This window comes from Nonomuraea sp. NPDC000554 (genome assembly GCF_040300065.1).
Classification (GTDB): Bacteria; Actinomycetota; Actinomycetes; order Streptosporangiales; family Streptosporangiaceae; genus Nonomuraea.
Window position 1 is genome coordinate 1 of the sequence record NZ_JBEPDC010000045.1, and the last position, 53,457, is coordinate 53,457.

Consider the following 53,457-nt stretch of genomic DNA (forward strand, 5'->3'; position numbering starts at 1 on the left):
TTGGCTTCACGGTCGAGCGGGGGGCTCGGGTTCGACATAGATGATCTCCGTAGTGGCCGGAGACCCAGGTGTCAACGATGATCGTCAGTTTTATATTAGTAATCGGTTGGAAGCACGGAGACAGAGGCTGCGGTGCCAGCGATCGTCCGCTTTCAGGCGGACCAACCGCTCTGGCGGAGGCTGCTCCCCTCGGGGAGAGCGGTGGTATGCGTTGGCCGCTGCGTGCTGGTGGTGCAGCACGTTGTCGTCAGCATTGTCGTCAGCCACGCTGGAGCAATGATCGAAACCTGTGGATCTGCTGGGAAGGGGTGTACCTTCCCGGATTATCCGATGTGGTTTCGAGATAAGACTGATGCGCCAACGTCGGTCGGGAAGGCACACCTGTGCCGCTTACCGTAGTGCCCGAACCGCCGGGTGACGACCGCGGGCCCGGTTCTACAGTTCGCGGTCGTAGATCTTGAGCGCACTAGTGATGTCCGACCCGTCCACCCAGAACGTGCCCGTGTTGCCGTACATGTCGTACGCAACAATCCTCGGCCTAAACCACTTCTTCCAATAATCTAGCGGCCCGTTCGGGATGTGCCATCCGTCGCCGCCGGTGGTGGAGTGTACCCAAGTGAAGCACAGGTACCGCTCGGGATATTGCCTGTCGTAGATCTTCGCGTAATCGCACCATCCATTCCCTACGGGGAAGTTGACGATCTCCCCCAAATGCCCGTCTTGCCCGGAATGATACGCGGAGTCGTGCGGCTCGCGATACCAGACATAGCCGCCATAGAAATCCTTATATCCGCTCTCGGGAGTGATGTTCCACGCGAATAACCCGTCGTAACCATCCTCGCTGAAGCAATGACTCACCGAGAAAGCGACAAAGTGATTATCTACGGCCTTCAAGGACAGATAGTAGTTCCAGGCCTCTGTCGTCACATTCTTTGCGTCGCCGCCCAATTGGGTTGTTGTACGCGAGTAATCCCAGTCGATGTCCCCGCGCATGTAAGTTATGGCCGTCCGCGGATTGAGCATGACTTTGCTGGAGTATGTTCCGTTTTGGGAGCTGTTGACGGTATCGTCAGAGTCGGTCCTGACTTGGACGCCGATCGACTTCCGGTTCACCCCGGGCGAGCAGTATACGTAGAACGTGACCTGCTGGGTCCCGCCTTCTTCGATTGTGGCCTCGCCGGACTCGCCGGGGATTGCAGTGAAATCGTTCGCGGTGTCCGTATATGCCCAGCCCGAGAAGCCGTTCCAGTTGAGTTTCGACTCGTCAACGTAGTCGATGAGCCACAAATTGGCGGTTAAATGCTGGGGGTCAACCTCGATGGGATTTCCGTTTTCGTCGGTTGGTTCGATATTGATTGTTACGCCGATCCTATTCCGTCCGTTCGTGTAGATGTTGCAATTCTGGTAGCCGCTCTCGAGTATCACCGAGAGCTTAGACACGCTCGTCCATTTTGACATGTTTTGTCTCCTTTGTTCGTGTGAGATGGTGCGGTGTGTGAGGCCCGTCGATAGACGGGCTAGGCTGCTTCCGTCGCGCCCGTAGGTACCCGATACGGCCTCACGTCGAACATCGTCGCGCCACGTAGCGCCGTATGATCGCGGGCCACACCCGAACGCCATACGGCCGGTGTGCTTCTGGCGGGTCGAGGCAGTTGGCATCCGCCGGGCCGTCGTGGTTCAACGGGAACTCGACGGCGTGTGGCACATCGTCGGCGTCGAGGACTAACACACTCTGCGAGCTGCGCCGGGGATGTCCTGCAAGTCCTCCATGGCCTCACCCAGCTACGAGCATCGGGATGGTCGGTGGCGTTCGTGACGAACGGGATGACAGACAACCAGCGCGCAAGCCGTCGCACAGCCGCACATCCCATGGGGCTTGGTCCCTGGCGCCAGCAGTATGCAGACGCGCACCCTGGTCGCTCGGCGGGCCGGGGCGAAGCCGCGGACCTTCGATCGCCCTCAACCCCGTGCAGTGACCAGCCACAGCGCGATCGCAACCTGTATCGGTGTGATGGCCCACCCTTAGCTCAGCCACGAAAACGGGAACTTACTTGGAAGCCATCCAAGCGCAAGGATGCTCTCGACGTGCCGTAGCGAGCGATCTTCGTGACGGTGTCCAGCGGGACAGGTAGCAGGTGGCCAGCGCCCAGTTGGCATGACAAGGACCGCAGGGAGCGACTGTCACCGTCTCACTTGCCGCTTCTGCAGGCCATCGGGCGCGCAGGGCGGTGCGTGCCCGGACCGGCCGAAGAGCCGCAGCCGGGCACGCTTGCCGACCGGCGCGCCCGGCGGGCCGCGCAGCGGGCCGCCTTTAAAGACGTAGAGAAAGTTCTCATCCAGCGATCATCGACGCTGATCTATCATGCCTCTGAGCTGCGGGTTTTGTCGTGTAGTGGCCGCGGCTGCCGTCACGGTTGATGCTTGACAGGGCCCTTTCCGTCGTAATGGCGCGGCCCAGGATGGACTTGGAAGAGCCGGCGTCTCGGCTGCTCGGGACTCCGGGGGAGGCGTCTGGGTATCGTTCATGCTCACCGCGGAGACAGGCGGACGAGGTGGAAGAGGAACGTGAAGACGTTGTCGGGTCTGGCCGTCAACCCTGCGCTGCCAGCGAGGTTAATGCTGCGTATGCTCCAGCCGGAGGTGGCGGCTGACGCGCTGCCATATCTGGCGTGGCGGGCAGATTTGCCGGAGCAGGTGGTGGAGACCTTCATCGGCCACCATGACGCCAAGGTCAGAGGGTGCTTCGCCGAAAACCCTCACGTCCCGGCGGGAACTCGGTCCAGGCTTGCGAGGGATCCTGCACTCCATGTGCGCTGGGCTCTGGCCGCAGGTCCGCAATGGGGGCGCTTCCAGCCTCGGAGCACGCCGTTAACCGAGGACGCCTATGACCTTCTGGCGCACGACCCAAGCATCGAAGTTCGCTGTGAACTGGCCCAGAACTGGCACACTCCCGCTCCGGCGCTGATCGTCTTGGCGGTGGATCCGGAACCCGACGTACGCAGAGCGGGGTGCTCCGGCTGGGGCCGACTGCCTGCACATATCAGGGTGGCCCTCTCGCACGACGCGGATCCGTCGGTGCGGTGGGCGGCCGGACTGAAGGGCTACAGGGAGCATCCAGGACTGCTCGAAGAGATCCTCGCAAGCGACGATGTGACGCAGGTCTTGGGCGAGGCGCCGCTGCCGCGTCCGCTGGCTGAAAGCTACGCGCGCAGCGATGATGCTACGCATCGCCATAAGGTTGCCGGGAATCCCTACCTGGACCGCGACTTGGTGGAGGAACTGTCCACCGATCGTGATCCGGGTGTGCGCTTGGTGGTCTCGCTCCGCCCGGAACTCACCGAAGCCCAGCGGGCCGCCATCGACTACGACCCCGACGTGTATCGCGTGCACGTCCCGCTGCCGTGGATCCGCGACCGTTTCGCCGACGCCTCCGCCATGGAGCACTTCGGGGAATCGGCCCACGTGGTGCTGCGTCGCAGCGTCGCCTGCAACCCGGACCTCCCCCTTGACCTGGTGGAGCGGCTCGCCCGCGACGACGACCACGCGGTTCGGCTGCTGCTGGCCGAACATCATCAGGACGCGCCGGCCGACCTGCTACTGCGGGTGGTCCTGGACGACGCCGGATACTCCGAAGCCGAGCTGACCGGCAGACCGCACTTCCCGACAGTAGGCCTGGCGCGCTTCGCCGACTCCCCGCACCCACATGAGCGACGCCTGGTCGTACTCGATTCGCAGACTTCCGCGGACGTCATCGAGCGGCTGAGCCACGACGAAGCACGCAGCGTCCGGATCGCCATGGCCCGGGATCCGCGCCTGCCCGTCACCCGGATGCTCGCGCTCCTCAAGGATGCCGACCTTCAGATCGCATCCGCTGCGGCCGCCAACCCGGCGCTACCGGTGCAGGTCATGGCCCAGCTCGTCCAAAGTGTCGTGGAACCGTGCATGCCGTAGTTGTCGAGCTCGCGCCGAGCCACCCAGCGCGTTTCCCGAGATTTACGCTGGGAGTCGGCCGACGTCGTTGGGGACCACGACGTTCACGGAGGGGACGAGGCTGTTGGCTTACGTCTTCACGACCGGCTGGGGAGACCCGCTATTCCCCGATACGCCCAGTTCCCTGATGCCCAAGCTCATCGAGGCCCACGACAGCCAGAACCCGGGAGCCCAACTTCCACATGCCCGCCTACACGACCTCCGTCACATCCACGCCACCACACTTCTCCTGGCTGGCGTACCCGTCCACGTCGTAGCGGCCCGCCTCGGCCATGCAGACCCGGCAATCACCCTTCGCGTCTACGCCCATGTGATCCAGGATCAAGTGGCTACAGCTGCGGATATCTTCGCAAGAACGATCGAGAGAAGCGCTTGACCTCTGGCATCTCAGGACTCCCGTCAACCAGGCGGCGAGTCCTTATTTGCGTTATAGGACGCTATCCTGCTCGGCGTAACGAACGCCGGGGGATGCCATGCGATCAGAAATCAGCTTGGTCGAGTTTGGCGAAGAGCTGACCCGAATCGCTGCTTCCTCGATCACACCCCTTCCGGCCCCCGAGGTAGAAGCCCTTGAAGAGGTGATCGGTGCGCCTCTCCCCGAGGAGTTCCGATCATTTCTCCTTGAATTCGGCCTCGGTGTCCGTCCCGGCCCGGTACTCGACCTGGTCTGGATCGTCGATGAGGCCCGGCGAGAGCAGCAGTACTTCCTGGAAGAGCCGGACATGGAGGTCTCGCCGCGGCAGCCCTTTCCCATCACTCAAACCGATGTCCAACGTCTACCGTCTCTCGCCGCAGAAGGCATCGAACCCATCTTGAGGTTCGACAAGCCGATGCCAGGAACCATGTTCCTTTGCGGCCACGGCTGCTCGTGGATCAGCATGCTCGCGCTGAACGGCGAGTTCGCCGGCACGGTGTGGATGACGGAGATGGGATGGGCCAAGGAGATGCACTGGTGGCCCTCCGCCCCCTGGAACGAAGCCGACCGCGGCGGCTTCCCGTACAGCGGTTGGACCCGGCCAGTTCCCTTCCTCGACTGGTACATCCGCTGGACGAGACGGAACGTCGCCCGGCACCAGAGCCGCTCGCAGTAGGCCGTTAGCAAAGGTGTTAGCAAGATCGCGACATTGTCCTGACAAACATGAAGCCCCTGAACCGGAAACACCAGTTCAGGGGCTTCATCCTGCAGAGCCGACGAGGGGAATCGAACCCCTGACCTTCTGTTTACAAGACAGATGCTCTGCCGATTGAGCTACGTCGGCGCGGCCTATCAGTGTAGACGCTAGCGACGCCTGTGACGAGCGACCTCGTACAACGCCACCCCTGCCGCCACTCCCGCGTTCAGCGACTCCGCCGCCGCCTGCATCGGGATGCGTGTCACGACGTCGCACTGCTCGCGGACGAGGCGCGACAGGCCCTTGCCCTCGGAGCCGACGACGATCACCAGCGGTTCCGTGAGCAGGTCGACGTCGCCGATGTCGACGGTGCCTTCGCCGTCGAGGCCGATCACGAACATGCCTGCCTCGCGGTACTCCCTGAGCGCCGCCGTGAGGTTCGCCGCTCGGGCCACGCGCAGGTTGGCGAGCGTGCCCGCGGACGTCTTCCACGCGCCGCCCGTGACGCCGGCCGAGCGGCGGGCCGGGACGAGCAGGCCGTGCGCTCCGAATGCCGTGGCCGAGCGGGCGATGGCGCCCAGGTTGCGCGGGTCTGTCACGCCGTCGAGGGCCACCACCAGCGGCACCTCGGCCGCGTCGTGGGCGAGTTCGACCAGTTCCGACGGGTGCGCGTACTCGTAGGCCGGGATCTGCAGGGCAACACCCTGGTGGACGCCCCCCTCGGTGAGGCGGTCGAGCTTGTCGCGGGTGGATTCGAGCAGCGCGATGCCACGTTCTGCGGCGATCTTGATGGAGTCGCGCACGCGGTCGTCGTTGTCGATGCGCTGGGCGACGTACAGCGCGGTGGCCGGCACTCCTGCGAGCAGGGCCTCCAGCACGGGGTTGCGCCCGCCGATGTATTCGGGCGCGTCGTCGGAGCGCCGCTGCCTGGCGGCGGCGGGACGGCGGCCGCTGCCGCGTTCCTCCCGGGCGACCCGCTCGGCGCGGGCCTTGTCCTTGTACCAGTGGCGCATCTCGGCAGGCGGGGTCGCTCCCCTGCCCTCGAGGCCTCGGCGGACCTGCCCTCCGGTGCCCTTGGACGGGCCCTTCTTCTTCGCGGGCCTGCCTGACGCCCTACCCCCTGCTGCCATGGTGTCAAGGGTACTCGGGCCGCCGCCCCCTCAGGCCCGGCGAGCCTGGGGACGCGGAAACTGGAACAAACCGTGCAGCCTGTCGAGGGCGGAACGGTCGCCGGAAGCCCGGGCGGATCCGTCCATGATCGCGTCTACCAGGGACGTCCGGCCTTCGGCCATGTCGACGAGGACGTCCTCCGTCGTCTCGATACGTCCGTCGGGCTGTTGCGCTGGGCCGAGGACCATCTCGATCGTCCCGTCGTGGACGCGGGCGTGGAACACCTCGTCGCCGATGCGGAACTCGTAGATGGCACGCATCCCGGCAGCCGCCTCGGGAACGAAGGCCACCTTCAGGCCCAGCACCGCCCAGCCGGCCTGGAAGACCTCGCCCTCGCGCCGCTCCCCCATGGCCCACTTCATCCCCCACCGGGCCAGGGCGAGCACGGCGGGCGCGAGTTCCGCGCCGGCACCGGTCAGGTCGTAGGCGGGCGTACGGGCTGGGGGCGGCAGCGTGACCTTGCGCACCAGCCCCTCACGCTCGAGATGCTTCAGCCGGGACGCGAGCAGCCCCGTACCCAGCCCGCGAAGGCTACTCTGCAGATCGCCGAAGCGCTTGGGCCCCGTCAGGAGTTCGCGGACGATGAGCAGCGTCCAGCGCTCGCCGACGAGGTCGAGGGTGCGCGCGGTGGCGCAGTACTGGTTGTAGGTTCGCTGGTCCACTTCATCATTCTAAACCTCGCGCTTCCTGATTCTGAACCATCCGGACGTCGAGGAGCAGCCCTGCCAGGAGCTCTGGAGCGGTGAGCATGACGTCGTGCGGACCTTCGACGGAGATCGTCCGGTAGCCGACGGCCTGGGCGAACCTGTCGAACGGGTAGGTCTGCGGGCGGCAGTGGATGCCGGTGCCGGGGATCCGGTCGACGGCGCCGGTGAGGCGGGTCGGGTCGGTGAACGTACGCAGCGGGTGGGGGCGCAGGCGCTCTTTGAGCCACCGGACGTCTTCCGGGGCCCCGACGCCGAAGAGTTCGGGGGCCGGAGGCGGGATGCGCCAGCCGTCCGCAGCGGCCAGCATCGCCTTCCCGAACGCGTCAGGCGCCAGTGTGAACATGCTGGAACCGTCGGGGCCCGCCCATCCATCCACGAGCACCACGTGCTCCACAGGCCGGACGTCCGCCGCCTGGCGTGCCACCAAACCGCCGTAACTGTGCCCGACGAGCACCACGTCGCCGTCGCCGGCGTCCAGGGCCGCGACCACCTCAGCCACGTGGTCGTCCAGTCCGGCGTCGCGGTCGTACGTGAGGTCGGGGGTGACGGCGCGCGCCCCGGACCGTTCGAGCAGCGGGACGACCCGCTCCCAGGCCCAGGGGCCGTGCCAGGCCCCGGGCACGAGGACGTAGGTGGTCATGAGCGGCCTTTCTCGTGCAGCAGGGGCAACACCTGGTCGGCGAACTCCTGCAGGGCGGCGCGGTGGTCGTCGACTGCCAGCCGGATCACCACGTGCCGGACCCCTGCGGCCGTGTACCGGCCCAGCCACGCCGCGACATCGCCGGCCGAACCGGCGCACATGGCCTGGATGCTCCCGATGAACTCGAGCGGCGCGTTGTAGTAACGCTCGATGCTGGTACGGAGCCGGTGGCGGGCGCGTTCGGGGTCGTCGTCGAGGCAGACGGTCGCGTAGAGCGCCGGGGTGATCGGGCGTCGTGCCTCTTTCTGGATCAGCTCCCATTCGTCCGCGTAGGTCTGCGCGGACGGCGGGTAGGGCAGCCAGCCGTCGGCCAGCCTGGCCACCCGTCTGAGGGCCTGTTCGCCACCCGCCGCGAGCCAGATCGGCGGACCTTGCGGCTGGACGGGCTTGGGCGCCAAGGCGACGTCGTGGAAGGTGAAGTGCCTGCCCTCGTGGGTGACGGAATCCTCCGTCCACAGCCGGCGCATCGCGTCGATCGACTCCTCCATGCGGCTGACGCGCCGCTTGAAGTCGATCCCGACGGCCTCGAACTGCGCCTGCGTGTTCGGGTTCGGGAAGCCCGCGCCCACGCCGACGACCAGCCGTCCGTCGGCGATCCGGTCGAGCGAGGCGAGCTGATGGGCCAGCAGGACGGGATGCCGCAGCGCGGGCAGCAGCACCGCCGTGCCGAGGGTCACGCGCTCCGTGATGGCGGACGCGGCGGCCAGGACCAGCAACGGGTCGGCCCTGGGACGGGTCACCGGGCTGTCACCCGCCCAGACCGAGTCGAACCCCAGCACCTCGGCCAGCCGGGCCTGCTCGACCAGCGAGCGATGATCACCGTCGTCGAGGGTCCAGTCGCGCGTCGGGAGCAGGTAGCCGACGCTCAGTTCAGCCATGTCATCTCCAAGGGCATGGTCGGGTTCAGGGCCATCGTCAAGGTTTCCTGATCGTAACCCGTTGACTTCCTGTTTTTGAAGTCTATGATTCGACTTCAGGAAGTTCCGAGTTAAGGAGATAGTGGTGACGAAGCCGCTTTACACAGCGCAGGCACAGGTGACCGGTGGCCGCACCCAGGGCCGTGGACGCACCAGTGACGGCGTCCTCGAAGTGGACCTCCGCCAGCCGAAGGAGATGGGCGGAGACGGCTCCGGCACCAACCCGGAGCAACTCTTCGCGATCGGGTACGCCGCCTGCTTCTCGACAGTGTTGAGCATGCTCGGCCAGCGCAAGGGCCTCGACGCCGGGGACGCGGTGGTCGACTCGAAGGTGTCACTCATCCCGTCCGGGAACGGGACGTTCAAGCTGGGTGTCGAGCTGGACATCACGTTGCCGTCCATCGGCGACACTGCACAGGCGTCGGATCTGGTGAGGAACGCGCACCAGGTCTGCCCGTACTCCAACGCCACACGCGGCAACATCGACGTGGCGTTGGTGGTCAACGGCGCCGAGCTGTAGACGGCGAAACGTCCAGCGCCGTACTCCACCAGCACACGCGGCAACATCGACGTGGCACTGCTGGCCAACGGCGCCGAAGAGATGACCAGCCCCGGACTCCGACAGCACGCGCTCGCTGTCGTTTCGCATCGACCAAACACATATCCGGATCGGACAGCATTTGGTAGCGGTCCGCACAGCATCAAGTGGACGATCGCAGGCATGTACGAAGCCTGATCGCTATCGGATCCTGTTCAAGGAGCTTTCTCTCTGGAGGAGCCCCGACGGGTCCGGCGTGTGTCGCGACCGGGAAGCCGACACGACGCCGGCCCGTCTGCGTGCGAACGGAGTCACGTCCATACTTCTTCTGCTACAACCACGGGTAGCGGTTGTGCTGGACGTCCCCGCAGCGGGCGGCGAGGGCGTGGCGGCCCCGCAGCGAGCCACAAGGGCACGACGCCTCCCCCTACGGGCCGCGAGGGCAAGCAGCTCCGCAGCGAACCGCGAGGACGTGACGGCCCCACAGCGGGCCGCGAGGGCGTGGCGGCCCACAGCGGGCAGGTGCATCCGACGGTTACCCGATCACGCCAGCATCTGTTCGAGGCCGCGTGACAGGTCGGTGAGCGACGCGCGCACCAGGCGGTAGTAGACGTAGTAGCTCTGCCGTTCCGGCGTGACCCATCCGGCGTCCTGGAGGAGTTTCAGGTGCTTGGAGATCGCCGCCTCGGTGAGGCCGATCAGCCCGGCGATCTCCCGGGTGGAGCGCGGACGCTGGGCCAGCAGTTGGAGGATCTGGAGCCGGGTCGAGTCGCCGGCGGAGCGCAGCAGTTTGAGCAGGCGTTCGGGAGGGATCGGGGCCTGGCCGTCCTGCTGCATCTCGGCCAGGGCGTAGATGATCAGGACGGCCTGCCGCGACCGGCCGTCGTGCCGGTGCCTGTGGGTCGCCGCGACGAGTTCCGGCCAGACGAAGTGGGACGGTATGAGCAGGATCTGGTCCTGCTCGGCGAGCGTGAGGTCGAGCGGGTCGCCGCTCGGCCCCGGCGGCCGGATCAGCACGTCGCCGGTGCTCTGGTCGAGCCGTACGTGGGGGGAGAGTTCCTCCAGCATGCGGGGCAGGCCGCGCCGTGACAGGGCGCGCCCGCGGCGGGCGATGTCGCTGCGCAGACGGGTCTCCATGGCCAGCCAGTCGGGCGTGATGCAGGTCTGCCAGTAGGACACCAGGAACCCGGCGAAACGCTCGCGGCAGCGTTCGGGGTCGGCGATCAGTTCGCGCATGACGGGCAGCGACGCGGGGTGCCGCGTTTGGATTCGTGACAGCGCCTGTTCCTGCAGATCCGTGCTGCGGAGAAACATTCCCAGGCGAATTCTGGGGCCGACCGTGCCGGTTGGCACGGCACTACGAATCAACGGGTCCGCGAAGTGGTCGATGGGGGCCGCGAGTAATGCGGACACTTCGTCCGCCCAGGACCAGGTGTCGGCCTGCGGCCAGATTTCTTGGAACACCAGCGGCCTGTCGAGGCACCAGAAGGCGAATCTCTCTGTTTCGTCCTTGAGTTCGGGGGACATTCGGGCGCGCGTGCGCAGCGCCCAGGAAATGTGCAGCGGGTGGTGCTTGACGGCGTTCAGCACGTGCAGGCTGCGTAGCGTCTCGTGGGCCGGCGAGCAGCCGAAGACTGCCAGGTCAGAGCCTGCGTCACGGAGCTGCAGGCGTATCGTCACCGGCCGCCTCCCGAGCTCTGATCAACTGATTGGCTGAACAGTTGGAGCATGGCGCAACGATAACGTACGGCCCTTTTCAGCGTCAGCAGAATGGGGTCGAGGAAATGCCCATCAGCCGCCGAACCATGATGCCGTCGGCTCCCGCGATCAACGCCGCCGACGAGGCCTTGGAATCCGCGAAGCCGGTTTCCGTGCCGTCCGAGAATTACGCACCGAATTGGCGGGCGTTTGGGGAATATCTGAAAAAAGCGGGCCGCCGCCGGGGAATTCTCCGGCACCGTACTGGTGGCGAAGGACGGGCAGCTCCAGATGAAACAGGGGTACGACCTGGCGGATCGGGAGCGCCACGTCCCCAACACCGCGCGGACCAGGTTCTGCGTCGCCTCCTTGGGCAAGATGTTCACCACCGTGGCCGTCCCCAGCTCGTCGAGCAGGGGAGGCTGTCCTTTGACGACACGCCCCGAGGTCGCCGACCGGGTGACCATCCACCCACACGTCCGGGCTGGGCGACGCGCTCAGGCGCGAGCCGCCGCGCACGCTCGACGGCCTGATGAAGAAGGTCGCCGAAGAGCCCCTTCAGTTCGAGCCCGGCTCACGGTTCGACTACAGCAACCCGGGATTCATCGCCCTCGGGGCGATCATCGGCCAGGCCTACTCCGCATACTCTTCACGCCCGTCGGCATGACCGACACCGCCGTCCGCGTCTACAGGGCCGGCGGTGCGCCCGTGTAGGCGAAAGCCGGCCAGGACGGGGAACGGCTGCCCCGCGCCCAGCAGTGGGTGGCAACCTTCCGCGACACGAGTGACGAACTGCGCATCGGGAACCCATGCTTACTCCACGGTCGCCGACCTGCTCAGGTTCGCGCGAGCGCTGACCGGCCACAGGCTTCTCAGCCCGGCGCTCACCGAGACCGTCCTCGCGGGCAAGGTGGACACCGACCGGGCGACACGTACGCCTACGGCTTCGGCGACCGGAAGATCAACGGCGTCCGGATCGTCGGCCGCAACGGCGAACCCCAAGGCTACGAGGGCAGCTCGACCTCTACCCGGACAAGGGGTACGCCGTCCAGGACGACGCGCTCCTTCCCGCCATCCGACACGGAAGGTCAGCGCTTGAGCTCCCAGCGGGGGCCGTGGGGGGTGTCCTCGACGGTGATGCCGGCGGCGGTCAGCTGGTCTCTGATCGCGTCGGCCGCCGCGTAGTCTCTGCGGTCGCGCGCCGCCTTGCGCTGCTCCAGGGCCACCGCCACCAGCGCGTCGACCACCGGCTTCAGGTCGGAGCCCGCCGTACGCCACTGGGAGGAGCGGGGGTCGAGGCCCAGGACGTCCAGCATGTTCTGGGTCTCCGCCAGCAGGCGCGCCACCGCTTCCTTGTCGCCGTGCGCCAGCGCCACGTTGCCCTCGCGGACCACCTCGTGGACGACGGCGAGGGCCTGCGGGGTGCCGAGGTCGTCGTTGAGCGCGTCGACGAACGCCTGCGGCAGCGGCGCGTCGGCGTCGACGTCGTGGATGACCTCCGCCGCGCGGGTGACGAAGCCCTCGATGCGCTGGTAGGCGGCCGCGGCCTCCTGCAGCGCCTCCTCCGAGTACTCGATGGACGACCGGTAGTGCGGCACCGCCAGGTAGTAGCGCAGCTCCACCGGACGGACCTTCTGCACCATCTCCGGGATCAGCAACGAGTTGCCGAGCGACTTGCTCATCTTCTCGGCGCCGATCTTGAGCATCCCGTTGTGCATCCAGTAGCGGGCGAAGCCGTCGCCGGCGGCCTGGGACTGGGCGATCTCGTTCTCGTGGTGCGGGAAGATCAGGTCGAGGCCGCCTCCGTGGATGTCGAAGGTCGGGCCGAGGTACTTGGTGACCATGGCCGAGCATTCGAGGTGCCAGCCGGGACGCCCGGGACCCCACGGAGTGGGCCAGGTCGGCTCGCCGGGCTTTTCGCCCTTCCACAGCGCGAAGTCGCGCGGGTCGCGCTTGCACGACTCGTCGTCGGTGTCGGCGGCGGGCCGCATGTTCTCCACCTTCTGGTTGGAGAGCGAGCCGTACCTGTCGGCGTAGGAGCGGACGTCGAAGTAGACGTCGCCGCCGGACGCGTACGCGTGCCCGGCCGCGATCAGCCGCTCCATGAGCGTGATCATCTCGGGGACGTGGCCGGTGGCCCGGGGCTCGACGGTGGGCGGCAGGCAGCCCAGCGTGTCGTACGCCCAGGTGAAGGCGCGCTGGTTGCGCTCGGCGACCACGAACCAGGGCACGCCCTCTTCGGCGGACACCCTGATGATCTTGTCGTCGATGTCGGTGACGTTGCGGCAGAACGTCACGTCGTATCCGGAACGGGTGAGCCAGCGCCTGAGCACGTCGAAATTGACGCCCGAGCGAATGTGCCCGATATGCGGAGGAGCCTGTACGGTCGCCCCACACAGGTAAATCGACGCCCGGCCGGCTTCGACCGGAACGAATTCACGGATGGCGCGCGTACTGGTGTCGTAGAGGTGCAGGCTCACGAAGGCAAGGCTAACGCCTCCGCCACCATGACAGGTCGAATAATCACCCGTACAAGGTGACCTTCTCCGGCCGGATCCGGACGATCAGCCGCTCGTTGCCCGGCGGTTCCTCCCACGGCTTACCCGTGTACTTCAGCGACAGCTCCTGGATGAGGTCGCCCGCCGGGTCGTCCTCCATGGTCACCCGGCCGCGCACCTCGGCGTAGTGGAACGGGTTCGCGGGGTCCATGACCAGCACGCTCGCCCTCGGGTCGCGCGCGAAGTTGCGCGGCTTGCGCCGCCCCTTGATCGTGGAGAACAGCACGTCGTCGCCGTCCGTGCGCACCCACACCACCGTCGACTGCGGCATGCCGTCGGGGTTGACGCTGGTGACGGTCGCGTAGTTCGGCGCGTCGAAAAGGACGCGCGCGCTGTCGGGAAGCTCGGCCATCTCTCCTCCTTGATCGGTCTCCTGACCCATTCTTCTGTAGGCTCGTGACCGCCATGGACGTGACTCCCCCCTCTCTGCTCCGCCGCCTGGGCATCGCCCTCGCCGGGCTCGCGGTCGCCGCTCTCACCGGGGCCGCGTGCGCGCTCTCCTTCGACGGCCTGCGCGCGCTGGCGATCCGCGGCGAGGCCAGGCCCGACCTCGCCTACCTCTACCCGGCCGCCTTCGACGCGCTGCTCGCGGTCGCGCTGATCGCCGTGCTGCTGCTCGGCTCCGCGCGGCTGCTGGTGCGGCTGCAGGCGGCGGTCGTGCTGGTCCTGCTCATCGTGGCCGCCGCCGTGGTGAACGTCACGACGACGCTGCGCGTCGACATCCCGGTCCGGCCCGCCTCTGTGGGCGTGGCCGTCGCGCCGTGGGTGATGCTGGCGCTGGCGCTCTGGCTGTGGCTGCTGGTCATCAAGCAGGTCCAGGCGCGCAGGACGGCCACGGTCGGGGACGTCGAAGCGCCGGCGGAGCAGGACATCGTCCCCTTCGACCGCGTCCAGACGGCTGAGGTCCCGCGGCCTCGTCCCATCCATCCCGCCGAGGCGGCGCCGCTCGACACCGCGTCGTCTCTGCCGCCGACCGTCCACCCCACGCTGGAGGCGACCCCGGTCGCCGGCCCCACCTCCGCCCCGGAGACGCCGCCGATCTCCGAACGCGTCGCCCGCTGGTCCGCCCCCGCCGCTCCCGGTCCGGAACCCGCCCCGGAGCCGGAACCCGACGAGGAGCCCGAGCCCTTCCGCGAACCCGAACCCCGCGAAGCAACCGGACCCTCCCAGGCAACCGAGCCTCGTGAGGCAGCCGAGCCCGTCCAGGCAGCCGAACAGGACCTCGAGCCCGAACAAGACCTCGAACCCGAGCAGGACCTCGAGCCCGAGCAGGCGCCTGAGCCCGAGCCGGAGGAGCAGCCCAAGCCGCGCCCCGTGCGCTGGGGTGACCGGGTCAAGCCCACCGACGTCCTCGTCCACCCCCGCGTCACCGACAAGGACGCCGACACCCAGCCGCATCCCGTCGTCATCGACGACCCCGCGCCAGAGCCCGCCGACGAGGAGCAGGAGCCGCGGGCGTCCAAGGACGACGACACGGCCCCGCACCGCCGTCCGTTCGGCGACGCCCCCTCGGGACGGCTCCGCAGCACCCCCGTTCCCCCGGAGGACTAGGCATGCGGAGGCCCGCCCGGTCACCCGGGCGGGCCTGCGACGCGATCCCGACCAGGGATCGTTCTCCATCGCCGTCTAGACGCTGCTGCCGCGCCGTAGCCCGGCGACCAGACCGACCCCCACGACGGCCAGGACGACCTGCATCACCAGTTCTATCCAGTCGATGCCGGGGGTCGTGGCGACGCCGAGCACCTGGGCGATGAGCGTGCCCAGCAGGGCCGCCACGATGCCGACGACGATGGTGAGGATCCACCCGATGGCCTGCCTGCCGGGGAGCAGGAGCCGACCGATTGCGCCGATCACTGCGCCGATCACGATGGCGCCAAGGATGGACTGGATTGTCATGACGAGAAACCTCCCCATGAGGGTGAGCCGTTCACTCTCACGGTGAGATCGCTACCCCGTCCTTGGCGATTATGCCTGTTCTTTACGAACGAGCAGGTCAGACGGGGGTTCCACCCGTTCCACCGGCTCCACCCGTTCGACCGGCTCGGCCGCCGCCCTGCACGCGGGCCACGATCAGGACGCCGATCACGGCCAGCGCGAGCTGGAGGATGTGTTCGATCCAGTCGATGCCCTTGGTGTTGGCCCAGCCGAACCCTTGGGCGATCAACGTCCCGAGGAGCGCGGCCACGATGCCGACTATCAACGTCAGGCCGATGGACATGTTCTGCTTGCCTGGGACTATGAGCCGGGCGAGCGCGCCCACGATGGCTCCGATGACGATCGCGGAAACAATCGCGCCGATCATGTGTAGCTCCCCCCGAAGACGTTCAAATGCCTCAAAGGGGACTTACCCGACATATCTGAAAGCTATCCAAATGGAAGACGGCGGTCCGTACCGCGCCAGAAACGGACCGCCGTCGCCCCATGAGGCGGCGGGACCGCACGACCCCGCCGGGATACCCTCAACGCATCCCGAAGAAGGACGCCAGGCTCTCAGGAAAGGTTGACGACGAGCGCCGTCGCGATGGCCGCCACGCCCTCGCCGCGCCCGGTCAGCCCAAGCCCGTCGGTGGTGGTGGCGCTGAGGCTCACAGGGGCCCCCAGGGCGGCGCTGAGCGCCTTCTCGGCCTCCGCACGGCGCGGGGCCAGCTTCGGCCGATTGCCGATGATCTGGACTGCCACGTTGCCGATCTCGAAACCCGCCGCGCGCACCTGGCGCGCGGTCTCCTCCAGCAGGGCGACGCCCGAGGCTCCGGCCCAGCGGGGGTCCGAGGTGCCGAAGAGGCCGCCCAGATCACCGAGCCCGGCGGCGGTCAGCAGGGCGTCGCAGGCCGCGTGGGCGGCCGCGTCGCCGTCGGAGTGGCCCGCGAGCCCCGTCTCGCCCGGCCAGTGCAGCCCGGCGAGGTTGAGCTCGCGCCCAGATGCGAACGGGTGGACGTCGACTCCGACGCCCACCCGCGGAAGATTCGTGTTCAGGAGTTGAGAACCTCGTCGAGCAGGGCCTCGGCCTTGTCCTCGTTGGTCTTCTCGGCCAGGGCGAGCTCGCTCACCAGAATCTGGCGGGCCTTGGCGAGCATGCGCTTCTCGCCCGCGGACAGGCCGCGCTCACGGTCTCTCCGCCACAGATCGCGAACCACCTCGGCGACCTTGTTGACATCGCCGGAGGCGAGCTTCTCGAGATTGGCCTTGTAGCGACGAGACCAGTTGGTCGGCTCTTCCGTGTGCGGCATCCGAAGGACGTCGAAAACCCGCTCAAGGCCTTCCTGGCCGACAACATCGCGCACGCCGACGAGTTCTGCGTTTTCAGCTGGCACCTGGACGGTAAGGTCGCCCTTGTCGACCTTGAGCACCAGGTAGGTCTTTTCCTCACCCTTGATGGATCGCGTCGTGATTGCTTCGATCCGAGCAGCCCCATGGTGGGGGTAGACGACAGTGTCGCCGACCTGGAAAGTCATGTGACAAGTACCCCTTCCGCTGTACTCCAGGGTACCACGCGTCCACAGCCTCCCGGAACAGTGAAATCATCATAACTGCAGGTCAAAGCGACATATTAGGGGTTGACAAGCCGTCAACAGTATGAATCGCATATGCGGACATAGCTAATGACCTGCGGGGGTGTGGATATGACCATCGATTGAGGTGGATATGGTAGGCGCTGCCCATCCCCGCATGCGCCACCCCCATGCGCCACACCAAGGAGAACCCGCTCGTGACCAGCATTCGCTGGACTGTCGCCGCAGCCGCACTCCTGGCAGCCCCCGTGCTCGCGGGCTGTTCGGCCGGATTCGACGCCAACACCAACAAGCCATACGCCCCCAACGAGGCGGCCGCTCTCATCGACAACGGCGCTTACGGCACGCGGGGCATCGAGATCCCGCAGGCGTTCATCCTCGGCCCCGACTCCGGCGCCCAGCTCGCCTGGCGGGGCTCGGCCCCGATCTACCTGAACATCCTCAACACCAAGGGCGCCCCCGACACGCTCCAGGCGGTCTCGGCCGGCGACATGGGCGCCGTGAAGGTCGCCACGCCGATCCAGCTGCCGAGCAACCAGCTCGTCAACACCGGCAAGCCGACCCCGCAGCTCATGCTGGAAGGCATCTCGAAGGGCCTCAGGGGCGGCGAGACGATCCGCCTGGACCTCCAGTTCGCCAACGCCGGTGTCGTGTCCATGAACGTCCCTGTGATCACGCGCAGCCGCGAGTTCAAGGACTACCCGGCGGCGCCGAACGCCACCGCGGCCCCGACCCCGTCGGCCTCGCCCTCGGCCGCGGCCACGGAAGCGGCTCACTGACGGCAGCGGCCCACTGAGCGGCCCAGGCAGCGGACGGCCCAGACCGCCGCGCCACCGCCGGGTCTCCCGCGCACGACACGCTGACGGCCGTCCCACCGTCGGGGCGGCCGCGTACGTGACGGCCACGGGAACGCCCAGAAGGCCGCGTACAGGACGCTGAGGGCCGATGACGGCCCAGACCGCCCAGTCGGCCGGACACGGCCGCACGGACGCCCAGAAGGCCGCGTACGGCACGTCGGCGACACGGACCGCCCCTGACAGCGGACCGCCCCTGACAAGCGAGAACCCCTGTTCCGGCCGGAACAGGGGTTCTCGCTTGTCAGGTCACTCGTCAGCGGCGTCGAACTTGTAGCCGAGCCCGCGCACCGTCAGGATGCAGCGCGGGTTGGACGGATCGGCCTCGATCTTCGCGCGCAGCCGCTTGACGTGCACGTCCAGGGTCTTGGTGTCGCCCACGTAGTCGGCGCCCCAGACGCGGTCGATGAGCTGGCCACGGGTCAGGACGCGTCCCGCGTTGCGCAGCAGCACCTCCAGCAACTCGAACTCCTTCAGCGGGAGCTGCACCTGCTCGCCGCGCACGGCCACGACGTGCCTGTCGACGTCCATGCGCACCGGGCCGACGGCGAGCACCGCCGACTCCAGTTCCTCCACGACGTCGCCCTGGCGGCGCAGCACGGCGCGGATGCGGGCGACCAGCTCGCGTGAGGAGAACGGCTTGGTCACGTAGTCGTCGGCGCCCAGCTCCAGGCCCACGACCTTGTCGATCTCGCTGTCCTTGGCGGTCAGCATGATGACCGGCACCTTGGAGCGCTGCCGCAGCGAGCGGCACACCTCGGTGCCGGGCAGTCCGGGCAGCATCAGGTCGAGCAGCACCAGGTCGGCGCCGTTGCGGTCGAAGGTGTCGAGCGCCTCGGGCCCGGTCGCCGCGACCGACACCTCGAAGCCCTCCTTGCGCAGCATGTAGGACAGGGCGTCGGAGAACGACTCCTCGTCCTCGACGACGAGAACTCGGGTCATGGTGCGGCCTCCAGGGGAATTGAGGGTGGTACTGCCACCGCCGTGCCGCCGAAGGCGGGCAGGCGGAGGGTGAACGTGGATCCGGAGCCTTCCTTGCTCCAGACGGAGACCTCGCCGGCGTGCGCGGCTGCGACGTGCTTGACGATGGCGAGGCCGAGGCCGGTGCCGCCGGTCGCGCGGGACCTGGCGGCGTCGACCCGGAAGAACCGTTCGAAGATCCGCTCCAGCGACTCTTCAGGGATGCCGATGCCCTGGTCGCTGACGCTGATCTCGACGGAGTCACCGGCGGGTCTGACGCTGACCACGACCCGGGTGTGTTCGGGACTGTAGGCGACGGCGTTGTCGATGAGGTTGCGCAGCGCGGTGACGAGCAGTTCCTCGTCGCCCCAGATGCGCAGCCCCTCGGCGCCGCCGGAGACGAGCGTGATGTCCTTGGCGATGGCCTTGGTGTTGCAGTGGTCTATGGCGTCGTGGACGCACTCGTCGATCGGCACCTGCCCCGGGGTGGGGATGGGTTCCGCGCCCTGGATCCTGCTCAGCGTGATGAGGTCCTGCACGAGGTAGGTGAGCCGGGCGGCCTCGTGCTGCATCCGCCCGGCGAAGCGGGTGACCGCCTCGGGGTCGTCGGCGGCGTCCTGGACGGTCTCGGCGAGCAGGCTCAGGGCGCCGACCGGGGTCTTCAGCTCATGGCTGACGTTCGCCACGAAGTCGCGGCGCACCGCCTCGACCCTGCGGCTCTCCGTCTGGTCCTCGGCGAGCACCAGCACCTGGCCGTGGGAGCCGAGCGGGGCGACCCGGACGGCGAAGTTGGTGGTCTCCTGGCCGAACTTGTGCCCGGCCACGTCGATCTCCGTCTCCCTGATCTCACCGTCCCGCCGTACCTGCCGTGCCAGGGCGAGCAGCTCGGCGGCCATCAGCCTGTCGCCCTTGACCAACCCGAACGCGCGCGCGGCCGAGCTGGCGCGCAGCACGCGGTCGTGCGCGTCGAGGACGACGGCGGACGACGGCAGCACGGCAAGGACCGAGGCGACGCCCTGTGGAAGGGCTCCGGCCTCGGGGTTGCCGTCTGTCTTGACCCGGTTCGGGGTCTCGATCTGGTTCCGGTAGAACAGGACCGCCAGGGCTCCCACCACGAACCCGGCCAGGGCCGTGAAGCTCATGGCCATCTCACTCATGCCTCCGATGGTAGGTCGCGAAAATCTGATGACAGCCCGCCCACCTGCGGATGAATGGCTCTTTCCCGGAAAGTTCATCTCTCGGTAGAAGTTCGTTCATCGTCGGGCACGTACGGTGACGGCATGCGCGACGCGTACCATGAAGAACTCGACTCGCTCACCGACAAGCTGGTGGAGATGACCAGGCTTGTCCGTTCGGCCATCTCGCGGGCCACGACCGCCCTGCTCGACGCCGACCTCCAGCTCGCCGAGAGCGTCATCTCCCGTGACGCGGAGGTGAACGCCGTCTTCAGCGACATCGAGACGTCCATCTTCGAGTTGATGGCCAGGCAGCAGCCGGTGGCGGTGGACCTGCGGATGGTCATCACGGCGCTCCGGATGGGCACCGACCTGGAGCGGATGGGCGACCTGGCGGTGCACGTGGCCAAGGTGGCCCGCCTGCGCCACCCCGACTCGGCGATCCCGCCGGAGACGCGCTCGACCATCATCGAGATGGGGCAGATCGCGGAGAACCTGGTCACCAAGGCGGGCGCCTGTGTCGCGTCCCGCGACGTCGAGTCGGCCCTGGAGCTGGAGCAGGACGACGACGCCATGGACCGGCTGCACAGGCGGCTGTTCAGGAACATCCTGTCGAAGGACTGGCCGCACGGGGTGGAGCCGGCCATCGACATCACGCTGATCGGCCGCTACTACGAGCGGTACGCCGACCACGCGGTACGGGTCGCGGCCGACGTCGTCTACCTGGTCACGGGCTCGCGCCCGAGCTGAGGACCGAGCTTCAGGCGGGGCCGCCCGGCCCCGCCTGACGCGTTTCAGCGGCCCTGGTTGGCCACCGCCTCGATGGCCGACTTGGCGGCCTCGGGGTCGAGGTACTCGCCGCCCGCTCGCAGGGGGCGGAAGTCGGCGTCGAGCTCGTAGCGCAGCGGGATGCCCGTGGGGATGTTGAGGCCGGCGATCTCGTCGTCGCCGATGCCGTCGAGGTGCTTGACCAGGGCGCGCAGCGAGTTGCCGTGCGCGGCCACGAGGACCGTGCGACCGGCCGCCAGATCGGGGACGATCTCGTCGTACCAGTACGGGAGCATCCGCTCGACGACGTCCTTGAGGCATTCGGTGCGCGGCATCAGCTCGGGCGGGAGCATCGCGTAGCGGGGGTCGCCGACCTGGGAGAACTCGTCACCGTCGGCGATCGGGGGCGGCGGCACGTCGTAGGAGCGCCGCCACAGCATGAACTGCTCGTCGCCGAACTCCTCACGGGTCTGCGCCTTGTTCTTGCCCTGCAGCGCGCCGTAGTGGCGCTCGTTGAGCCGCCAGGAGCGCTTCACGGGCAGCCAGAGCAGGCCTGCCTCCCCCAGCGCGTACTGGGCCGTCTGGATGGCCCTCGTCAGCAGGCTGGTGTGCACGACGTCGGGACGCACCCCGGCGTCCACCAGGAGGCTGCCGCCCCGGCGGGCCTCGTCCTCGCCCTTGGCCGACAGGCTCACGTCCACCCACCCGGTGAACAGGCCTTTCGCGTTCCAGTCACTCTCGCCATGCCGCAGCAGCACCAAAGTCGCCATGCGCCCAATCCTATGGTTTACGGGCGACCCCGCAGAGGAAGTAGGGCGGCGACCCCTCGAAGGCGGGCGCGAAGTCCACCAGGTCGGTGCGCCACTCCGGCAGGTTCACCACGCCGGGTTCGACCAGCTCAAGGGCGTCGAACAGGGAGATGATCTCGGACGAGGGCCGGGCCGTGAACCCGGCGGAGGCGCCCTGGTAGATCTTCTCCACGCCTGGCACCGCCTCGGGCTGGATGTCGCTGCAGACGTGCGACAGCACCAGGTAGCTGCCGGGCGCGAGGGACGCCATCAGCTCCTCGACGATCGGCTTGGGGTCCGCGCGGACGAAGTGCACGATCGCCAGCAGCAGCAGCGCGACGGGCCGTCCGAGGTCGAGGTGCCCGCGCAGCTCGGGATGGTCGATGATCTCCCGCGGGTTGCGGAGGTCCCCCTGAAGGACGCGCACGTTGGGGCTGTCGGACAGCAGCGCGCGGGCGTGGGCGAGGACCTGCGGGTCGTTGTCGACGTACACGGTCCTGGCCGACGGGGCCGCGCTCTCGGCCACCTGGTGGACGTTCTGCTGGGTCGGCAGTCCGGCGCCGATGTCGAGGAACTGCCTGATGCCGTTGGCGGCGAGGAAGCGTACGGCCCGCCCGAGGAAGGCGCGGTTCTCCCGCACTCCGACAGGGATATGCGGGACGATCTTCAATACCTGGTCCCCTGCGGCACGGTCGGCGGGAAAATTGTCCTTTCCGCCCAAAAAATAGTCATACATCCGTGCGACATTCGGGATATTTGGATCAAAACTCCCAGACTCCGTCACAGCCATTGATCTTACGATATTTCCCGATAATGATCTCGGGCATGGCCGAATCCCGGGTGTTAGGTGTCGGGCTCGCTCCCGGTCACACCAAGACCAATCTGCTCGCCTGCTGGTTCGTCGGACTCACCGCGACCATGGTGATCTCGTTCCTGCCGACCGCGCAGCCGTACATCCTGTCGGGCGTGCTCGGCGTGCCGTCCGGGGCGCAGGGCCGGATCGTGGGCGTCCTCGGCTTCGCCGCCGAACTGACCATGATCGTCAGCTTGGCCTGGTTCGGCGCGCTCGCCGACCGCTACGGCCGCAGGCCGATCGTGATCGCCGGATTCGTGCTGGCGGCGGTGGGGGCCGCGCTGTTCCCCTTCGCGGGCGACACGGTCGCGCTCGTCGCGCTCCGGGTGGTGTTCTCGCTCGGCGCGGCGGCGCTCGGCGGGATGTTCGCCACGCTCGCCATCGACTACGCCGCGGAGCGCTCGCGCGGCAGGTCCTACGGGGTGCTGGGGGTCTTCAGCGGGCTGGGCGGGATGGCGGCCGTGTTCGGGCTGGCCAGGCTGCCGCAACTGTTCGAGCGGCAGGGGCTGTCGCAGGCGGGCGCCGCCAGGGTGTCGTTCCTGGTGGTCGCGGCGGGGCTGCTGGCGGTGGGGCTGGTCATGCGGTTCGCGCTGTCGCCGTCGGTGAGTGTGCCGCACGTCCCGCTGACCAGGCTGGTACGCGAAGGGGCCGGGCTGGTGCGGGACCCGGGCGTGGCGCTGGCCTACGCCGCCGCGTTCGTCGCCAGGGCCGATCTGGCGGTGGTCGCCGGGTTCATGTCGCTCTGGGTCGCCGACCAGGGCGTGCGCGAGGCGGGGATGTCCACGGCAGCCGCGCTGGCGCGGGCGGGCATGGTCGTCGGCGTCGCCCACACGATGGCGCTGCTCGCCTCGCCGCTGCTCGGCTGGCTGAGCGACCGTGTGAAGCGGCAGAATCTGGTCATCGGCTGCCAGGCGCTGGCCGCGGTGTCGTACCTGTCGACGCTGCTGATCGACGACCCGCTCGGCCCCGGCATGCTGGTCGTCGCCGCCCTGGTCGGGATCGGGGAGATCGCCGGGATCAACACCGCGGGGCCGCTGCTCGCGCAGCAGGCCCCCGCCCGGGTGCGCGGGTCGGCGTTCGGGGTGCAGGCGCTCTGCGGGGCGCTGGGCGTCCTGACCGTCTCCGCGCTCGGCGGCTGGCTCTACGACGTCTGGACGCCCGCCGCGCCGTTCGTCGTCTCGGGCGTGCTGGGGCTGGCCGTGGTGGCGTTCGGCCTGGTGATCAGGGCGCGGGTGGCGCCGAACCCGGAGGCGGAACCCGTCGCCGTGGGGTGACTCAGGACGCGCGGTCGTTGGCGGGGTCGGCGAACCTGGCGAACGCCCGCAGGTTCGCCAGCGACTCGCCGCGCTTGGCCCGCCACTCCCACTCGCGCCTGATGGACGAGGCGAAGCCCAGCTCCAGGGCCCGGTCGAACCAGTCGTCCGCGTAGGTCAGGACGCAGCCGAGTATGCGGTCGATCTCGTCCGCGTCGACTCCCCCGAGCGGCAGCTTGCCGACGAGGTAGACGTCGCCGGCGGGATCGAGGGAGAAGTGCACGCCGTACGTGGAGCCGTTCTTGCCGAGCAACCACTTGTAGAACTCGGCGTGGTTCTCGTCCGGCTGGCGGCAGAAGAACGCCTCGACGTGCAGCGCCTGCTCCCCGACGATCAGCCAGGTCATGGTCGCGAGCTTGTGCTCGCCGGGCAGCCGCACCAGGAACGCTCCCGGCCGCGGCTCGTCGTAGGAGACGTCCGCGGCCTTGAGCGCGGCGTCGACGACCTGTCTGGTGGATTCCCGCATGGGCCCCAGCCTAGGAGGTGAGGGCGATCGGCATGCTGGGCTGCTGCGTGGCCAGGGCCTGCGTGTAGACGTCCATGAGGTGGGAGGCGGTGCTCTGCCAGCCGAAGGCGGCGGCGTGCGCGCGGGCGCCCGCCGACAGGCCGTCGCGCCAGCGCGGCGAGACGATGAACGGGCGCAGCGCCCGCGCCCAGTCGTGCGCGTCGTGCGAGTCCACGAGGACGCCGGAGACGCCGTCGCGCACGGCGGTGCGCAGGCCGCCCACCGCGGCGGCCGCGACGGGCGTCCCGCACGCCTGTGACTCCAGGGCCACGAGCCCGAACGACTCGCTGTAGGACGGCACGACCGTCACGTCGGCGGCGCGGTACCAGTCGGCCAGTTCGTGCTGCGGGGCGGGCGGCACCAGCCGGACCACGTCCTGGATGCCCAGCTCGGCGGCCAGGTCCGTGAGGACGGACGGCTTGGCGAGCCCGTTGCCCGAAGGACCGCCCACGCACGCGATGACCAGCCTGTCGCGCAGCGACGGGTCCTCGATGAGCATCCGGGACGCGGCCCGCAGCAGCACGTCAGGGGCCTTCAGCGGCTGGATCCTGCCCACGAACAGCAGCAGGTGCGCGTCCTGGGGCAGGCCGAGCCGGTGGCGGGCGGCGCCCTGCGAGTCGGGCTGGAAGACGGTGAGGTTGACGCCGGGGTGCACGACCGCGACGCGCTCCTCGGGGGCGGCGTACAGCTCCATGAGCTCGCTCGCCTCGTCCTCGGTGTTGGCCACGAGCCGGTCGGCGACCTCCACGACCTGCTGCTCGCCCACCACCCTGGCCCGGGGTTCGGGCTTGTCGTCGCGGGCCAGCATCAGGTTCTTGACCTTGGCCATCGTGTGCATGGTGTGCACCAGGGGGACACCCCAGCGCTCCTTGGCCAGCCAGCCGACCTGGCCCGACAGCCAGTAGTGCGAGTGGATGACGTCGTAGCGTCCCGGGTCGTACGTGGCCTCGGTGCGCAGCACGCCCGACAGGAAGGCGCAGAGCTGGGCGGGCAGGTCCGCCCGGTCCATCTCCTCGTACGGGCCCGCTGTCACGTGCCTGACCGTGACGCCGGGGGCGAGTTCCGCGACGGGCGGCAGGTCTCGGGCGGTCTGCCGGGTGAAGATCTCCACCTCCACGCCCAGCTCGGCCAGCCGCCTGGCCGACTCGACGATGTACACGTTCATCCCGCCGGCGTCGCCGGTGCCCGGCTGATCCAGCGGGGATGTGTGCATGCTGATGGTCGCGACCCGGTTGACCCGTCGTCGCCTCACCCGACATCACCTCCAAGCAAATTTCAACTATGCAGATCTTTGCGACATTCCCGACATGTCGTCACGGCGGGGGTACGAAAGGCCGCCTGGCAGGATGTGACTCATGACGAAGACGGCTGTGGTGACCGGCGCGAGCAGCGGAATCGGTGAGGCTACGGCGCGGCGGCTGGCCGCGGAGGGCTACGACGTGGTGGCAGGCGCGCGCCGGCGCGACCGCCTCGACAAGCTCGCGGCCGAGACGCCCTCGATCAGGCCCGTCACGCTCGACGTGACCTCGCAGGAGTCGGTCGACGCGCTGGCGGCCTCGCTCGACCGCTGCGACGTGCTGGTCAACAACGCGGGAGGCGCGCTCGGCCTGGAGACGGTCGCCGACGGCCGGCTCGACGACTGGCAGCAGATGTACGACAGCAACGTGCTCGGCACCCTGCGGATGACCCAGGCGCTGCTGCCGAAGCTGATCGACTCGGGCGACGGGGTGCTGGTGCTGCTGACCTCGACGGCCGGCCTGGTGTCGTACGAGGGAGGCGGCGGGTACGTCGCGGCCAAGCACGCGCAGACCGCCATGGCCGAGACGCTCAGGCTGGAGCTCGTCGGCCGGCCGGTGCGGGTCGTCGAGATCGCGCCGGGCATGGTGCAGAGCGAGGGCTTCGCGCTGACCCGCTTCCGCGGCGACGAGGCGGCCGCCGCCCGCGTCTACGAGGGTGTGCCGGGGCCGCTGACCTCCGACGACGTGGCCGACGCCATCGCCTGGTGCGTCACCAGGCCCGCGCACGTGAACATCGACCGCATGGTGATCCGCCCGCGCGCCCAGGCCGCCCAGCACAAGGTGCACCGCGTCAGTGGCTAGACCGGTCGGCGCGATCACCCGGGGCACCACCGGGCACAACCGGCTCAGGCGGTCCGACCGCTGGGTCGCCGCCGTGCACGGCCACCGGCTGCGCGAGCGCCCGCTGGTGGTGGACCTCGGCTACGGCGCGTCCCACACGACCACGCTGGAGCTGTTCACCCGGCTGCGCCGGATCAGCCCCGGCGTCGAGGTGGTGGGCATCGAGATCGACCCCGCGCGGGTGGCGCTCGCCAAGCCGTACGAGCGCGAGGGGCTGAGCTTCGCGCTCGGCGGCTTCGAGCTCCCGGTCACCCGCCCGCCGACGCTCGTGCGCGCGTTCAACGTGCTCAGGCAGTACGGCGAGGCGGAGGCGTGGCAGTACTGGGACGTGCTGCGCGCCAGGCTGGCACCCGGCGGGCTGCTGGTGGAGGGCACCTCGTCCGAGATCGGCCACCGGGCCGTCTGGGTGGGCCTCGACCGCGAGGGCCCGAAGACGCTCACCTTCTCGGCCCGCTTCGACGCCTTCCAGCGGCCCTCCGACCTGGCGGACCGGCTGCCGAAGACGCTCATCCACCGGAACGTGCCGGGTGAGCGCATTCACGCGTTCCTGCGCGACTTCGATCATGCCTGGGCGGTCAGCGCCCCCTACGGGGTGCACGGCCTGCGCCAGCGCTGGCTGGCGGCGGTGGCCAGGCTGGGTGAGTCCTGGCCGGTGCCGCGCCAGGCGCCCCTCGGCGGCCGGGCCAGGTGGCGGCTGGGCGAGCTCACGCTCCCCTGGTCCGCGATCGCCCCCTGAACGACCTACAGGTGCCTCTCGAACGCGGCGTAGGCCCTGGCGTCGAACAGCACGAACCTGACCTCCGCGACCGACGTGTCCGCCTCCCGGACGGTCTGGACGGCGATGCGCGCGGCGTCGTCGAGAGGCCATCGGTAGATGCCCGTGGAGATCGCGGGAAAGGCGACGGTGGCCGCGCCGAGCGAGTCGGCGACCCGCAGCGACTCGCGGTAGCAGGACGCCAGCAGGCCCGAGCGGTCCTCCGACTCCGAGTGGACGGGGCCGACCGTGTGGATCACCCAGCGGGCGGGCAGGAGCCCGGCCGTGGTGGCGACCGCCTGGCCGGTCGGCAGGCCCCTGCCGTAGTGGGAGGCCCGCAGCGCCCGGCACTCCTCCAGGATCCGCGGGCCGCCACGGCGATGGATCGCGCCGTCGACCCCGCCTCCGCCCATCAGCGACGAGTTGGCGGCGTTCACCACGGCGTCGACGTGCTGCTCGGTGATGTCTCCCTGGACCGACGTGATGTCCATCTCACCAGCCTCCCGGATGTCTGCTCGACGCGTTGTAGTACTACGCTGCTGAGTGTGAAGGGTCTCGGCGAGCTTGAACGCAGCATCATGGACATTCTCTGGGCGGACAGCCGGCCCCTGACCGCCCGCGAGGTGGGCAGGCTCATAGCCGACCGCGATCTCGCCCCCACGACGGTCATGACCGTCCTCGACCGCCTGACCCGCAAGGGCTTCCTCCAGCGCACCCGCGACGGGCGCGCCTGGCGGTACGAACCGGCGGAAAGCCGCGACGCGTACATCGCGGAGCTTATGCTGGAGGCTCTCGACTTGACGGGCGACCGGTCGGCCGCCCTGACCAGGTTCGCGCAGGCCGTGTCCGGCTCCGAGGCGGACGTCCTGCGAAAAGCGCTCACGGAGCTGGAGGACGAGTGATCACGGCAGCGGCGCTGGCAGCGCTCGCCACGGCGTGCGCGGTCGGCTCCTGGCGTTTCACGACCGCCCGGTGGACGTCTCGCGCGCCCCGGGTCGCCATCATCCTGTGGCAGTCGCTCGGCGTCGCCTGGGGCCTGGCCACGACCGGCGCCATGCTGGCCTACGCCGTCCAGCCGTACGGCGTGGGCGTCATGCCCGGCCTGATCGCCTTCGCCGACGGGCGTCCCCCGCGCGACGCGTGGGACCCCCTGCACGTGCTGGCGATGACCGCGGGGCTCACCGCGCTGGCCGTGCTCGTCGTGGTGCTGCTCACCGCGGGCGTGCAGGCGTTGCGCGCGCGCAGACGGCACCGCATGCTGCTCGCCCTGATCTCCCGCGACGACCCGGGCGTGCCGGGCGTGCGGGTGCTCGACCATCCGGGCGCGGCGGCCTACTGCGTGCCGGGGCTGCGCTCGCAGGTGGTGGTCAGCGAGGGCGCGCTCAAGCTGCTGTCGCAGGACGAGATGACCGCCGTGCTGGCGCACGAGGCCGCGCACGTCCGCGAGCGCCACGACCTGGTCCTGCTGCCGTTCGCCGCGCTGCGCAGGGCGCTGCCCTGGTCCAAGGTGGTGTGCGAGGCGCAGGCGCAGGTGGAGCTGCTCGTCGAGATGGCGGCCGACGACCGCGCGCGCCGCTACTGCTCGCCGCGCAGGCTGGCCACGGCGCTGCTCAGGTTCGGCACCGCGGGCGCCATGCCCACGCCGCACGGCATGCTCGGCGTGCAGGCGCAGAACGTGATGGCCAGGGTCGACCGGCTCATCAAGCCGGGCCCCGAGCTGTCGACAGGGCTGCGTTACGGCATCCTCACGCTTTCCGTGACTTTGGTCACGTCCGCTCCCTTCCTGTGGTTCATCCAGCTCTAGCGCTTGCAAATGTTAGCTAGCGTGTTTGCAATTGCAAGCATGGCGAGGCAGACTATGGGGCATGGCACTACCCAAGGTCGGCTCGATCGGTGAGTACATCCGCGAGCAGCGGCAGCAGGCGAAGATCTCGCTCCGCCAGCTCGCGGCGGCCGCGGGTGTCTCCAACCCGTACCTCAGCCAGATCGAGCGCGGGTTGCGCAAGCCGAGCGCCGAGATCCTGAACCAGATCGCGAAGGGCCTGCACATCTCCGCGCAGGCGCTCTACGTGCAGGCGGGCCTCATCGAGGACCGCGAGCCGCCCAGCGACGTGATCACCGCGGTCAGGGCCGACACGCATCTCACCGGGCGGCAACGCCAGGTGCTGATCGACATCTACGAGTCGTTCCGCAAGGAGAACCGCACCGAGGGCGAGCAGACCTCCCAGAACGCCCGCCCCCAGCGCGACTCCGAACCGGACGACGGACAGCCGCTGCCGGAAGAGTTGCTCGCCGCGCTTGAGCCCTTCACGGCGACTTCCGGCAACGGCACCGCCAGCCAGGAAACCAAGGAAGGTTAACCCATGACGCTCGCCACCGAGGTCAAGAAGCTCACCGAGTCCAAGCCGTTCTACGCCGTCGCGGGTGTCGGCGACTACGCCGTCGAGAAGCTGCGCGGGCTGCCCGATCAGCTGCAGAAGCTCCAGTCGCGCCGCTCCGAGCTCGCCAAGGACCTGCCGGTGAGGGCCCGCAGCTACGCCGACAAGGCCGAGGGCATCGCCAAGGAGTTCCCCGACAGGGCCCGCGAGTACGCCGACCACCTCGCCCACCGTGCCACCGTCGCCTACGAGGACTTCGCCAGCCGCGGCCGCAAGGTCGTCAGCAAGGTGAGCGGCGGAGCCGCCCTGGAGCTGGAGGAGGTGTCGGCGGCCGCCGAGCCGCGCGTCGCCACTCCGGTCAGGAAGACCCGCGCCAGCAAGGCCAAGGCCTGACCGACGCCGGGGCCCGCCTCTGTCGAGGCGGGCCTTTGCGCGCACGGGTCCCGCTTGCCGGGGGCGGCTACTAGGCTGAAGTCACCTCATCGCGGCATCGGGCGGAGCGGAAGACATGAATCTGATCAACGGCGGCCTCAACCTCCTGTTCCTGTTGCTCGCCGCAGGCATCTTCGGCATGTCGGTCTACGCGCTGATCCACGCTCTGCGCGTGCCGCAGAACGCGTTCGTGGCGGCGGGCAAGCTGCAGAAGAACCTGTGGTTGATCATCCTCGTGCTGGCCACGCTGTTCTCGGCCGCCGGCGCCTGGTCCTACTTCAACGCCTTCATGCTGTTCGGCGGTCAGGCGTTCATCGGCATCGGGCTGGGCTTCTTCTCGATCCTCGCGGTCATCGCCGCCGCCGTGTACATCGTGGACGTGAAGCCCGCCGTCAAGGGCATGGGCGGCCGGGGCGGCAACAACGGCCCCTACGGGCCCTGGTAGACGCGCCGCGACCGCCCACGGGCCCGCTAGCTGTGGAGCTCCGCCGCCAGCCAGCGCGCCAGGCGGAGATGGCCGGCGAACGTGGGGTGCACGCCGTCGGGCAGCATCACCTCCGCGCGGCTGCCCGTGACCCAGCGCTCGCGCAGCGGGTCGAGGAACGCGACCCCCTCTCGCGCCGCCACCCTGGCGAGGGTGTCGCGGATCGCGTACGCCTTGGCCGGGGCGTCGTCGAGCCAGATGGGGCCGACCACGACCACCCGGGTCGACGGCCACCGGGCCCTGGCGTCCCTCAGCAACTGCCACGCCGCCCGGCTCACGCTGAGCGCGCTCCACCGGCGGTCGTTGTGCCCGCCCGAGACCACCAGGACGTCCGGAGCCGGCCGCCAGGCCAGTTCCTCCTCGAACGAGCGCTGGAACGTCCGCCCGGCGCGGCCCTCGTTGAGGTAGCCGGTGCCGCCCGCGCCCGCCAGGACGGGCTGCCAGCCGAGCAGCCGCGCGGCCTCCGACGCGTACGTGCGCCACGGCGGCACGGGCCCGGACCCGACGGTGAAGCTGTCGCCGAGGACCATCATCACCGGCGCGTCGAGCGCCCGCCCACCGGCCGGTGTCTGCGGCGGGGTGCGCTCCCCGGCGTCGCTCGCACATCCCGATATCGCGTGACAAATCCCCAGGATCAGCGCGGCCGATGCGATCAGGGCGTGACGCATCGGGCCGCGCATGACCACCTCTGGAGCTCTAGGCTGCCGACATGACCATCGACCTCCACGGGCGTACGCAACGGCTCGAACTCTCGGATCAGAACCTTCGCGACTTCGAGGCCGTCGTGCTGGACTCGACACCCGACGGAATCGTCTTGAGCAGGTCGGCATTCTATCCGGGCGGGGGCGGCCAGCCCGCGGATCACGGAGTTCTCGTCTGGCTGGGTGTCGAGACCCGGATCGTCGGCGTCCGCAAGGGTGACGACCTCGTCCTCGTCCCCGCCGAAGGCGACCCGATTCCCCCGGCCGGCACCACCGTCCAGGCCGCCGTCGCCGACGAGCGCCGCTCAGCCCTCATGCGCACCCACTCGGGGCTGCACGTGCTGTGCGGCGTGGTCTTCCGCGACTACGGCTCCCTGGTCACGGGCGGCAACATGGAGCCGCTCATCTCCCCCGAGAAACAGACCGTCGGCAGCGCCCGGATGGACTTCAACATGCCCGAGGTGCCCCCTGGGTTCCGCGAGGCGATCGAGGCGGCCTGCAACGCCGAGATCGCCGCCGACAGGCGCATCGACGTGCGGGTCCTCCCCCGCGAGGACGCGTTCGCGATCCCCGACATCATCAGGACCGCGACGAACCTGGTGCCCGAGTCGGTCAAGGACGTGCGGATCGTCGACATCGTCGGCCTCGACACCCAGGCCGACGGCGGCACCCACGTGGCGTCGACCAAGCAGATCGGCCGCCTGCGGGTGGCGAAGATCGAGAGCAAGGGGCGCGGGTTCCGCCGCGTCCGCGTGGAAATCTGCGACTAGGGGCGAATCACGGTCTGCTTCGGCCCGCAGTGGTCGAACGTGAGCTTGTACGGCTTGCTCACGCAGGCCCAGAATTCGATTTTACCGTGGGCCATGTTCTTGGTCTTCTGTGTTACGCAGTCCTGATCCTTGTAGAAATTCATGTATCGGTAGGAGTGGCCGTTGTAGTTGACCCGGGCCATCGCGTAGCGGTGGTCGGTGCTGCGGTCGCAGATCAGGATGGTGTTGTTGCCCCCCAGCGCGACCTCGGCCGCTATGCCGCCGCGCCCGTCCCCGATGACGGCCTCGGGGTTGTCGGACGCGACCGAAGCCGAGGCGGCGGTGGCGCCGACCGTGGCGAGCGCGAGGCCGGCGAGGGCGGTGGCGAGCAGAAACTTCTTCATGGTTCTCCTCCTTTGTGATGTCGGAATTAATGACTACAAAAGGAGCGGAGGAGTTCATGAAGAATGCCGCGAATTTCCGCGCGTCTTTCGCAGAGGGACGTCAGGCGGCCGCGCAGGCGGGTAAGTAGCCGGGCGGGTGGGCGGTCAGGCGGACGCGCGACAGCAGCGTGCGCGAGCGGGTAGGCGGGCGCGCGACAGCGCGGGCGGGTAGGCGGTCAGGCGGGTGGGCGGTCAGGCGGGTGGACGGTCAGGCGGACGCGCGACAGCAGCGTGCGCGGGCGGGTGGGGGGTCAGGCGGGTGCCCGGTGGCGGCGCGGGCGAGGGTCAGAAGCGGGTCGCCGAGTGGGCGCCCTGGGTGCGGAGCCAGGCGGCCAGGTCGGTGAAGCCGTGGCGGATGGCGGCGTCGAGCGGGGTCCGGCTCTCCCACGGCGGTAGCCAGTCGAGGTTGGCACCTCTCGCGAGCAGGTCCTCGGCGATGCCGCGCTGACCGCCGTGGCAGGCGTACCAGAAGCAGAGGTCCAGCTCGTCCTGGTCGGCGACGGTGACCTTGTCGGCCAGGCCGAGGGCCGCGGCGTGCCTGGGCACGACGTGCGCGCCGCGTTCCACCAGACGGCGGGCCGCCCGCCACTGGGCGAAGGCCACCGCGTCCCAGAGCGGCGTGCCGTCGGCGATCACCGCGCCGCGGGCGTCGATGTCGGCGCCCGCGTCGAGGAGGGCGTCGATGGCCGTCACGTCGTCGTTGCTCGCCGCCCAGTGCAGGGCCGTCTCCGCGTGGTAGCCGACGAACCGGGCGTTGACGTCGGCGCCCGCCTCGACCAGCACGGCGATGGTCTCGGCGACGTGGGGCCGGTGGCCCGGCCAGTCGGTCGCCACGTGCAGGAGCGTGCGCGCGTCGTCGGGCTTGGCGGTGGCGAGCGACGGGTCGGCCGCCAGCAGCCGCTTCAGAGTCTGGACGTCGCCTTCCTCGACGGCCTCGACAGCCTCGTCCATCGGCTCGGGTGCGCTGGTCATGAGGGTCCCTCCACGATCGGGCGGAGGCCGTCGAGCATCGGGCGGAGGCCGAACTCGAAGAGGCGGTCGAAGTCGAAGTCGAACCCGTCCGCCATGCCGTTCACCACCTTGTGGAACGTCGGGTAGGAGCCTGAGCCGACGATCGCCGACAGCTGCGCGTCCTGAGTCCGCATCCACTCGTCCTCGGTGAGCCCCGTGGCGGCCTCGGCCTGGACCTCCGCTTCGAGGCTGGACGCGAGGCCCTGGACGTAGCTGTAGACCAGGATGTGCACGTGCAGCATGGTGTCGCCGTCGAGGCCGTAGCCGTCGACCGCCGCCAGGGCCCATTCGGTGTGCCTGGTCAGGCTGGGTGACGGCCGCGGCCTGGCCAGCGCGGTGACCCCGGCCATCCACGGATGGGCGCGGTAGGCGGCCCACTGGGTACGGGCTCCGACCTCCAGCCTGGCCCGCCAGCCGTCCGGCGGGTCGTCCGGCAGCGGGAACTCGGCGAGCACCGCCGCGATCATCAGCTCCACCAGGTCGTCCTTGCTGCCGATGTGGCGGTAGAGGGACATGGTGGCCACGCCGAGCCTGCCCGCGATGCCGCGCATGGAGACGGCGGCCAGCCCATCGGCGTCCGCGATGCCGATGGCGGCCCGCACGATGCGGCCGCGCGTGAGCTCGCCTTCGTGAGTCGCGGGGTGGGGCGCGGAGTGGGGCGCCCGCGCGCCTGGCACGGTGGCGTTCGTGCGGGGCTCCGCGACGACGTTGCCGACGCGGGGCTCGGCCTTGACGACGCCCTCCTGGCCGAGCACGGTCAGGGCCTTGGCGGCGGTGGCCAGGGCGACATTCCAGTCTCTGGCGAGCTGCCTGGTCGACGGGATGCGGTCGCCGGCCCGGAACTCGCCGTCGGCGATGCGCCGCCTGATGTCGTCGACGATCCGCGCGTACGGCGGAGCACTCTTCCCGACCACTCGGCCTCCTTCCCATCTGTACTAGTACAGAGCCTAGCAGGACGAGTGTCAACAAGCCGCCCCCTGTACTAGTACAGAACGGTGAAAACACCGCTTGCGCCAGCTGTATGTACGGCGTACATTCAGCCTGCGTACGACGTCAACAGCGACAGGGAGGAACTCCCATGAACGTCCTCATCTCGGGTGCCGGCATCGGTGGCCCCACGCTCGCCCACTGGCTGCGCAGGCACGGCTGCGACGTCACCGTGGTGGAACGCTCCCCCGCCACCCGCACGGGCGGCCAGGCCGTCGACATCCGCGGCGCCGCCCTCACCGTGGCCGAGCGGACGGGCGTCCTGGAACAGGTCCGCGGCAAGAAGACGGACATGCGCGGCATGTCGATGGTCGACGCCGACGGCAACGAGATCATGCGCAGCACCGAGAAGACGATCAGCGGCGGACGGCTCGACAGCGACGACATCGAGATCATGCGCGACGACCTCACCGCGATCCTTCTCGGCGCGACCAGCGGGGTCGAGTACCTCTACGGCGACTCGATCGCCGAACTCGCCCAGGACGACCACGGTGTGCAGGTCACGTTCGAGAGCGGCGCGCGGCGCGGCTTCGACTACGTCGTGGGCGCCGACGGCCTCCACTCCAACGTGAGAAAACTCACCTTCGGCGACGAGCCCCCGTTCGTCCACCACCTCGGCATGTACGTCGCCATCTACACGACCGACAACTTCCTCGGCCTGGACCGCTGGCAGGTGTGGCACCGCGACGGCGAGGCCGGGTTCGCCCTCTACACCGTCCCGGGCAACGCGGAGCTGCGGGTGAACATCGGCTTCGGCGCCCCCGTGATCGGCTACGACCACCGCGACCTCGACGAGCAGAAACGGCTCGTCGAGCGGCACTGCTCGGGGCTGCGCTGGGAGGGTCCGAGGCTGCTCAAGGCCATGTGGGAGGCGCGCGACTTCTACTTCGACGCGGCGGCCCAGATCCGGATGGACCACTACGCGAAGGGCCGCGTCGCGCTGCTCGGAGACGCCGGGTACTGCGCCTCGCTGCTGTCGGGTCAGGGCACCAGTCTGGCCATGGTGGGGGCGTACGTGCTGGCCGACGAGCTCGCCAGAGACCCGTCCGGGGCGTTCGACCGCTACGAGCGGCGCATGCGGCCGTTCGTCCAGGCGAACCAGGCGCTCGCCACCGAGAACCCGGGCGAGGGGGCGTCGGAGGAGAGCGTGCGGAGGGCGGCCCACAGCATCACGCTGGACTGACCCCCCGCGCCCGAACCGCTACGATTTGCGGCCATGACCGGTACCAGGCGCACGCTCGCCGTCCTCGGCACAGCCGCTCTGACCATGGCCGCCGCCATCCCGGCCACGGCGGCAGCGGGCATCACCGACGAGGTGACGATGACGCTCGCCAAGAACGGGACCCTGCACGTGGTCGAGAAGATCGGCGGCGCGTCGGGCCAGTTGGAGCGGACCATCCCCACCAGCGTCCGCTACGACGACGCCAACGACCGGCTGTTCCAGATCTCGAACGTCAAGGGCGGCACGCTCGACGGCGACCGGCTCACGGTGAAGGCGCCGGGCACCGTCGAGTACGACGTCAAGGGCGCCATCAGCCAGGCGGGCGACATCGAGGAGCTGCGCTGGTACCCGGTGAGCGGCTGGAGCACCCCGGTCACCAAGGCCACCGTCAAGGTGAGCGGCCCCGGCCAGGTGCAGAACCTGTCGTGCTTCGCCGGCGAACCGACGTCGGCGATCTTCTGCACGTCCGGCTCGATGGACCACAGCGCCACCCAGGCGGACTTCGAGCAGGACGGCCTGAAGCCCGGCGAGGCGCTGACCGTGGTCGTCGGCTACCCGAAGGGGTCCACCGGCGCGACGGCGATCCTGGAGAGGCGCTTCTCGCTGGCCACCGCGTTCACGCTGAACACGGTCACGGGCGGCGCGCTGGCCGCCCTGCTGGTGCTGCTGCTCGGCGGGGTCGCCCTGTTGTACTGGACGCGCGGCCGTGACGCGCGGATCGTGGACCACGAGCGGCACCACGACGGCAGCGCCGCGGCGAACGGGCACTTCTCCCCTCCCGACGGGGTGCGTCCCGGCCAGATCGGCACGCTCGTCGACGAGCAGGCCGACGTGGTGGACGTGACCGCGACGATCGTGGACCTGGCGGTCCGCGGCTACCTGCGCATCGACGAGCAGCCCAGGCAGACCTACGACGCGCCCGACTGGATGCTGGTCAAGCTGCCGTCCGCGCCGGTTCTCGCGCTGTTGCCGTACGAGCGGGCGCTGTACGAGGCGATCTTCGACGACCGCGACGCGGTGCTGCTGTCGCAGCTGTCGGGCGCGTTCGCCGGGCAGCTCGGCAAGGTGCGCGACGCCCTGTACACCGACGTGGTCGAGCAGGGGTGGTTCGCGCGGCGTCCCGACACCGAGCGCACCAGGTGGACGGTGATCGGCCTGGCGCTGATCGGCGCCGGGCTGGTGGCGACGGTCGGCCTGGCCTGGTTCACCACGTACGGGCTGCTCGGCCTGGCGCTGGTCATCGCGGGCGGCGCGCTCGCCGTCGGCGGGCAGTACATGCCCGCCAAGACGGCCAAGGGCTCGGCCGCGCTGGCCCACACCCTGGCCTTCCGCGAGTACCTGTTCTCCGGCGAGCTGGGCGAGGTGCCCGAGCAGCACCGGGTGGAGCTGTTCTCCCGCTACCTGCCCTACGCGGTGATCTTCGACGGGGTCGAGCACTGGTCGCGGGTGGTGGCCTCCGTCACGGGCAACGGCAGGCAGAGCGACAACCTGTACTGGTACCAGGGCCCGGCGGAGTGGGACCTGTCGAAGTTCGCCGGCTCGATGCGCACGTTCACCACCACGACCTCGGGGGCGATCTCCGCGACCCGCCAGTTCCGGACCCTCTAGCCGGTCAGCGGATACGCAGCTCGCCCACCGGCCTGCCGCCGCCGAGGAGCGGCGGGGTCGGGTCGGGGGCGTCCACGCCGAGGGAGCGCAGGGCGGCCACGGTGGCCAGGCTACGGGCCCGGGGCGAGCCGTCCTCGATCTTGACGGTGCCCGCCCTGCCGTCCTCGAAGGTGAACGCCTCGAAGGCCTCGGCCCCCGCCTTCAGCATCAGGCCGGGCACGGCGCGCATCAGCTTCGCCTCCGGACGGTCGGTGCCGGACGTCCACTCGGGGTGGGCGCGCATGGCGTCGAAGACGCGCCGCTGGTGGGCGTCGCCGCGGGGGAACGACCGGAACGCGTGCGTCACCCCGACCATCGAGACGAAGAACAGCGGGGCGCCGCACCCGTCCACGCCCGAGGCCGCCACCCGCTCGCCCGTCAGGTCCTCCACGGTGGCGCGGATCGCCCGCTGCAGCGGGTGCTTCGGTTCGAGGTAGCTCGCGGTCGGCCAGTCGTTGAGCACGCAGGTGGCGAGCATGGCGGCGTGCTTGCCCGAGCAGTTCATGTAGACGCGTCCGCGGGTCGCGACGGACCTGTCCTCGGGGTAGTCCTCGGGGCAGAGCAAGGCCGACTCGTCCAGACCCGCGCCTGCCAGGATCTCGCGCACGCCTTCGACGTGGAAGGACTCGCCGGAGTGCGAGGCGCAGGCCAGCGCGAGCAGTTCGCCGTCCAGTGACAGGCCGCTGCGCAGCATGCCGAGCAGCTGGAGGGGCTTCATCGACGACCTGGGCGAGGCCGGGACGTGCACCGCGCCGTGCGCCTCGACCGGCCGGCCCTCGGCGTCGACGGTGAACATGCGGGCGTGGTGCGTGGACTCCACGAACCCAGACCGGACAACTTCCACAACAAGCGCCATTGCGCCCCCTTTCGGGACGAGTCTACGAACGGGACTCGCTACGCCAGAATGGGATGCCATGCGAGCAGTTGTACAGCGGGTGAGTTCCGCGTCCGTGGTGGTCGACGGGAAGACGGTCGGGGCGATCGACGAGCCGGGCCTGATGGTGCTGGTCGGGGTCACGCACACCGACACGCCGGCCGAGGCCGCGAAGCTCGCGGCCAAACTGTGGGGCCTGCGCGTCCTGCACGGCGAGAAGTCCTGCTCGGACGTCTCCGCGCCGCTCCTGGTGATCAGCCAGTTCACCCTGTACGGCGACACGCGCAAGGGCAGGCGCCCCACCTGGCAGGCGGCCGCCCCGGGCCCGGTCGCGGAACCGCTGGTCGAGGCGGTGGTCAGCGAGCTGCGAGCGCTGGGCGCGCACGTGGAGACGGGCAGCTTCGGCGCCGACATGCAGGTCTCCCTCGTCAACGACGGCCCGATCACGCTCGTCATCGAGCTGTGAGGACTGGACAGATAGTCTGCGCGGAGATAATCTCTGCGTAGGCTATTTCGTCGTCGGTCGATGGGAGACCACCATGTGGAAGTACGAGCACAGCGTCGAGACCACCGCTCCGGCCGAGGCCGTCTGGGCGCTCTACGCCGACGTGAACGGGTGGACCGCCTGGGACACGGGCATGGAGCGGATCGAGATCCTCGGCCCGTTCGCCGTGGGCACCGAGATCGAGATGACGCCCGAGGGCCAGGAGCCGGTGCGCATGCGCATCACCGCCCTGGAGGAGAACGCGCTGTTCGCCGACGAGACCGTGGTCGACGGGCTGACGGTGCGCTTCGTCCACCGCCTCGACCGCGTCGGGGCCGGCACCCGGGTCACCCACCGGGTCGAGGTGACCGGGCCGGGAGCCGAGCACGCGGGGCCCGAGATCGCGTCCGATCTGCCCGAGGCGATGGCGGCGCTGGTGAAGCTGGCCGAGCGCTGATGTCGCTCACCCCTGGCGACAGCCCCGGCTTCCTGATGTGGCGGGTCACGCTGCGCTGGCAGCGTGCCGTCACAGCGGCGCTGGCCCCGCTCGGCCTGACGCACGTCCAGTTCGTGCTGCTGGCCAGCATCTGGTGGCTGAACAGCCAGGGTGAGCAGCCCAACCAGCTCAGCGTCGCCAGGCACGCCGACACCGACGTCAAGATGACCTCACAGGTGCTGCGCAAACTGGAGGACAAGGGCCTGCTGGTACGCGAGGTGGACCCCACCGACACGCGCGCCAGGCGGCTCGCGCTCACCAGCCGGGGCCAGGAGCTCGCCCAGCGGGCCGTCGCCACGGTGGAGGCCGCCGACGCGGAGTTCTTCGCCCAGCTCCCCGACCAGCACGCCCTGATCACCACCCTGCGCACCCTGGGCGCCTGACGGCGCCTCATCGGGTGCGACAGGCGTACGGCGGGGCTACCTGATGCGGCGGCGCAGTGACGGGTCGATGGAGACGTTGCGGCCCGCGTCGGGCGGGACGATGACCTCCTGGCTCGCCGCCACGCCGCCGGCCAGGAGCGGCGCGTCAACCGGCACCGTCCGCTTGATCACGGCCAGCGCGATCGGGCCCAGCTCGTGGTGGCGGGCGGCCGAGCCCACCGTGCCGACCTCCTGGCTCTCGAAGATCACCGGTGCTCCGTGCACGGGCAGCGTGTCGACGCTGCCGTCGAGGTGCAGGAAGACCAGGCGGCGCGGCGGATGCCCCAGATTGTGCACCCGGGCCACCGTCTCCTGCCCCCGGTAGCAGCCCTTGCTGAGGTGCACGGCCGCGCCGATCCAGCCCACTTCGTGCGGGATCGTCTTGTGGTCGGTGTCGAAGCCGAGCCGCGGCCGGTGGCGCTCGATGCGCAGCGCCTCGTACGCCCAGAGCCCGGCCAGCGGCTTGCCCAGGTGGTCGGACAGCTCGGCCCGCGGCACCAGGACGTCCTCGTCAGAGGTGGAGAGCACGGCCAGCTCGCCCGACATGTCGGTCACCTCGACGCGGAGCATGAACCGCATCCGGTCGAGGTAGTCGATCAGGCTCGCCGACGCGCCGGGCTCGACGTGGGCCAGCACGGCCTCGCCGTCGTCGACCAGCGTCAGGTGATGCTCCACGTGGCCCTGCAGGTCGAGGACGAGGGTCTGGGCCCACTGCCCCGGCGCGAGCGTGTCGAGCTTCTGCGACGTGAGATCGTTCAGCCATTTCAGCCGGTCGACCCCGGAGACCCGCACCACTTCACGGTTGCTGCGGTCGACGACCGCCTCCCCCTTGGCCAGCGCGCGCTGCTCGGCGAACAGGTCGCCGTAGTGCGCCGCCACGTCGGCGTCGGGACCGTCGGCAGGGACGGCGCCGGGGAGATCGAGCAGAGGGCTACGCATGCCTTCAGATTATCGGCAGTTCCGACGGCGTCCGAAGACGGTGGGGGGATGCGACCCACCCGGCGGCCAGGTGACGCGGCCTACCGGCAGTTGCGGCATTGGCCGAAGACGGTCAGGTGGCGCACGTCCGCGACGAAGCCCAGCTCCTCGTCGAGCCCCTTGACCAGCCCCTCTGCCATCTCGGGCCGCACCTCCCCCACCTCACCGCAGTCGCGGCACACCAGGTGGACGTGGTCGGCCTCGGCCGCCAGATGGTACGTCGGCGCCCCGTGGCTCAGGTGGGTGTGGGTCACCATGCCCAGCTCTTCGAGCAGCTCCAGGGTCCGGTAGACGGTCGAGATGTTCACCCCACGGGCGGTCTCGCGGACCTTGGCGCAGATCGCTTCCGGCGTGGCGTGCTCCAGCTCCTTGACCGCCTCGAGCACGAGCTGCCGCTGAGGAGTCACCCGGTAGCCCTTGGCGCGGAGTTCCTCGTGCCACTGCGTCTCCGTCATGCTCCGAGTCTACGGCCGACGGATAATCGCTTGCCCGTTTCGTGGGCGACCGCATAGCTTCGTGAGTACGCGGAAAGGAGGTGGTCCAAACAATGGTGATTCATAGTTGGACTAGCGAGGTGGTTGTCCGCTAGCAGCGGACTGGTGTCTCGCGTCCGTTCTGGCGAATACGAGGCAACCACCGGGGCCCCCGACAGCCGGAGGGCGGGATCCGATCCCGGCCTTGGTCCATCCGGCCCGCCTGGTCGAACAGGCGGAGCAGGTCTGGGGGCCCTTCTTTGTTCCCCCACGATCCGGCGACCGCCGCGTGCTCAGTGCTCGTCCTTGGTGCTCGTCCTCAGTGCTCGTCCTTAGTGCTCGTCCCGCGCCGGGATGCCGAGCCGCGCGCACGCGTCGCGGTAGAGCCGCACGACCGCCAGGCGCACCTGCGGACGCTCCGTCAGCGTCTCGCCCCACGGCACCCGCACCAGCTCGCCGCCGTCGATCGTGAACTCGATCGCCTCCGCGTCGACGCCGCTGGTGGCGGCGGTCGTGGCGTCGGGACGCCCGCCGAGCCCGCGCACGATGACCAGCGCGTCGTCGCTGTGGTCGTCGTTCATGTGCCGCTTGATCGCCTCGACGACGTCGGACGTGAACGGCCCGCTCATGCCACCTTCTTCAGCTCGGCGGACATGTGGGACGTGAGCCTCTGCCCCACCGCGGCCATGTCGTAGGCCCACATCAGGTTGCCGTTGACCAGCCCGTAGAGCCGCCGACCCGCGGTGTACTCCTTGGCGGACGCAGTGCGGGCCACCACGTCGGTCTGCAGTTCGATCTTGTGGAAGACGACCTCGCCGACGTAGATCTCGACGATTCCGGTGGGGTGCGCGAGCACCACCTCGAGCTGCCGGTCGGGCTGCGGACGCCAGTAGCCGGTCTCGGTGGCCAGCGGCTTGACCCGGTTGCCGTCGTGGTCGAGCAGCCAGGTGCGGCTCACATAAGTCAGGAACGGCTTGCCGATGTGGCCGAACTCGATCTCCTGGCCGAAGTTGAAGCTCTCGATCGTCGGATAGCCGCCGACGCCCGCACCCTCCCAGCGGCCGAGCAGGAAGGCGATCGGCTCCAGATCGGGATGCACCTCAGGTTCCTCCATGTTCCCCAACCCTAGTCCCCACCCGAACGTCGCCCACCCGAACGTCCCCCGCCCGAGCAGCATGTCTCGGGGACGAATAGGGTGGCCGCATGGCACGATCACTGGTTATCAAGGTGACCGCCGGGGCCGACGCCCCCGAGCGCTGCAACCAGGCTTTCACCGTCGCGGCCGCCGCCCTCGCGAGCGGTGTCGCGGTCTCTCTCTGGCTGACCGGCGAGTCCTCCTGGTTCGCCCTTCCCGGCAGGGCCAAGGAGTTCACCCTGCCCCACGCCGCCCCGCTCACGGACCTGCTCGACGCCGTCCTGGCCGGGGGCCGGGTCACGGTCTGCACCCAGTGCGCGGCCCGCCGCGACATCACGGTCGACGACGTCATCGAGGGCGTGCGCATCGCCGGCGCCTCCGCGTTCGTCGAGGAAGCGGTGGCCAACGGCGCCCAGGCCCTGGTCTATTAAGAGGGTTACTGACCCGCCAGGACGGTGTTCAGGCGCTCCTGCCGCAGCTGGTCGTAGCGGAAGTCGTCGAGGGGCGCCAGTTCCACCCCGGCCCAGCCGAGGAGCAGGTCGGCGAGCGCCGGGTTACGGGCCAGCGCCGGGCCGTGCAGGTACGTGCCGACGATGTGGCCCGCGTAGCAGCCCTCGAACCCGTCGCCGTTCCCCACGCCCCTGACCGTCTTCGACAGCGGCTTGACGCCCGGCCCCAGGTGGGTGACGCCCATGTGGTTCTCGAAGCCCGTCAGAGTCGGCAGGCCGAGCGCCGCGTCGACCTCCGCGACCAGCTCGCCGACCGCGCGGGCCGGGCCGCGCGAGCTGGCGATGTCGATCAGGCCCACGCCGGCGACCGGCTGGCCCTCCTCGCCGCCGAACGTGCTGCCCATGATCTGGTAGCCCGCGCACACCGCCAGCATGGACGCGCCACGGGCGATGGCCCGGTGCAGCCCGCTGTCGCGGCGCAGCCGCTCGGCCGCGAGGATCTGCGGGCGGTCCTCGCCGCCGCCGATGAGGTAGATGTCACCCGTCTCGGGCACCGGGTCGGCCGAGCGGACGTGGACGGTCTCGACCTCGACGCCCCTGCGCCGGGCCCGCTGCTCCAGCACCAGCACGTTGCCCTGGTCGCCGTAGGTGCTCAGCAGGTCAGGGTAGATCCAGACGATCCGCAGGGCGCTGTCAGACTGCACGGCCGAACTCCGATCGGATCTGCTGGAAGGCGGTGTAGTTGGCGATCACGTCCACCCGGCCGGGCGGCTGCATGGCGAGGGCCTCGGTGAACGTGGCGCAGAGCGTGAACGGCACGTCGGCGACGTCCAGCCGGAGGGCCAGGTCGAGGCGGCGCTCGCCGGTGACGAACACCGGGCGGCCGCGCAGGATGCGGTAGTCGACATCCCACAGCCAGGACGTGTCGCGCCCGTCGGGGCCCTGCGCGTTGACCGACAGGATGATCGGCAGGTTCGGCTCGGAGACGTCGAACGCCTCCAGCCAGCCCGCCGGGTTCTTGGCCAGCAGCAGCCGCGCGTGGCGGCCGTCGCGCTCGACCGTGGTGTAGCGGCCCGCCACCGAGGTGACCTCGCGCAGCCGGGGCAGCGCCCGTTCGACCGGCAACCCGAACGCCTCGGCCACGGCCAGCGCCATCACCGCGTTGGACCGGTTGGCCAGGCCGGGAAGCTGGATGTCGAGCAGCCACCGCTGCCCGCGCGGATCGACGACGCTGTCGTCGTCGAGCACCCACTGCGGCTCAGGCCGGTGGAAGGTGCACTCGCGGCAGGCCCAGTCGGCGTCCTTGCGGTCGAGTGGGCCGCCGCACTCGGGGCAGCACCAGGAGTCCTCCTTCCAGCGCTGCCCGCCGGCGACCCAGGTGACCTTGGCGGCGGTCGAGGCGCCCCAGGTGACCAGCGGGTCGTCGCAGTTGGCGATGACGTGCGTGGGCTTGCCCGACAGCGCCCTGCGCCACTTCTGCGCCAGCAGCCAGATCTCGGCCGCGCGGTCCATCTGGTCGCGGCTGAGGTTCATCAGGCACACGACGCCCGCGCCGGTCGTGCCGAGCACCTCGGGGAGGTACTTCTCGTCGACCTCCAGGACGCCGTAGGGGGCGTCCTTGTGCTGGGACAGCGCAGAGACGTGCCCGGCGGGCATGTTCGCGCCGAACGCGTTCGTGGCCACCTCGCCCAGCTCCAGCAGCGCGGACGTGATCAACCTGGTCGTCGTGGTCTTGCCGTTGGTCGCGCTGACCAGGGCCAGCTTGCGATCGTGGGCCAACTTGCGCAGCAGGTCGGGTTCGAGCATCAGACCGACCCGCCCGCCGATCACCGAACCGTCGCCGCGCCCGGTCATCCTGGACAGCGTGGCAGCGCTGCGGCCCAGGGCGCTCGCGAGCTGAGCCCGCAGTGGAAGCTGGGTCATGTCATTGGATCCTAGTCGGGGTTGGACCTTAGTCTGGTGGAGCACACGAAAACGCGGCCCGGTTGGTAGCCCGGGCGAAAGCTCCGTGTATCCGCCCTTCCAGGGATGTCCGGTGTGCCGGAAGCGGCCTCGTCAGGCCGGCGTTTCGGCATACCCGATGGAGGGCATCCATGGTCACGCTTTCCGTCTACCTGGACGGGTCGTTCTGGGTGGGCGTACTGGAGATCGACGACGGCGGCGAGTTGCGCGCCACCCGGTTCACGCTCGGCTCGGAGCCGACCGACCCCGAGCTCTACGAGTACCTGATGCGGCACGGCCTGGCGCTGCTGGAGCAGGCGTCGGCCGCGCCCGCCGTCCGCTCGGACTCCCAGGCGGGCAGGCGCGTCAACCCCAAGCGCGCGGCCAAGCTGGCCGCCCGTGCCGCCGCGCGTGTCACGTCCAGGAGCACCGCCTCGCAGGAGGCGATGCGGCTGGAGCTGGAGGGCCGCAAACAGCAGGCGGCGGCAGACGCGCGGGACCGCCGCGAGGAACTGGCCCAGCACAGGCGGGACGTCGCCCGCCGCAAACGCATCGAACGCCGCCGCGACCACTGAGGCGGCTCCGGGCGACCGGCGAGCGGCGACCGGGGAGCGGGCTAGCCGGGCTCCGCGAAGGCGATCTCCGGGGCGCCGCCGTGGTCGAAGGGCAGGACGAACCGGCGGGGCCACGACAGCACACCCTCCAGCCACCCGGCCCCCATGGTCTGCCCGACATGCCGGATCCGCGCGGACGCCTCGACGCCGATCGAGACCGTGGTGATGTCGCGCTGCATCCCCTCGTTCTCGTCGTCGCCCAGGATCACCCGCCAGGCCAGCGCCCGGTTGTGGTCGACCTCCATGGACAGCGGGTGGAGCCGCAGCGCCTTGGCCCGGTGGCCGAGCAGCTCGGCCTGCACCAGCTCGGCCTGCGTGCCGCCGTCCTGCGGCTGGCGGAACAGCGCGTACTCCATGGGCGGCGCGGGGCTGCGCAGGTTCGGCGCGGGCTGCCCGTACGGGAAGAGCCTGTCGACCTCGTGCAGCCACCGCACCTGCGGGATCACCCACGACGCCCCCGGACGGTCGCCGCCGTTCTCCACCGCGGAGAGCAGCCGCGTGGCGGTCTCGGCGGCCTTCTCCGTGAGCAGCGCCGGGTCGAGCCAGCTGCGCAGCGACCAGGCGCGCCGCTGCACCGAGCGTTCCACCAGGGTGGCGAGCAGGCACTCGCGGCGGCGGGCGGGCAGGTCGGCCCAGGCCGCGGCGAGGGCGCGCGGCACGCCGGGCAGCGGCCGGTTGCTCACGAAGGCCAGCACGACCGTGTCGCACCAGATCCGCAGCCAGGCCCACTCGGGCGCGTCGGCCAGGACGTCCGCCTCGCGCAGTTCCACCAGCGTGCACGCCTGCCCGGTGCGGCACGCCGACCCGCAGGCCACCGACCTGCGGCCGCGGATCGGCGGCGCCGGGCTGGTCAGCGGTTTCTCGCGGGACTCCCCCAGTGGCACCCGCACCCGCAGCGGCCGGTCCATCCCGTCGGCGAACACCGCGGCGCACCCGGGCTGCAGGGAGACGACCTGGCGGGACTGCTCCTCGCTCAGGTTCATGGCCGCGCCGACGAGCTGCCTGTCGTCCTCGGCGGGCAGCCGGTGGACGACCTTGAGCGCGGTGTTCTTCACCACGTCCGAGATGAGCTTGGTCGGGATCTGCTCGGCCACCACGATGCCCTCGCCGTACGCCCTGATCTCCGCGAGCATGCCGGCCAGCAGTTCGACGGCGTGCGTGGCGGCCCGGCCGCTGCCCCGGTCGCGCAGCAGCCGGTGCGCCTCCTCGATCACGATGACGTGCCTGAGCCGCGTGGACTTCTCCTGCCTGGCGCGCATCCGCAGGTGCTCGACGATCCTGATGATCAGCGTGCCCATGAGGAACGCCTTGTCCTCGTCGTTGGCGACGTCCTCGATGGCCAGGACCACGTTGCGTTCCAGCAGGCCGCCGATGTCGGCGGGGTGGCCGCCCTCGAAGAAGCGCCCGGCGGAGCCGACCCTGAGCGAGCGCAGCCGCAGCGAGATGAAGCCCTCGACGTCGGCCTGGACCTCGCGGCCGTAGCCGATCTCCTGGATCACGTCCATCGCGTGCTGCTGGAGCTGTTCCAGGGTCGGCACGCTGGGCGGCACCTTGGAGCCCGGCACGGCGCCGCCGGTGACCACGTCCCAGCCGGTGGCCTCGTAGACGCGTTGCAGCGCCAGCGACATGATCTGCGGGAACGGCTCCTCGGCGTCGAAGGCCGCCATGAACAGCGCCCTGACCATGTCGATGTGCGCCTGGACGGGGTAGCCGGGCTCGGGTTCCAGCGGGTTGATGCTGAACGGCACGCCGGCCGGGGCCGACGGGTTGATCACGGTGACCGGCGCGATGGACTCGATGCGCCCCGCCATCGCGGCGTACTCGGACTTGGCCGGCTCGATGGCCAGCCACGGGATCCGGGCGTCGCTGAGCTGTTCGAGGAGGTGCCTGACGGTCTGCGACTTGCCGGAGCCGGTGGCGCCGGTGACGAAGGCGTGCCTGTTCAGCGTGGCCAGCGGCACCTTGAACGAGCCGACGCCGCGGTCCTGGCCGTCGAGGATCTCGCCCAGGTCCAGCTCGCCGTTGCCCGCCTCGGACGTGACGTCGAAGAACCCCGCCTCGAGCACCCGCACGCCGGGCACCTCGCGCCTGGGCAGCCCGGCCAGCGCGGCCAGCGCCCCGGCCGTCGCGGCGAACGGCGAGGCGGCGCCGTCGGACGGGTCCTGCGAGGTGATGGCCAGCGCCTCCGACAGCGTGTAGACGGCCCCCTGGGCGCTGCGCAGCCGGTAGGGGTGGTGGCCGATCTCGACCGAGCCGACCAGGACCGGGGCGATCTGCCGCAGCTCGTCGGCGGTGGCGCCGCCCGCCAGGACGCGCACGTTCCACAGGCCGGCCTCGCGGAAGGCGTCGAGCTCCTGCATGCGGCGCTCCGCCCGCTCGGCGTCGAACCTGGAGCGCTCGGAGGCGTCGCCGTACTGCCTGAGCACGTTGAGCTGGGTGCGCAGGTGGGCGACCTCGGCGTCGAGCAGGTCGGTCGGCTCGGCCACCACCAGCCAGGCGAACGGCCGCGACATCAGCGTGATCAGCGTGGACTCGAACAGCGTCGGCCGCTTCAGCTCGTCGGAGTCGGGCTCGCGCCGGCCCACGAGCGGCGGCGCCTGGCGTCCCGGGCAGGACGTCCACACCAGGTCGGCGAGGTCGGCCAGGTACTCCTCGTCGAGCTGCACGCCGCGCGCCCCGCCGGGGAACAGCAGCGGTTGCGGGCCCGCCGGGGGGCCCAGCGGGTCAGGCGCCCTGCGCGGCTGGCGCGGCGGCGACAGCGGCCCGGCGTTGGTGATCAGTTCCAGCGGCGCGCCGGAGCCGCGCGACAGCCAGCCGATCACGAACGGCCGGTCGCGCTGGGCGGCGGACAGGACGGCCGGGAGCACGGTGACGAAGTCCCACTCCGCTGACGAGCTTCGCGAGGGTGCGGCGATGGACTGGATTCGATACCAGGGCCCGCTCAGCGAGACACTCGGCTGCATTTGATCCCCCCACAGACGGTTCTTAGTAAAGTCCGCCTATCGCCAGCTCACCACACGGCAATTGACGATGTCATTGCCTACCCTTTCGCCAGTCCAGGCGTGGCGCCGGGGGTCCCAGATTCGGTGGCGGCTCGTCGCCGTCCTTCTCTTGGTGGTCGTTCGCGGCGAGCACGGCGTCGCGGACCTCCTCCAGCTCGCCGAGTGTGGTCTTGGGAAAGGTGAGGATGGCCGGGTTCGCATCGGCCAGCCTGACCCGCCTGCCGTCGGCGGTGGCGTCGGTCACGATCACGGACGTCGTGGGCAGCTGCTGGAGCTGGTGCGGCTCGACCAGGAACTCGCGCGAGCGCTGGAGCACCCGCTCCTTATCGGAGATCTTCTCCGCGGTCCTGCCCCACTCCGTCGACTCCGCGAGGTCCTCGGCGAGGTCGGTGCCGCTCTCCTCGCGGTCCTCCCGCTCGTCCTCCAGCTGGGAGATCGTGGACGTGTAGCCGCCGTCGAGGCCAGGCAGCGAGTCGCTGATCGTCTCGGTGAGCTGGGCCAGCTCCAGCCGGTGCTCGGTGCCAACGTGCTCGCTGGCGACCCTGGCGTCCTCGGCGTTGCCCAGGCGCATGAAGGCCACCGCCGCGTGCCCTCTGCCCAGCCGCTCGCGCACGGGCGGCGTCAGCGACCGGTACGTCAGCACCAGCCCGGTCCTGGACGTCTCGCAGGCGTCCATGAGCCGGTCGAGCACGTCGCCGCGGAGCTTGTCGGCGCCCGCCACGATGATCGTGTGGTACCAGGGCCGCTCGGCGGCGGGCGACTGGCGCAGGATGTGGGTGAGCGCGGTGGCCACGTACGTGCCGAGCACGCGGTTGCCGAACACGCCCGCCTGCCGGTCCATGCTCACCACCCGGAGCCTGGCCGGGGGCAGCCTTGCGGCCTCCGTGCCGAGCGTCTCCAGCTTGCGCAGCTGCGACTCCAGCGCCCAGGCCCGCTCGATCACCACGCGGTCGCTCACCCCGCGGCCGAACAGGGTGCCGATGCGTTCGAGCTGGGTCGCGGTGATCAGCCCGTAGCGCAGGTCCTCGCGCGGGTCGCCGACCTGGGCGAGCGCCCGCAGCGCGGCGGTGACCTGGCTGATCGTGGCGTTCTCGCCGAGCACCTCCAGCACCCGCTCCAGGATCGCGTTGTCGAAGCTCAGGTCGCGCGTGGTGCGGTGCTCCTCGCTGACGCTCACCACGTGCGCGAGGACGTCCGCGAACGCCTCCGGCTTGAGGGTGGCGCCGAGGTCGAGTTTGGGCAGGTCGACGGGCAGCACCCAGACCAGCGGGTCGTCGCCGCCCCTGCGGGCCAGCTCGATCAGGTCCTTGGCGATCGCGCCCTCTGACAGGTCGAGCACGGTCAGGTGGCCGCCGCTGTAGAGGCGGGTCGCGCCGAGCAGCGTGACCAGCGCCGACCAGCCCGGCAGCGTGCCCCCGGCGACGTCGATGCGGTCGATCTCGTCGGGGACGGCGACGGCGTACCAGGTGAGCTGCCGGTCGTGGCGGTCCTTGACCTCCTGCCACTCGCGGTAGCGCTGCGCGTGCTCCTCCTGCGCGCGGAACAGCTCCTTGTCACGTTCCTCGCGCTCCCTGTCGTCCCTGGCCTGCTGCTCGTGCACCCGGTACCTGACCGCCCTGTCACCCTGGACGAGCGCGTAGCTGCAGATCCCGGCCACGCCTCCGGCGGCGACCAGCCCGATGAGCGCGAAGGACCAGCCGAGGTACCCGGCGAAGGCGAGCGCCAGGAAGATCACGGTGAGCACCAGCATGAACATGCGGAAGATCCGCACGGGCCGGTTGAGCAGGTCCTCCTGGAACCGCTCGCGGCGGATCAGCTCGGGGTCGGGCTCCGTCGCGGGGGCCGATTCCTGGGCGGGCGAGGGACGTTTCGGCGGCGGCCCCGGCTCCGGATGCAGCAGGATGTACTGCCAGCCCAGGTAGATGCGGTCAGCCTGGAGCTGCGCATGCTCGGGATGCACGTCCGCCACGTGACCCTCCGGCCGCGATATGTCCTTGTAGTTCGGCCGTCTCCTCAGCCGCTTCGTGACAGCGTATGAGCTTCAACCCCTCCTGCGGCAGGGTTCTGGGCAATTCGACCAGCCGGATGGGAGGATAGGGGCAGATGGTGTCAGCGTGACCTATTACCATCCATACACATGACGGAACCCTCCGGCGACAGCAAGCCCAAACGCCCGGTAGTGGTGCCCGCAGTGGCCCTGGTGGCGGTCACAGCCATCGGCATCACCGCCCTGCTGGGCGGTCTCGAAGAACGGCCCGACCCCGCGCCGCCCCAGCTGGCGGTCGGCAAGACCCTCGACCAAGGACAGTTCGAGACCGAGTTCGTCGAGTCGAAGGTGACCCTCGTCAAGGCGGAGAACGCGTACTCGAAGGACAAGCGCTACCTCGACGTGGTGTTCAAGGTGACGAACAAGACCGACGAGACCGTCAGAGTGGGATCGCCGCCCGACGCCCAGAACGGCGGCTCCGGCTTCGGCTCCTCACTGCTGAAAATGACCCCGCAGATCAAGACCCCGTACGGGCCCGACCTCTACGCCGTCTCGAAGGACGTCCAGTCGTCGCAGCTCCAACCGGACGTGCCCACCACGGTCGTCGCCCGCTACGAGATGGCGGGCTCGGCCCAGCCGCCCTCGAAGGTCACGCTGGACGTCGGCACGTTCGAGAATCTGGAGAACCCGCTCACCGGCAACACCTTCTGGACCCTGACCACCGAAGAGGGCTATCTCGACAAGGCCGAGACCAAAGAGGTGGCCGCGACCGTCACACTGCCCGTGAAAGCGGAGGGGGCGTCATGACGGCCACCGCCCAGCGGGCGGCCCCCCGCCGCACGCGCCGCCAGGCGCCGCGCAGGCGTGCCGGGACGATCGCGCTCAACACCGTCGTCGGCCTGGTCCTGGCCGCGGGGGCGGTGGGCCTGCAGACGTTCGCGCTCTCGGGGGACGACATGGACCTGCCGCTCACCTACACCGGCGCCAAGGGCCAGGACGTCAACGCGGGACGCTTCTCCGTCCGGGTGCAGAAGATCCTGACCGCCAAGACGGTCAAGACGCTGGGCCGCACCGTCCCGACCGAGCAGATCTTCCTCGTCGTCGAGGCGCAGGCCACCGTCCCGAAGGAACCCGTCCATCTGGCGCAGCCCATCCTGCTCGCCGCCGACGGCAAGCGGTACACGGCCACCGACAAGGTCGACAAGACACAGACGCTGGCCAACCCGTGGGTCCAGCCGGGCTGGTGGACCACCGGCCGGTTCGTCTTCGAGGTGCCGCCGTCGGCGCTGCCCGGCGCGCAGGCGGTGTTCCAGCTGCCGATCAACGGCCTGTACTCCGAGCCGCTGCCGCCGGAGGCGCAGATCGACCTGGGCATCGACGACGCGGCCGCCAAGCAGCTCGATTCCGCGCCGCAGGACGTCTTCGACATGGGCGAGAAGAAGTAACGCATGGACTCCAACGACTCGAACCGCGGCTGGTTCTCGCCGCCCCCCGACCAGCCCAGCCACCCCCACCCTGGCCAGCCCCAGCCCGGCCCCGCACAGGGCCAGCCCCACCAGGGCCAGCCCCAACCGGGCCCGGCGCACGGTCAGCCCCACCCCGGACAGTCTCAGCCCGGCCCTGCACAGGGCCAGCCTCACACCGGACAGCCTCAGCCCGGCCCGGCACAGGGTCAGCCTCACACCGGACAGCCCGGCCCTGCACAGGGCCAGCCTCAGCCCGGCGCGGGGCAGCCGCCTGTTTCCCGGCCCAGGCCCCGCCACCGGCAGCCCCGGCCGCGGCAGCGTCCAGGCTCCCACCCCGACCAGCAGGTGTGGCCGCCGGCGCGGGTCGAGCCCGTCGCCGACCCGACGCAGCCGATTCAGGCGCTCCCGAGCGCGGGCCCACTGCCGCCCTCCACGCCCCCGCCGCCACCTCCCGGGCCGCCCACGGCGGAGACGGCCGCGCAGCCGCCGCGGCGCTCGCGCACACTCCTGCTGAGCGTCGGCGCGGTGGCGGCGCTCGTCCTCGGGATCGGCGCGCCCACCGTAGACCGGTACATCTTCTTCAAGAGCGGACGCCAGACCGAAACCCGGCACGAGGTACAACCAGGGCAGAGCCTGACGTTCGAGCACGTGACCTGGAAGTCGGTGATCGAGCCGATGGAGACGCCGCAGGGCAGCCAGCACAACACGCCCGACAGGCAGTGGCTCAAGATCACCGTCACCAGGACGGCCGCCGACGACACCGGCGCCGTGCTCACCGCCAAGCCGGCGCTGACCGTCCAGGATCCCCAGCAGCGCACCTGGCAGGTCGAGGTCGTCGAGGACGACATCCCGCCGGAGAAGAACGAGGTGGGCAAGGCGTACACCTACACGGCCGCCGCCGTGGTGCCGAAGGCGGTGGCGAACGAGGTCCAGCTGCACCTCAAGCCCGACATCACCTACCGCAACGACACGCCCACCGACAAGCTCATGCAGGTCAACCTGGAGGACTCGGCGAAGAAGCGCAACGACGTGCTGATCTTCAGGCGGTGAGGCTCTCGCCCCGCAGCCGCGCCCGGGTGGCCGCGATGTCGAACGTCGCGGCCAGCAGGCAGTAGGTCAGGACGGTCAGCAGCAGGTTCTTCACGAAGACGACCGGCCACGAGATCACCAGCCAGAAGTAGGGCTCGTTGGAGCCGATCAGCGTGCGCACGCCCCGGTCCAGGTAGTCGGCTCCGACGTGCAGACCCACGTAGATCAGGCACATCAGCCCGAACAGCGTCGCCCCGCCCTTGACGGTGACCCTGAAGGCGTTCACGGCCGGCACCCAGCGCTCCTGGAACCCGCCGACGATCCGGTCGGCCGCCCGCTGGGTGACGCCGTGGCTCTCCTCCAGCCGGTCCACGCCCTGGAGGAGCCGGGTGCCGCGCAGCGCCCTGCGGGTGTCGTCCACCGAGCCGCCGTAGATGAGCACCGCGACGGCCAGCCAGGTGAGCGGGACGGCGAGCGCCTCCAGGACGAACGGCCAGACCTCGTGCACGACGTTCCAGAACGCCTCCCAGCCGGGCACGGTCTCCTTGGCCTGCGCCCACAGGTCGTTCGTCCCCTCCACGACCGCGCGGTGCTGGGCCCAGTCGCTGCGGGCCGCGGTGAAGGTGAAGACGGCGTTCAGGCCGCAGAACATGAAGGAGAACTCGGCGAAGGCGGCCGCCAGCCCGGCGAACCTGCCCGAGCCGTTCTCGACCATGCGTCCGAACAGCGCGCGCAGCCCGAACGTGACGGCCATGGCGGCCAGCGAGACCCGCCAGTCCAGCCCGGTCAGGCCGCGGCCGTAGGTGGCCTCGTTGTTGGTGCCGTTGGCGATGTTGTTGAGGATCGTGGCGTAGAAGTCGCTGTCGAGATTGTGGAACAGGTCCATCGACTGGTAGTCCTGGGCGTCCTTGAGGTACAGCTCCCAGGCCAGGTAGATCAGCGCGAACGCCGGGGCCACCCGGTTCATCGACGACCAGAACTTCTCGTCCGGCTCCCCGTCGGCCGTGCGCGCGCGGGCCTCCCAGAGGCCGCGCCGCAGCGACAGG

General features: G+C 69.8%; 59 protein-coding genes, 1 tRNA gene and 2 pseudogenes (1 of these 62 only partly in view). 28 read left to right on the forward strand and 34 right to left on the reverse strand.

All coding sequences use genetic code 11. From position 1 onward, the window contains the following. Positions 1-435: 435 nt before the first annotated feature. Positions 436-1,458 (reverse strand): hypothetical protein, encoded by a 1,023-nt coding sequence (locus ABT294_RS47545; protein WP_350813143.1) that lies wholly within the window; start codon positions 1,456-1,458, stop codon positions 436-438. Between the two features lie 1,107 nt (positions 1,459-2,565). On the opposite strand from ABT294_RS47545, the gene ABT294_RS47550 reads away from it, so the two are divergent. The 3 genes from ABT294_RS47550 to ABT294_RS47560 all read left to right on the forward strand — a co-directional run bounded on the left by ABT294_RS47550 (position 2,566) and on the right by ABT294_RS47560 (position 5,081). Further along, entirely contained in the window at positions 2,566-3,951 is a 1,386-nt protein-coding gene (locus tag ABT294_RS47550; RefSeq protein ID WP_350813144.1) for a hypothetical protein, read from the forward strand. 166 nt (positions 3,952-4,117) lie between these two features. Then, the gene (locus tag ABT294_RS47555; protein WP_350813218.1) at positions 4,118-4,366 is read left to right on the forward strand and encodes a tyrosine-type recombinase/integrase; all 249 of its coding nucleotides are present in this window, start codon (positions 4,118-4,120) and stop codon (positions 4,364-4,366) included. 97 nt (positions 4,367-4,463) lie between these two features. After that, the gene (locus ABT294_RS47560; protein WP_350813145.1) at positions 4,464-5,081 is read left to right on the forward strand and encodes an SMI1/KNR4 family protein; all 618 of its coding nucleotides are present in this window, start codon (positions 4,464-4,466) and stop codon (positions 5,079-5,081) included. Between the two features lie 95 nt (positions 5,082-5,176). On the opposite strand, the gene ABT294_RS47565 is transcribed toward ABT294_RS47560, so the two are convergent. From ABT294_RS47565 to ABT294_RS47585, 5 genes are all read right to left on the reverse strand, one after another. After that, a tRNA-Thr gene (locus ABT294_RS47565) sits at positions 5,177-5,249 on the reverse strand. A gap of 20 nt (positions 5,250-5,269) precedes the next feature. Next, positions 5,270-6,232: a 23S rRNA (guanosine(2251)-2'-O)-methyltransferase RlmB gene (rlmB, locus tag ABT294_RS47570; RefSeq protein WP_350813146.1), complete on the reverse strand. Its 963-nt coding sequence runs from the start codon at positions 6,230-6,232 to the stop codon at positions 5,270-5,272. A gap of 30 nt (positions 6,233-6,262) precedes the next feature. After that, positions 6,263-6,934 (reverse strand): winged helix-turn-helix transcriptional regulator, encoded by a 672-nt coding sequence (locus tag ABT294_RS47575; protein WP_350813147.1) that lies wholly within the window; start codon positions 6,932-6,934, stop codon positions 6,263-6,265. A gap of 4 nt (positions 6,935-6,938) precedes the next feature. Next, a complete protein-coding gene (locus tag ABT294_RS47580) occupies positions 6,939-7,619 on the reverse strand; it encodes an alpha/beta fold hydrolase (RefSeq protein WP_350813148.1) in 681 nt (226 codons plus the stop codon). Beyond that, on the reverse strand, positions 7,616-8,557 hold the full coding sequence (locus ABT294_RS47585) for an LLM class flavin-dependent oxidoreductase (RefSeq protein WP_350813149.1): 942 nt from the start codon (positions 8,555-8,557) through the stop codon (positions 7,616-7,618). The genes ABT294_RS47580 and ABT294_RS47585 overlap by 4 nt, the downstream gene beginning before the upstream one ends. Positions 8,558-8,681: 124 nt before the next feature. On the opposite strand from ABT294_RS47585, the gene ABT294_RS47590 reads away from it, so the two are divergent. Continuing rightward, positions 8,682-9,116, forward strand: coding sequence for an organic hydroperoxide resistance protein (locus tag ABT294_RS47590; RefSeq protein ID WP_350813150.1), 435 nt, complete (start codon positions 8,682-8,684; stop codon positions 9,114-9,116). Between the two features lie 561 nt (positions 9,117-9,677). Here the strand turns inward: ABT294_RS47590 and ABT294_RS47595 are convergent. Next, on the reverse strand, positions 9,678-10,814 hold the full coding sequence (locus tag ABT294_RS47595; RefSeq protein WP_350813151.1) for an ArsR/SmtB family transcription factor: 1,137 nt from the start codon (positions 10,812-10,814) through the stop codon (positions 9,678-9,680). A gap of 282 nt (positions 10,815-11,096) precedes the next feature. Between ABT294_RS47595 and ABT294_RS47600 the strand changes: the two are divergent. Both ABT294_RS47600 and ABT294_RS47605 read left to right on the forward strand, forming a co-directional pair. Further along, a pseudogene (locus ABT294_RS47600) lies at positions 11,097-11,222 on the forward strand (serine hydrolase); the annotation flags it as partial. A gap of 91 nt (positions 11,223-11,313) precedes the next feature. Further along, positions 11,314-11,499, forward strand: a pseudogene (locus ABT294_RS47605) (serine hydrolase); the annotation flags it as partial. Positions 11,500-11,920: 421 nt separating this feature from the next. Here the strand turns inward: ABT294_RS47605 and cysS are convergent. Together cysS and ABT294_RS47615 are read right to left on the reverse strand one after the other, a co-directional pair. Beyond that, complete coding sequence (gene cysS, locus ABT294_RS47610) at positions 11,921-13,312, reverse strand: cysteine--tRNA ligase (protein ID WP_350813152.1); 1,392 nt, start codon at positions 13,310-13,312, stop codon at positions 11,921-11,923. A gap of 43 nt (positions 13,313-13,355) precedes the next feature. Then, entirely contained in the window at positions 13,356-13,742 is a 387-nt protein-coding gene (locus tag ABT294_RS47615) for a PPOX class F420-dependent oxidoreductase (protein WP_350813153.1), read from the reverse strand. Positions 13,743-13,795: 53 nt separating this feature from the next. On the opposite strand from ABT294_RS47615, the gene ABT294_RS47620 reads away from it, so the two are divergent. Then, entirely contained in the window at positions 13,796-14,941 is a 1,146-nt protein-coding gene (locus tag ABT294_RS47620; RefSeq protein WP_350813154.1) for a DUF2637 domain-containing protein, read from the forward strand. A gap of 75 nt (positions 14,942-15,016) precedes the next feature. On the opposite strand, the gene ABT294_RS47625 is transcribed toward ABT294_RS47620, so the two are convergent. From ABT294_RS47625 to ABT294_RS47640, 4 genes are all read right to left on the reverse strand, one after another. Continuing rightward, the gene (locus ABT294_RS47625) at positions 15,017-15,286 is read right to left on the reverse strand and encodes a GlsB/YeaQ/YmgE family stress response membrane protein (RefSeq protein WP_350813155.1); all 270 of its coding nucleotides are present in this window, start codon (positions 15,284-15,286) and stop codon (positions 15,017-15,019) included. A 97-nt stretch (positions 15,287-15,383) separates the two neighbouring features. Then, positions 15,384-15,692, reverse strand: coding sequence for a GlsB/YeaQ/YmgE family stress response membrane protein (locus ABT294_RS47630; protein ID WP_350813156.1), 309 nt, complete (start codon positions 15,690-15,692; stop codon positions 15,384-15,386). Between the two features lie 188 nt (positions 15,693-15,880). Next, a complete protein-coding gene (gene ispF / locus ABT294_RS47635; RefSeq protein WP_350813157.1) occupies positions 15,881-16,342 on the reverse strand; it encodes a 2-C-methyl-D-erythritol 2,4-cyclodiphosphate synthase in 462 nt (153 codons plus the stop codon). A 17-nt stretch (positions 16,343-16,359) separates the two neighbouring features. After that, positions 16,360-16,842 (reverse strand): CarD family transcriptional regulator, encoded by a 483-nt coding sequence (locus ABT294_RS47640; RefSeq protein WP_020544658.1) that lies wholly within the window; start codon positions 16,840-16,842, stop codon positions 16,360-16,362. 254 nt (positions 16,843-17,096) lie between these two features. Here ABT294_RS47640 and ABT294_RS47645 point away from each other — a divergent pair, with 254 nt between their 5' ends. Then, the gene (locus tag ABT294_RS47645; protein ID WP_350813158.1) at positions 17,097-17,678 is read left to right on the forward strand and encodes a copper chaperone PCu(A)C; all 582 of its coding nucleotides are present in this window, start codon (positions 17,097-17,099) and stop codon (positions 17,676-17,678) included. A gap of 324 nt (positions 17,679-18,002) precedes the next feature. Here the strand turns inward: ABT294_RS47645 and ABT294_RS47650 are convergent, their stop codons facing one another. Next, on the reverse strand, positions 18,003-18,695 hold the full coding sequence (locus tag ABT294_RS47650) for a response regulator (protein ID WP_350813159.1): 693 nt from the start codon (positions 18,693-18,695) through the stop codon (positions 18,003-18,005). After that, a complete protein-coding gene (locus ABT294_RS47655; RefSeq protein WP_502912236.1) occupies positions 18,692-19,861 on the reverse strand; it encodes a sensor histidine kinase in 1,170 nt (389 codons plus the stop codon). Before ABT294_RS47655 ends, ABT294_RS47650 begins: the two co-directional genes overlap by 4 nt. 132 nt (positions 19,862-19,993) lie before the next feature. Between ABT294_RS47655 and phoU the strand changes: the two genes are divergently transcribed. Then, positions 19,994-20,638 carry a phosphate signaling complex protein PhoU gene (gene phoU / locus ABT294_RS47660; RefSeq protein ID WP_350813161.1) on the forward strand — a complete coding sequence of 215 codons (645 nt, stop codon included), beginning with the start codon at positions 19,994-19,996 and terminating at the stop codon, positions 20,636-20,638. A 44-nt stretch (positions 20,639-20,682) separates the two neighbouring features. Here phoU and ABT294_RS47665 read toward each other — a convergent pair whose 3' ends face one another. Together ABT294_RS47665 and ABT294_RS47670 are read right to left on the reverse strand one after the other, a co-directional pair. Next, positions 20,683-21,426, reverse strand: coding sequence for a phosphoglyceromutase (locus ABT294_RS47665; protein ID WP_350813162.1), 744 nt, complete (start codon positions 21,424-21,426; stop codon positions 20,683-20,685). A gap of 10 nt (positions 21,427-21,436) precedes the next feature. Continuing rightward, positions 21,437-22,234: an SAM-dependent methyltransferase gene (locus ABT294_RS47670; RefSeq protein WP_350813163.1), complete on the reverse strand. Its 798-nt coding sequence runs from the start codon at positions 22,232-22,234 to the stop codon at positions 21,437-21,439. Between the two features lie 35 nt (positions 22,235-22,269). On the opposite strand from ABT294_RS47670, the gene ABT294_RS47675 reads away from it, so the two are divergent. Then, positions 22,270-23,571 (forward strand): MFS transporter, encoded by a 1,302-nt coding sequence (locus tag ABT294_RS47675; RefSeq protein WP_350813164.1) that lies wholly within the window; start codon positions 22,270-22,272, stop codon positions 23,569-23,571. A 1-nt stretch (position 23,572) separates the two neighbouring features. Here ABT294_RS47675 and ABT294_RS47680 read toward each other — a convergent pair whose 3' ends face one another. Then, complete coding sequence (locus ABT294_RS47680) at positions 23,573-24,076, reverse strand: type III secretion system chaperone family protein (RefSeq protein WP_350813165.1); 504 nt, start codon at positions 24,074-24,076, stop codon at positions 23,573-23,575. 10 nt (positions 24,077-24,086) lie between these two features. After that, positions 24,087-25,367, reverse strand: a complete 1,281-nt coding sequence (gene mshA / locus ABT294_RS47685; protein WP_350813166.1) for a D-inositol-3-phosphate glycosyltransferase — start codon at positions 25,365-25,367, stop codon at positions 24,087-24,089. A 103-nt stretch (positions 25,368-25,470) separates the two neighbouring features. On the opposite strand from mshA, the gene ABT294_RS47690 reads away from it, so the two are divergent. Beyond that, the gene (locus ABT294_RS47690; protein ID WP_350813167.1) at positions 25,471-26,214 is read left to right on the forward strand and encodes an SDR family NAD(P)-dependent oxidoreductase; all 744 of its coding nucleotides are present in this window, start codon (positions 25,471-25,473) and stop codon (positions 26,212-26,214) included. Then, positions 26,207-26,989, forward strand: coding sequence for a class I SAM-dependent methyltransferase (locus ABT294_RS47695; protein ID WP_350813168.1), 783 nt, complete (start codon positions 26,207-26,209; stop codon positions 26,987-26,989). The genes ABT294_RS47690 and ABT294_RS47695 overlap by 8 nt, the downstream gene beginning before the upstream one ends. Before the next feature lie 5 nt (positions 26,990-26,994). On the opposite strand, the gene ABT294_RS47700 is transcribed toward ABT294_RS47695, so the two are convergent. Then, positions 26,995-27,498, reverse strand: a complete 504-nt coding sequence (locus ABT294_RS47700) for an O-acetyl-ADP-ribose deacetylase (RefSeq protein WP_350813169.1) — start codon at positions 27,496-27,498, stop codon at positions 26,995-26,997. Positions 27,499-27,552: 54 nt separating this feature from the next. Between ABT294_RS47700 and ABT294_RS47705 the strand changes: the two genes are divergently transcribed. The 5 genes from ABT294_RS47705 to ABT294_RS47725 all read left to right on the forward strand — a co-directional run bounded on the left by ABT294_RS47705 (position 27,553) and on the right by ABT294_RS47725 (position 30,262). Then, complete coding sequence (locus tag ABT294_RS47705) at positions 27,553-27,909, forward strand: BlaI/MecI/CopY family transcriptional regulator (protein ID WP_350813170.1); 357 nt, start codon at positions 27,553-27,555, stop codon at positions 27,907-27,909. Continuing rightward, a complete protein-coding gene (locus ABT294_RS47710) occupies positions 27,906-28,811 on the forward strand; it encodes a M56 family metallopeptidase (protein WP_350813171.1) in 906 nt (301 codons plus the stop codon). The genes ABT294_RS47705 and ABT294_RS47710 overlap by 4 nt, the downstream gene beginning before the upstream one ends. Positions 28,812-28,872: 61 nt before the next feature. Next, positions 28,873-29,367, forward strand: a complete 495-nt coding sequence (locus tag ABT294_RS47715) for a helix-turn-helix domain-containing protein (protein ID WP_350813172.1) — start codon at positions 28,873-28,875, stop codon at positions 29,365-29,367. Positions 29,368-29,370: 3 nt separating this feature from the next. Further along, entirely contained in the window at positions 29,371-29,778 is a 408-nt protein-coding gene (locus tag ABT294_RS47720) for a hypothetical protein (RefSeq protein WP_350813173.1), read from the forward strand. A gap of 115 nt (positions 29,779-29,893) precedes the next feature. After that, positions 29,894-30,262, forward strand: a complete 369-nt coding sequence (locus tag ABT294_RS47725; protein WP_350813174.1) for a DUF2516 family protein — start codon at positions 29,894-29,896, stop codon at positions 30,260-30,262. Between the two features lie 26 nt (positions 30,263-30,288). Here the strand turns inward: ABT294_RS47725 and ABT294_RS47730 are convergent, their stop codons facing one another. After that, entirely contained in the window at positions 30,289-30,969 is a 681-nt protein-coding gene (locus ABT294_RS47730) for an SGNH/GDSL hydrolase family protein (RefSeq protein ID WP_350813175.1), read from the reverse strand. A gap of 41 nt (positions 30,970-31,010) precedes the next feature. On the opposite strand from ABT294_RS47730, the gene ABT294_RS47735 reads away from it, so the two are divergent. After that, the gene (locus ABT294_RS47735) at positions 31,011-31,772 is read left to right on the forward strand and encodes an alanyl-tRNA editing protein (RefSeq protein WP_350813176.1); all 762 of its coding nucleotides are present in this window, start codon (positions 31,011-31,013) and stop codon (positions 31,770-31,772) included. Here ABT294_RS47735 and ABT294_RS47740 read toward each other — a convergent pair. From ABT294_RS47740 to ABT294_RS47750, 3 genes are all read right to left on the reverse strand, one after another. Continuing rightward, positions 31,769-32,155 (reverse strand): hypothetical protein, encoded by a 387-nt coding sequence (locus ABT294_RS47740; RefSeq protein ID WP_350813177.1) that lies wholly within the window; start codon positions 32,153-32,155, stop codon positions 31,769-31,771. The two genes, ABT294_RS47735 and ABT294_RS47740, sit on opposite strands and share 4 nt — an antisense overlap. 324 nt (positions 32,156-32,479) lie before the next feature. Next, positions 32,480-33,166, reverse strand: a complete 687-nt coding sequence (locus ABT294_RS47745; protein WP_350813178.1) for an ankyrin repeat domain-containing protein — start codon at positions 33,164-33,166, stop codon at positions 32,480-32,482. Beyond that, complete coding sequence (locus ABT294_RS47750) at positions 33,163-34,119, reverse strand: TetR/AcrR family transcriptional regulator C-terminal domain-containing protein (protein ID WP_350813179.1); 957 nt, start codon at positions 34,117-34,119, stop codon at positions 33,163-33,165. The genes ABT294_RS47745 and ABT294_RS47750 overlap by 4 nt, the downstream gene beginning before the upstream one ends. A gap of 164 nt (positions 34,120-34,283) precedes the next feature. Here ABT294_RS47750 and ABT294_RS47755 point away from each other — a divergent pair, with 164 nt between their 5' ends. Further along, on the forward strand, positions 34,284-35,375 hold the full coding sequence (locus ABT294_RS47755) for an FAD-dependent monooxygenase (RefSeq protein ID WP_350813180.1): 1,092 nt from the start codon (positions 34,284-34,286) through the stop codon (positions 35,373-35,375). Positions 35,376-35,408: 33 nt separating this feature from the next. Beyond that, positions 35,409-37,022: a DUF2207 domain-containing protein gene (locus tag ABT294_RS47760; protein WP_350813181.1), complete on the forward strand. Its 1,614-nt coding sequence runs from the start codon at positions 35,409-35,411 to the stop codon at positions 37,020-37,022. 4 nt (positions 37,023-37,026) lie between these two features. Here the strand turns inward: ABT294_RS47760 and ABT294_RS47765 are convergent, their stop codons facing one another. Then, complete coding sequence (locus ABT294_RS47765; RefSeq protein WP_350813182.1) at positions 37,027-37,917, reverse strand: asparaginase; 891 nt, start codon at positions 37,915-37,917, stop codon at positions 37,027-37,029. Positions 37,918-37,975: 58 nt separating this feature from the next. On the opposite strand from ABT294_RS47765, the gene dtd reads away from it, so the two are divergent. The 3 genes from dtd to ABT294_RS47780 all read left to right on the forward strand — a co-directional run bounded on the left by dtd (position 37,976) and on the right by ABT294_RS47780 (position 39,298). Further along, the gene (gene dtd / locus ABT294_RS47770) at positions 37,976-38,401 is read left to right on the forward strand and encodes a D-aminoacyl-tRNA deacylase (RefSeq protein WP_350813183.1); all 426 of its coding nucleotides are present in this window, start codon (positions 37,976-37,978) and stop codon (positions 38,399-38,401) included. A gap of 73 nt (positions 38,402-38,474) precedes the next feature. Next, entirely contained in the window at positions 38,475-38,876 is a 402-nt protein-coding gene (locus ABT294_RS47775) for an SRPBCC family protein (protein ID WP_350813184.1), read from the forward strand. Beyond that, positions 38,876-39,298: a MarR family winged helix-turn-helix transcriptional regulator gene (locus ABT294_RS47780; RefSeq protein WP_350813185.1), complete on the forward strand. Its 423-nt coding sequence runs from the start codon at positions 38,876-38,878 to the stop codon at positions 39,296-39,298. The genes ABT294_RS47775 and ABT294_RS47780 overlap by 1 nt, the downstream gene beginning before the upstream one ends. A 36-nt stretch (positions 39,299-39,334) precedes the next feature. Here the strand turns inward: ABT294_RS47780 and ygfZ are convergent, their stop codons facing one another. The 4 genes from ygfZ to ABT294_RS47800 form a co-directional block, all read right to left on the reverse strand. After that, a complete protein-coding gene (ygfZ, locus tag ABT294_RS47785) occupies positions 39,335-40,276 on the reverse strand; it encodes a CAF17-like 4Fe-4S cluster assembly/insertion protein YgfZ (protein ID WP_350813186.1) in 942 nt (313 codons plus the stop codon). 80 nt (positions 40,277-40,356) lie between these two features. Continuing rightward, positions 40,357-40,770 carry a Fur family transcriptional regulator gene (locus ABT294_RS47790; RefSeq protein WP_350813187.1) on the reverse strand — a complete coding sequence of 138 codons (414 nt, stop codon included), beginning with the start codon at positions 40,768-40,770 and terminating at the stop codon, positions 40,357-40,359. Between the two features lie 350 nt (positions 40,771-41,120). Continuing rightward, positions 41,121-41,417: a DUF2470 domain-containing protein gene (locus tag ABT294_RS47795; protein WP_350813188.1), complete on the reverse strand. Its 297-nt coding sequence runs from the start codon at positions 41,415-41,417 to the stop codon at positions 41,121-41,123. Continuing rightward, positions 41,414-41,902, reverse strand: a complete 489-nt coding sequence (locus ABT294_RS47800) for a heme-binding beta-barrel domain-containing protein (protein WP_350813189.1) — start codon at positions 41,900-41,902, stop codon at positions 41,414-41,416. The genes ABT294_RS47795 and ABT294_RS47800 overlap by 4 nt, the downstream gene beginning before the upstream one ends. A gap of 89 nt (positions 41,903-41,991) precedes the next feature. Here ABT294_RS47800 and ABT294_RS47805 point away from each other — a divergent pair, with 89 nt between their 5' ends. Next, complete coding sequence (locus ABT294_RS47805) at positions 41,992-42,354, forward strand: DsrE family protein (RefSeq protein ID WP_350813190.1); 363 nt, start codon at positions 41,992-41,994, stop codon at positions 42,352-42,354. Between the two features lie 5 nt (positions 42,355-42,359). On the opposite strand, the gene ABT294_RS47810 is transcribed toward ABT294_RS47805, so the two are convergent. Together ABT294_RS47810 and ABT294_RS47815 are read right to left on the reverse strand one after the other, a co-directional pair. Further along, the gene (locus tag ABT294_RS47810; protein WP_350813191.1) at positions 42,360-43,076 is read right to left on the reverse strand and encodes a type 1 glutamine amidotransferase; all 717 of its coding nucleotides are present in this window, start codon (positions 43,074-43,076) and stop codon (positions 42,360-42,362) included. Further along, complete coding sequence (locus ABT294_RS47815; protein ID WP_350813192.1) at positions 43,066-44,295, reverse strand: MurT ligase domain-containing protein; 1,230 nt, start codon at positions 44,293-44,295, stop codon at positions 43,066-43,068. Before ABT294_RS47815 ends, ABT294_RS47810 begins: the two co-directional genes overlap by 11 nt. 170 nt (positions 44,296-44,465) lie before the next feature. Between ABT294_RS47815 and ABT294_RS47820 the strand changes: the two genes are divergently transcribed. Continuing rightward, positions 44,466-44,888, forward strand: coding sequence for a YjdF family protein (locus ABT294_RS47820; protein WP_350813193.1), 423 nt, complete (start codon positions 44,466-44,468; stop codon positions 44,886-44,888). 41 nt (positions 44,889-44,929) lie between these two features. Here ABT294_RS47820 and ABT294_RS47825 read toward each other — a convergent pair whose 3' ends face one another. Both ABT294_RS47825 and ABT294_RS47830 read right to left on the reverse strand, forming a co-directional pair. Next, positions 44,930-47,890 (reverse strand): ATP-binding protein, encoded by a 2,961-nt coding sequence (locus tag ABT294_RS47825; RefSeq protein WP_350813194.1) that lies wholly within the window; start codon positions 47,888-47,890, stop codon positions 44,930-44,932. 70 nt (positions 47,891-47,960) lie between these two features. Continuing rightward, a complete protein-coding gene (locus ABT294_RS47830) occupies positions 47,961-49,898 on the reverse strand; it encodes a hypothetical protein (protein WP_350813195.1) in 1,938 nt (645 codons plus the stop codon). A 168-nt stretch (positions 49,899-50,066) separates the two neighbouring features. On the opposite strand from ABT294_RS47830, the gene ABT294_RS47835 reads away from it, so the two are divergent. The 3 genes from ABT294_RS47835 (at position 50,067) to ABT294_RS47845 (ending at position 52,432) form a co-directional block, all read left to right on the forward strand. Continuing rightward, positions 50,067-50,723, forward strand: coding sequence for a hypothetical protein (locus ABT294_RS47835; RefSeq protein WP_350813196.1), 657 nt, complete (start codon positions 50,067-50,069; stop codon positions 50,721-50,723). Then, positions 50,720-51,361 carry a hypothetical protein gene (locus ABT294_RS47840; protein WP_350813197.1) on the forward strand — a complete coding sequence of 214 codons (642 nt, stop codon included), beginning with the start codon at positions 50,720-50,722 and terminating at the stop codon, positions 51,359-51,361. Before ABT294_RS47835 ends, ABT294_RS47840 begins: the two co-directional genes overlap by 4 nt. A gap of 366 nt (positions 51,362-51,727) precedes the next feature. Continuing rightward, entirely contained in the window at positions 51,728-52,432 is a 705-nt protein-coding gene (locus ABT294_RS47845; RefSeq protein WP_350813198.1) for a hypothetical protein, read from the forward strand. Here the strand turns inward: ABT294_RS47845 and ABT294_RS47850 are convergent. After that, a protein-coding gene (locus ABT294_RS47850) for a hypothetical protein (RefSeq protein ID WP_350813199.1) crosses the window boundary here: on the reverse strand, positions 52,422-53,457 show its 3' portion. The gene runs 167 nt beyond the window's last position; only the last 1,036 of its 1,203 coding nucleotides appear in the window; the start codon falls outside the window, past its right edge — the gene reads right to left on this strand; its stop codon occupies positions 52,422-52,424. The two genes, ABT294_RS47845 and ABT294_RS47850, sit on opposite strands and share 11 nt — an antisense overlap.

Excerpts from the sequence above, each read along its gene's own strand:
- ABT294_RS47620 (WP_350813154.1), top strand. The coding sequence starts at position 13,796 with ATGGACGTGACTCCCCCCTCTCTGCTCCGCCGCCTGGGCATCGCCCTC.
- ABT294_RS47580 (WP_350813148.1), bottom strand. The coding sequence starts at position 7,619 with ATGACCACCTACGTCCTCGTGCCCGGGGCCTGGCACGGCCCCTGGGCC.
- ABT294_RS47825 (WP_350813194.1), bottom strand. The coding sequence starts at position 47,890 with ATGCAGCCGAGTGTCTCGCTGAGCGGGCCCTGGTATCGAATCCAGTCC.
- ABT294_RS47615 (WP_350813153.1), bottom strand. The coding sequence starts at position 13,742 with ATGGCCGAGCTTCCCGACAGCGCGCGCGTCCTTTTCGACGCGCCGAAC.
- ABT294_RS47585 (WP_350813149.1), bottom strand. The coding sequence starts at position 8,557 with ATGGCTGAACTGAGCGTCGGCTACCTGCTCCCGACGCGCGACTGGACC.
- ABT294_RS47820 (WP_350813193.1), top strand. The coding sequence starts at position 44,466 with ATGGTCACGCTTTCCGTCTACCTGGACGGGTCGTTCTGGGTGGGCGTA.
- dtd (WP_350813183.1), top strand. The coding sequence starts at position 37,976 with ATGCGAGCAGTTGTACAGCGGGTGAGTTCCGCGTCCGTGGTGGTCGAC.
- ABT294_RS47715 (WP_350813172.1), top strand. The coding sequence starts at position 28,873 with ATGGCACTACCCAAGGTCGGCTCGATCGGTGAGTACATCCGCGAGCAG.
- ABT294_RS47675 (WP_350813164.1), top strand. The coding sequence starts at position 22,270 with ATGGCCGAATCCCGGGTGTTAGGTGTCGGGCTCGCTCCCGGTCACACC.
- ABT294_RS47840 (WP_350813197.1), top strand. The coding sequence starts at position 50,720 with ATGACGGCCACCGCCCAGCGGGCGGCCCCCCGCCGCACGCGCCGCCAG.
- ABT294_RS47795 (WP_350813188.1), bottom strand. The coding sequence starts at position 41,417 with ATGAGCGGGCCGTTCACGTCCGACGTCGTCGAGGCGATCAAGCGGCAC.
- ABT294_RS47700 (WP_350813169.1), bottom strand. The coding sequence starts at position 27,498 with ATGGACATCACGTCGGTCCAGGGAGACATCACCGAGCAGCACGTCGAC.
- ABT294_RS47555 (WP_350813218.1), top strand. The coding sequence starts at position 4,118 with ATGCCCAAGCTCATCGAGGCCCACGACAGCCAGAACCCGGGAGCCCAA.
- ABT294_RS47775 (WP_350813184.1), top strand. The coding sequence starts at position 38,475 with ATGTGGAAGTACGAGCACAGCGTCGAGACCACCGCTCCGGCCGAGGCC.
- ABT294_RS47815 (WP_350813192.1), bottom strand. The coding sequence starts at position 44,295 with ATGACCCAGCTTCCACTGCGGGCTCAGCTCGCGAGCGCCCTGGGCCGC.
- ABT294_RS47735 (WP_350813176.1), top strand. The coding sequence starts at position 31,011 with ATGACCATCGACCTCCACGGGCGTACGCAACGGCTCGAACTCTCGGAT.
- ABT294_RS47725 (WP_350813174.1), top strand. The coding sequence starts at position 29,894 with ATGAATCTGATCAACGGCGGCCTCAACCTCCTGTTCCTGTTGCTCGCC.
- ABT294_RS47665 (WP_350813162.1), bottom strand. The coding sequence starts at position 21,426 with ATGGCGACTTTGGTGCTGCTGCGGCATGGCGAGAGTGACTGGAACGCG.
- rlmB (WP_350813146.1), bottom strand. The coding sequence starts at position 6,232 with ATGGCAGCAGGGGGTAGGGCGTCAGGCAGGCCCGCGAAGAAGAAGGGC.
- ygfZ (WP_350813186.1), bottom strand. The coding sequence starts at position 40,276 with ATGCGTAGCCCTCTGCTCGATCTCCCCGGCGCCGTCCCTGCCGACGGT.
- ABT294_RS47745 (WP_350813178.1), bottom strand. The coding sequence starts at position 33,166 with ATGACCAGCGCACCCGAGCCGATGGACGAGGCTGTCGAGGCCGTCGAG.
- ABT294_RS47630 (WP_350813156.1), bottom strand. The coding sequence starts at position 15,692 with ATGATCGGCGCGATTGTTTCCGCGATCGTCATCGGAGCCATCGTGGGC.
- ABT294_RS47835 (WP_350813196.1), top strand. The coding sequence starts at position 50,067 with ATGACGGAACCCTCCGGCGACAGCAAGCCCAAACGCCCGGTAGTGGTG.
- ABT294_RS47765 (WP_350813182.1), bottom strand. The coding sequence starts at position 37,917 with ATGGCGCTTGTTGTGGAAGTTGTCCGGTCTGGGTTCGTGGAGTCCACG.
- ABT294_RS47640 (WP_020544658.1), bottom strand. The coding sequence starts at position 16,842 with ATGACTTTCCAGGTCGGCGACACTGTCGTCTACCCCCACCATGGGGCT.
- ABT294_RS47790 (WP_350813187.1), bottom strand. The coding sequence starts at position 40,770 with ATGACGGAGACGCAGTGGCACGAGGAACTCCGCGCCAAGGGCTACCGG.
- ABT294_RS47805 (WP_350813190.1), top strand. The coding sequence starts at position 41,992 with ATGGCACGATCACTGGTTATCAAGGTGACCGCCGGGGCCGACGCCCCC.
- ABT294_RS47625 (WP_350813155.1), bottom strand. The coding sequence starts at position 15,286 with ATGACAATCCAGTCCATCCTTGGCGCCATCGTGATCGGCGCAGTGATC.
- ABT294_RS47560 (WP_350813145.1), top strand. The coding sequence starts at position 4,464 with ATGCGATCAGAAATCAGCTTGGTCGAGTTTGGCGAAGAGCTGACCCGA.
- ABT294_RS47800 (WP_350813189.1), bottom strand. The coding sequence starts at position 41,902 with ATGGAGGAACCTGAGGTGCATCCCGATCTGGAGCCGATCGCCTTCCTG.
- ABT294_RS47670 (WP_350813163.1), bottom strand. The coding sequence starts at position 22,234 with ATGGCTGTGACGGAGTCTGGGAGTTTTGATCCAAATATCCCGAATGTC.
- ABT294_RS47740 (WP_350813177.1), bottom strand. The coding sequence starts at position 32,155 with ATGAAGAAGTTTCTGCTCGCCACCGCCCTCGCCGGCCTCGCGCTCGCC.
- ABT294_RS47755 (WP_350813180.1), top strand. The coding sequence starts at position 34,284 with ATGAACGTCCTCATCTCGGGTGCCGGCATCGGTGGCCCCACGCTCGCC.
- ABT294_RS47720 (WP_350813173.1), top strand. The coding sequence starts at position 29,371 with ATGACGCTCGCCACCGAGGTCAAGAAGCTCACCGAGTCCAAGCCGTTC.
- ABT294_RS47545 (WP_350813143.1), bottom strand. The coding sequence starts at position 1,458 with ATGTCAAAATGGACGAGCGTGTCTAAGCTCTCGGTGATACTCGAGAGC.
- ABT294_RS47680 (WP_350813165.1), bottom strand. The coding sequence starts at position 24,076 with ATGCGGGAATCCACCAGACAGGTCGTCGACGCCGCGCTCAAGGCCGCG.
- phoU (WP_350813161.1), top strand. The coding sequence starts at position 19,994 with ATGCGCGACGCGTACCATGAAGAACTCGACTCGCTCACCGACAAGCTG.
- ABT294_RS47780 (WP_350813185.1), top strand. The coding sequence starts at position 38,876 with ATGTCGCTCACCCCTGGCGACAGCCCCGGCTTCCTGATGTGGCGGGTC.
- ABT294_RS47650 (WP_350813159.1), bottom strand. The coding sequence starts at position 18,695 with ATGACCCGAGTTCTCGTCGTCGAGGACGAGGAGTCGTTCTCCGACGCC.
- ABT294_RS47655 (WP_502912236.1), bottom strand. The coding sequence starts at position 19,861 with ATGGCCATGAGCTTCACGGCCCTGGCCGGGTTCGTGGTGGGAGCCCTG.
- ABT294_RS47730 (WP_350813175.1), bottom strand. The coding sequence starts at position 30,969 with ATGCGTCACGCCCTGATCGCATCGGCCGCGCTGATCCTGGGGATTTGT.
- ABT294_RS47760 (WP_350813181.1), top strand. The coding sequence starts at position 35,409 with ATGACCGGTACCAGGCGCACGCTCGCCGTCCTCGGCACAGCCGCTCTG.
- ABT294_RS47690 (WP_350813167.1), top strand. The coding sequence starts at position 25,471 with ATGACGAAGACGGCTGTGGTGACCGGCGCGAGCAGCGGAATCGGTGAG.